The 57,671-nt window shown below is 44.0% G+C and carries 51 protein-coding genes and 3 pseudogenes (2 of these 54 only partly in view); 30 read left to right on the top strand and 24 right to left on the bottom strand.

Going from position 1 to position 57,671, the window contains the following annotated elements:
* The 4 genes from FKQ60_RS04335 to mgtE (FKQ60_RS04320) form a co-directional block, all read left to right on the top strand.
* A protein-coding gene (locus FKQ60_RS04335; protein WP_072668742.1) for a hypothetical protein crosses the window boundary here: on the top strand, nt 1–291 show its 3' portion. Its footprint begins 216 nt before the window's first position; the window shows 291 of its 507 coding nt (coding positions 217–507); its start codon lies beyond the left edge, outside the window; it ends in the stop codon at nt 289–291.
* A gap of 12 nt (nt 292–303) precedes the next feature.
* Entirely contained in the window at nt 304–1,674 is a 1,371-nt protein-coding gene (mgtE, locus tag FKQ60_RS04330; protein ID WP_170906066.1) for a magnesium transporter, read from the top strand.
* A gap of 19 nt (nt 1,675–1,693) precedes the next feature.
* Complete coding sequence (locus tag FKQ60_RS04325; protein ID WP_004395819.1) at nt 1,694–2,401, top strand: MgtC/SapB family protein; 708 nt, start codon at nt 1,694–1,696, stop codon at nt 2,399–2,401.
* 283 nt (nt 2,402–2,684) lie between these two features.
* Complete coding sequence (gene mgtE, locus FKQ60_RS04320) at nt 2,685–4,055, top strand: magnesium transporter (RefSeq protein WP_004395818.1); 1,371 nt, start codon at nt 2,685–2,687, stop codon at nt 4,053–4,055.
* 188 nt (nt 4,056–4,243) lie between these two features.
* Here mgtE (FKQ60_RS04320) and FKQ60_RS04315 read toward each other — a convergent pair whose 3' ends face one another.
* On the bottom strand, nt 4,244–5,611 hold the full coding sequence (locus tag FKQ60_RS04315; RefSeq protein ID WP_170906065.1) for an endonuclease/exonuclease/phosphatase family protein: 1,368 nt from the start codon (nt 5,609–5,611) through the stop codon (nt 4,244–4,246).
* A 370-nt stretch (nt 5,612–5,981) separates the two neighbouring features.
* On the opposite strand from FKQ60_RS04315, the gene FKQ60_RS04310 reads away from it, so the two are divergent.
* Nucleotides 5,982–7,664 (top strand): SWIM zinc finger family protein, encoded by a 1,683-nt coding sequence (locus tag FKQ60_RS04310; RefSeq protein ID WP_170906064.1) that lies wholly within the window; start codon nt 5,982–5,984, stop codon nt 7,662–7,664.
* 82 nt (nt 7,665–7,746) lie between these two features.
* On the opposite strand, the gene FKQ60_RS04305 is transcribed toward FKQ60_RS04310, so the two are convergent.
* The gene (locus tag FKQ60_RS04305) at nt 7,747–9,420 is read right to left on the bottom strand and encodes an alkaline phosphatase D family protein (protein ID WP_170906063.1); all 1,674 of its coding nucleotides are present in this window, start codon (nt 9,418–9,420) and stop codon (nt 7,747–7,749) included.
* Between the two features lie 399 nt (nt 9,421–9,819).
* Complete coding sequence (locus FKQ60_RS04300) at nt 9,820–11,667, bottom strand: M3 family metallopeptidase (RefSeq protein WP_170906062.1); 1,848 nt, start codon at nt 11,665–11,667, stop codon at nt 9,820–9,822.
* Between the two features lie 582 nt (nt 11,668–12,249).
* Here FKQ60_RS04300 and FKQ60_RS04295 point away from each other — a divergent pair.
* Both FKQ60_RS04295 and FKQ60_RS04290 read left to right on the top strand, forming a co-directional pair.
* Entirely contained in the window at nt 12,250–12,996 is a 747-nt protein-coding gene (locus tag FKQ60_RS04295) for a zeta toxin family protein (RefSeq protein WP_170906077.1), read from the top strand.
* On the top strand, nt 12,989–13,147 hold the full coding sequence (locus FKQ60_RS04290) for a hypothetical protein (protein ID WP_004395810.1): 159 nt from the start codon (nt 12,989–12,991) through the stop codon (nt 13,145–13,147). Before FKQ60_RS04295 ends, FKQ60_RS04290 begins: the two co-directional genes overlap by 8 nt.
* Nucleotides 13,148–13,243: 96 nt before the next feature.
* On the opposite strand, the pseudogene FKQ60_RS04285 reads toward FKQ60_RS04290, so the two are convergent.
* A pseudogene (locus FKQ60_RS04285) lies at nt 13,244–13,690 on the bottom strand (peptidase M3); the annotation flags it as partial.
* A 296-nt stretch (nt 13,691–13,986) separates the two neighbouring features.
* On the bottom strand, nt 13,987–14,757 hold the full coding sequence (locus FKQ60_RS04280) for an AraC family transcriptional regulator (RefSeq protein ID WP_170906076.1): 771 nt from the start codon (nt 14,755–14,757) through the stop codon (nt 13,987–13,989).
* A gap of 111 nt (nt 14,758–14,868) precedes the next feature.
* On the opposite strand from FKQ60_RS04280, the gene FKQ60_RS04275 reads away from it, so the two are divergent.
* Nucleotides 14,869–15,579, top strand: coding sequence for a type 1 glutamine amidotransferase (locus tag FKQ60_RS04275; RefSeq protein ID WP_170906061.1), 711 nt, complete (start codon nt 14,869–14,871; stop codon nt 15,577–15,579).
* Between the two features lie 168 nt (nt 15,580–15,747).
* Nucleotides 15,748–16,044 (top strand): LysE family transporter, encoded by a 297-nt coding sequence (locus tag FKQ60_RS17460; RefSeq protein WP_249374272.1) that lies wholly within the window; start codon nt 15,748–15,750, stop codon nt 16,042–16,044.
* A gap of 472 nt (nt 16,045–16,516) precedes the next feature.
* Here the strand turns inward: FKQ60_RS17460 and FKQ60_RS04265 are convergent, their stop codons facing one another.
* Nucleotides 16,517–19,441 (bottom strand): DEAD/DEAH box helicase family protein, encoded by a 2,925-nt coding sequence (locus FKQ60_RS04265; protein WP_170906060.1) that lies wholly within the window; start codon nt 19,439–19,441, stop codon nt 16,517–16,519.
* A 6-nt stretch (nt 19,442–19,447) separates the two neighbouring features.
* A complete protein-coding gene (locus FKQ60_RS04260) occupies nt 19,448–20,026 on the bottom strand; it encodes a class I SAM-dependent methyltransferase (protein WP_170906059.1) in 579 nt (192 codons plus the stop codon).
* Nucleotides 20,027–20,239: 213 nt separating this feature from the next.
* Here FKQ60_RS04260 and FKQ60_RS04255 point away from each other — a divergent pair, with 213 nt between their 5' ends.
* The 5 genes from FKQ60_RS04255 to FKQ60_RS04235 all read left to right on the top strand — a co-directional run bounded on the left by FKQ60_RS04255 (nt 20,240) and on the right by FKQ60_RS04235 (nt 25,937).
* Nucleotides 20,240–20,953, top strand: a complete 714-nt coding sequence (locus FKQ60_RS04255; protein ID WP_170906058.1) for a transporter substrate-binding domain-containing protein — start codon at nt 20,240–20,242, stop codon at nt 20,951–20,953.
* Nucleotides 20,954–21,222: 269 nt separating this feature from the next.
* Nucleotides 21,223–22,677, top strand: a complete 1,455-nt coding sequence (locus FKQ60_RS04250; RefSeq protein ID WP_170906075.1) for an AGE family epimerase/isomerase — start codon at nt 21,223–21,225, stop codon at nt 22,675–22,677.
* Between the two features lie 323 nt (nt 22,678–23,000).
* Complete coding sequence (gene dctP, locus FKQ60_RS04245) at nt 23,001–24,014, top strand: C4-dicarboxylate TRAP transporter substrate-binding protein (RefSeq protein ID WP_170906057.1); 1,014 nt, start codon at nt 23,001–23,003, stop codon at nt 24,012–24,014.
* A gap of 154 nt (nt 24,015–24,168) precedes the next feature.
* A complete protein-coding gene (locus tag FKQ60_RS04240) occupies nt 24,169–24,657 on the top strand; it encodes a TRAP transporter small permease (protein WP_170905378.1) in 489 nt (162 codons plus the stop codon).
* Nucleotides 24,654–25,937, top strand: coding sequence for a TRAP transporter large permease (locus FKQ60_RS04235; protein WP_158137995.1), 1,284 nt, complete (start codon nt 24,654–24,656; stop codon nt 25,935–25,937). Before FKQ60_RS04240 ends, FKQ60_RS04235 begins: the two co-directional genes overlap by 4 nt.
* A 71-nt stretch (nt 25,938–26,008) precedes the next feature.
* Here FKQ60_RS04235 and FKQ60_RS17745 read toward each other — a convergent pair whose 3' ends face one another.
* Nucleotides 26,009–26,134: a hypothetical protein gene (locus FKQ60_RS17745; protein ID WP_272870233.1), complete on the bottom strand. Its 126-nt coding sequence runs from the start codon at nt 26,132–26,134 to the stop codon at nt 26,009–26,011.
* Between the two features lie 218 nt (nt 26,135–26,352).
* Here FKQ60_RS17745 and FKQ60_RS04230 point away from each other — a divergent pair, with 218 nt between their 5' ends.
* From FKQ60_RS04230 to phaC, 3 genes are all read left to right on the top strand, one after another.
* Entirely contained in the window at nt 26,353–27,093 is a 741-nt protein-coding gene (locus tag FKQ60_RS04230) for an SDR family oxidoreductase (protein ID WP_072668727.1), read from the top strand.
* A 115-nt stretch (nt 27,094–27,208) separates the two neighbouring features.
* Nucleotides 27,209–27,556, top strand: a complete 348-nt coding sequence (locus FKQ60_RS04225; protein WP_004395799.1) for a phasin family protein — start codon at nt 27,209–27,211, stop codon at nt 27,554–27,556.
* Nucleotides 27,557–27,672: 116 nt separating this feature from the next.
* Nucleotides 27,673–29,445: a class I poly(R)-hydroxyalkanoic acid synthase gene (gene phaC, locus FKQ60_RS04220; protein WP_170905374.1), complete on the top strand. Its 1,773-nt coding sequence runs from the start codon at nt 27,673–27,675 to the stop codon at nt 29,443–29,445.
* A 142-nt stretch (nt 29,446–29,587) separates the two neighbouring features.
* On the opposite strand, the gene FKQ60_RS04215 is transcribed toward phaC, so the two are convergent.
* Nucleotides 29,588–31,417 carry a leukocidin family pore-forming toxin gene (locus FKQ60_RS04215; RefSeq protein ID WP_170905373.1) on the bottom strand — a complete coding sequence of 610 codons (1,830 nt, stop codon included), beginning with the start codon at nt 31,415–31,417 and terminating at the stop codon, nt 29,588–29,590.
* A gap of 453 nt (nt 31,418–31,870) precedes the next feature.
* Here FKQ60_RS04215 and FKQ60_RS04210 point away from each other — a divergent pair, with 453 nt between their 5' ends.
* On the top strand, nt 31,871–33,751 hold the full coding sequence (locus tag FKQ60_RS04210) for a methyl-accepting chemotaxis protein (RefSeq protein ID WP_158138003.1): 1,881 nt from the start codon (nt 31,871–31,873) through the stop codon (nt 33,749–33,751).
* Between the two features lie 51 nt (nt 33,752–33,802).
* Here the strand turns inward: FKQ60_RS04210 and FKQ60_RS04205 are convergent, their stop codons facing one another.
* Nucleotides 33,803–35,407: a BCCT family transporter gene (locus tag FKQ60_RS04205; protein ID WP_170906056.1), complete on the bottom strand. Its 1,605-nt coding sequence runs from the start codon at nt 35,405–35,407 to the stop codon at nt 33,803–33,805.
* A 288-nt stretch (nt 35,408–35,695) separates the two neighbouring features.
* On the opposite strand from FKQ60_RS04205, the gene FKQ60_RS04200 reads away from it, so the two are divergent.
* Nucleotides 35,696–36,685 (top strand): sulfate ABC transporter substrate-binding protein, encoded by a 990-nt coding sequence (locus tag FKQ60_RS04200; protein ID WP_170905371.1) that lies wholly within the window; start codon nt 35,696–35,698, stop codon nt 36,683–36,685.
* Between the two features lie 104 nt (nt 36,686–36,789).
* Here FKQ60_RS04200 and FKQ60_RS04195 read toward each other — a convergent pair whose 3' ends face one another.
* Complete coding sequence (locus FKQ60_RS04195) at nt 36,790–37,137, bottom strand: carboxymuconolactone decarboxylase family protein (RefSeq protein ID WP_170905370.1); 348 nt, start codon at nt 37,135–37,137, stop codon at nt 36,790–36,792.
* Nucleotides 37,138–37,286: 149 nt separating this feature from the next.
* Here FKQ60_RS04195 and FKQ60_RS04190 point away from each other — a divergent pair, with 149 nt between their 5' ends.
* Entirely contained in the window at nt 37,287–38,081 is a 795-nt protein-coding gene (locus tag FKQ60_RS04190; protein WP_158144166.1) for a MetQ/NlpA family ABC transporter substrate-binding protein, read from the top strand.
* A 164-nt stretch (nt 38,082–38,245) separates the two neighbouring features.
* Here the strand turns inward: FKQ60_RS04190 and soxR are convergent, their stop codons facing one another.
* A complete protein-coding gene (gene soxR, locus FKQ60_RS04185) occupies nt 38,246–38,692 on the bottom strand; it encodes a redox-sensitive transcriptional activator SoxR (RefSeq protein WP_158144165.1) in 447 nt (148 codons plus the stop codon).
* Nucleotides 38,693–38,807: 115 nt separating this feature from the next.
* On the opposite strand from soxR, the gene FKQ60_RS04180 reads away from it, so the two are divergent.
* On the top strand, nt 38,808–39,218 hold the full coding sequence (locus FKQ60_RS04180) for a VOC family protein (protein ID WP_004395791.1): 411 nt from the start codon (nt 38,808–38,810) through the stop codon (nt 39,216–39,218).
* Nucleotides 39,219–39,539: 321 nt separating this feature from the next.
* Here the strand turns inward: FKQ60_RS04180 and FKQ60_RS04175 are convergent, their stop codons facing one another.
* The 4 genes and pseudogenes from FKQ60_RS04175 to FKQ60_RS04160 all read right to left on the bottom strand — a co-directional run bounded on the left by FKQ60_RS04175 (nt 39,540) and on the right by FKQ60_RS04160 (nt 43,176).
* Nucleotides 39,540–40,022, bottom strand: a complete 483-nt coding sequence (locus FKQ60_RS04175) for a helix-turn-helix transcriptional regulator (protein WP_170905369.1) — start codon at nt 40,020–40,022, stop codon at nt 39,540–39,542.
* A complete protein-coding gene (locus FKQ60_RS04170) occupies nt 40,007–41,368 on the bottom strand; it encodes a type II toxin-antitoxin system HipA family toxin (RefSeq protein ID WP_170905368.1) in 1,362 nt (453 codons plus the stop codon). The genes FKQ60_RS04175 and FKQ60_RS04170 overlap by 16 nt, the downstream gene beginning before the upstream one ends.
* Nucleotides 41,369–41,603: 235 nt before the next feature.
* A pseudogene (locus tag FKQ60_RS04165) lies at nt 41,604–42,053 on the bottom strand (integrase arm-type DNA-binding domain-containing protein); the annotation flags it as partial.
* A gap of 457 nt (nt 42,054–42,510) precedes the next feature.
* Complete coding sequence (locus tag FKQ60_RS04160) at nt 42,511–43,176, bottom strand: hypothetical protein (protein ID WP_170906055.1); 666 nt, start codon at nt 43,174–43,176, stop codon at nt 42,511–42,513.
* Nucleotides 43,177–43,339: 163 nt separating this feature from the next.
* Here FKQ60_RS04160 and FKQ60_RS04155 point away from each other — a divergent pair, with 163 nt between their 5' ends.
* Nucleotides 43,340–44,812 (top strand): hypothetical protein, encoded by a 1,473-nt coding sequence (locus FKQ60_RS04155; protein WP_170906054.1) that lies wholly within the window; start codon nt 43,340–43,342, stop codon nt 44,810–44,812.
* A gap of 302 nt (nt 44,813–45,114) precedes the next feature.
* Entirely contained in the window at nt 45,115–45,759 is a 645-nt protein-coding gene (locus FKQ60_RS04150; RefSeq protein WP_110167517.1) for an inovirus Gp2 family protein, read from the top strand.
* A 290-nt stretch (nt 45,760–46,049) separates the two neighbouring features.
* Here FKQ60_RS04150 and FKQ60_RS04145 read toward each other — a convergent pair whose 3' ends face one another.
* From FKQ60_RS04145 to FKQ60_RS04125, 5 genes and pseudogenes are all read right to left on the bottom strand, one after another.
* The gene (locus FKQ60_RS04145) at nt 46,050–46,331 is read right to left on the bottom strand and encodes a hypothetical protein (RefSeq protein ID WP_170906053.1); all 282 of its coding nucleotides are present in this window, start codon (nt 46,329–46,331) and stop codon (nt 46,050–46,052) included.
* Nucleotides 46,332–46,429: 98 nt separating this feature from the next.
* Nucleotides 46,430–46,561, bottom strand: a pseudogene (locus FKQ60_RS04140) (IS200/IS605 family transposase); the annotation flags it as partial.
* A gap of 70 nt (nt 46,562–46,631) precedes the next feature.
* The gene (locus FKQ60_RS04135; RefSeq protein WP_170906052.1) at nt 46,632–46,790 is read right to left on the bottom strand and encodes a hypothetical protein; all 159 of its coding nucleotides are present in this window, start codon (nt 46,788–46,790) and stop codon (nt 46,632–46,634) included.
* A 149-nt stretch (nt 46,791–46,939) separates the two neighbouring features.
* A complete protein-coding gene (locus FKQ60_RS04130) occupies nt 46,940–47,659 on the bottom strand; it encodes a hypothetical protein (RefSeq protein ID WP_170906051.1) in 720 nt (239 codons plus the stop codon).
* Between the two features lie 76 nt (nt 47,660–47,735).
* Entirely contained in the window at nt 47,736–47,981 is a 246-nt protein-coding gene (locus FKQ60_RS04125) for a hypothetical protein (RefSeq protein ID WP_170906050.1), read from the bottom strand.
* A 100-nt stretch (nt 47,982–48,081) separates the two neighbouring features.
* On the opposite strand from FKQ60_RS04125, the gene FKQ60_RS04120 reads away from it, so the two are divergent.
* The gene (locus tag FKQ60_RS04120; protein ID WP_170906049.1) at nt 48,082–48,507 is read left to right on the top strand and encodes an RNase H family protein; all 426 of its coding nucleotides are present in this window, start codon (nt 48,082–48,084) and stop codon (nt 48,505–48,507) included.
* Nucleotides 48,508–48,573: 66 nt separating this feature from the next.
* Here FKQ60_RS04120 and FKQ60_RS04115 read toward each other — a convergent pair whose 3' ends face one another.
* From FKQ60_RS04115 to radC, 3 genes are read right to left on the bottom strand one after another with little or no spacing between them, the layout of a single operon-like run.
* Nucleotides 48,574–49,008 (bottom strand): DUF2787 domain-containing protein, encoded by a 435-nt coding sequence (locus tag FKQ60_RS04115; protein WP_170906048.1) that lies wholly within the window; start codon nt 49,006–49,008, stop codon nt 48,574–48,576.
* A gap of 47 nt (nt 49,009–49,055) precedes the next feature.
* A complete protein-coding gene (locus tag FKQ60_RS04110; RefSeq protein WP_170906047.1) occupies nt 49,056–49,490 on the bottom strand; it encodes a DUF2787 family protein in 435 nt (144 codons plus the stop codon).
* On the bottom strand, nt 49,487–49,957 hold the full coding sequence (gene radC / locus FKQ60_RS04105) for a DNA repair protein RadC (protein WP_170906046.1): 471 nt from the start codon (nt 49,955–49,957) through the stop codon (nt 49,487–49,489). The genes FKQ60_RS04110 and radC overlap by 4 nt, the downstream gene beginning before the upstream one ends.
* Nucleotides 49,958–50,114: 157 nt before the next feature.
* Here radC and FKQ60_RS04100 point away from each other — a divergent pair, with 157 nt between their 5' ends.
* The 6 genes from FKQ60_RS04100 to FKQ60_RS04075 form a co-directional block, all read left to right on the top strand.
* A complete protein-coding gene (locus tag FKQ60_RS04100) occupies nt 50,115–50,291 on the top strand; it encodes an AlpA family transcriptional regulator (RefSeq protein ID WP_170906045.1) in 177 nt (58 codons plus the stop codon).
* 132 nt (nt 50,292–50,423) lie between these two features.
* Nucleotides 50,424–53,783 carry an ATP-binding protein gene (locus tag FKQ60_RS04095; protein WP_170906044.1) on the top strand — a complete coding sequence of 1,120 codons (3,360 nt, stop codon included), beginning with the start codon at nt 50,424–50,426 and terminating at the stop codon, nt 53,781–53,783.
* Between the two features lie 233 nt (nt 53,784–54,016).
* Nucleotides 54,017–54,193, top strand: a complete 177-nt coding sequence (locus tag FKQ60_RS04090) for a helix-turn-helix domain-containing protein (RefSeq protein WP_099611395.1) — start codon at nt 54,017–54,019, stop codon at nt 54,191–54,193.
* Nucleotides 54,190–55,689 carry a class I SAM-dependent DNA methyltransferase gene (locus FKQ60_RS04085; RefSeq protein ID WP_099611394.1) on the top strand — a complete coding sequence of 500 codons (1,500 nt, stop codon included), beginning with the start codon at nt 54,190–54,192 and terminating at the stop codon, nt 55,687–55,689. The genes FKQ60_RS04090 and FKQ60_RS04085 overlap by 4 nt, the downstream gene beginning before the upstream one ends.
* Nucleotides 55,686–57,170 (top strand): class I SAM-dependent DNA methyltransferase, encoded by a 1,485-nt coding sequence (locus FKQ60_RS04080; RefSeq protein WP_025503343.1) that lies wholly within the window; start codon nt 55,686–55,688, stop codon nt 57,168–57,170. Before FKQ60_RS04085 ends, FKQ60_RS04080 begins: the two co-directional genes overlap by 4 nt.
* Nucleotides 57,163–57,671: the beginning of a restriction endonuclease subunit S gene (locus FKQ60_RS04075; RefSeq protein ID WP_170906043.1), read on the top strand. It continues 634 nt past the right edge of the window; 509 of the gene's 1,143 nt are visible here — the first part of the coding sequence; its start codon is at nt 57,163–57,165; its stop codon lies beyond the right edge, outside the window. The genes FKQ60_RS04080 and FKQ60_RS04075 overlap by 8 nt, the downstream gene beginning before the upstream one ends.

Genomic DNA, 57,671 nt, shown 5'->3' with positions numbered 1-57,671 from the left:
GTGTCTATTAGCCGTTTATTATGTGCTGATAAAACTCAGCCTGTCACAGCGCTGGTACAAGGGGCTAATCATTATACTTTTGCCTTAAGCGAAGCTTATCCAGCCGCATTACAACTGAGAAAAAGCCAATGGCCCGTGCTGCCAATTTTGGATAGCCGCCACCGTGTTGTGGGAGTATTGGAATTAAACGCTGCCCGCGCGATCATTCGTCACCAACTTGAACTTAATGATCAAGGTGTGGCTAAAACGTCATCTGGCTGGAAGCGCTTTGTGCGTTTTTGGAAGCACTAAGGGAAGAGCACGATGTCTGTTTCTATCATGACTCAAGAGCTGTTGGCACTGCACATCAGTCATAATCAAGCCGCGATGCTACGTTTTATCGACCAACATCCTTTGGCGGACTGTGCTGAAGCTTTTGCGCAGTTATTAACTGAGCAACAATTAACGGAACAAGAGGTATGCCAACTGCTCGCCTTACTGCCATTAGAAAAGCAAGTGGCTCTGTTTGGTTATTTTAGTTTAACGTGGCAAGAAAAGTTGGCTGAGCAAATGGATGCTCAGCTTCTTACTCAATTAGCTGAGCTGATGCCACACGATGAACGAGCCGATTTATTGACTCAGTTGGAGCCCGAGCTTCAGCAGCAAGTATTAGAGCAAATGGATAGCGAAGAGCGTTCCGACATTCAAAGGCTGGTTGCTTATCCAGAGGAGAGTGTCGGTGCGGTGATGACCTCTGATTTTGCTGTACTCGCTGCCGATTATACGGTCGAGCAAGCGATGCAAAAATTGCGCAGCATTGCTAAGCAAACCGAAACTATCTATCAGGCTTATGTGGTCGATGATCAGCAGCGTTTACAAGGTACGGTGTCACTACGCGATTTGGTGATTTCAGAGCCCAGCTCAACTGTGGGTAAGATCATGACCCGAGTGTTGATTTTTGTCCGAGTCGATGAAGATCAAAACGTCGCAGCACAAGCGATCAGTAAATATGATTTGCTCGCGTTACCCGTAGTCGATGGACAAAATTGCTTAGTGGGCATTGTGACTTATGATGATGCGATGGATGTGGCAGAAGAAGAAGCTGATCGCCACATGCACAAATCGGCAGCGGTCGATTTCACGGGTAACTTAAAAGAAGCCTCAGTGGGATTAATGTACCGTAAACGGGTCTTTTGGTTGGTCTTGCTGGTGTTCGGTAACCTTTTTTCTGGCGCAGGGATCGCCCATTTTGAAGATACCATTCAAGCCTACGTCGCCTTGGTCTTCTTTTTACCGCTGTTGATCGACAGTGGCGGTAACGCGGGGTCTCAGTCTGCCACCTTGATGGTTCGGGCACTGGCTACCGGAGAAGTGATCGGTAAAGATTGGGCAAAAATGCTCGGTAGAGAAGTGATGATAGCAGGGCTACTCGGCGTAACTATGGCTGTCGCGGTATCGATGCTTGGTTTATGGCGCGGTGGACCAGAGATTGCTTTAGTCGTGGCAATTACCATGCAAATTGTGGTGATTGTTGGCTCCGTCGTTGGTATGTCACTGCCGTTTGTTCTTAGCAAACTGAAGTTTGATCCTGCTTCCGCTAGTGCGCCATTGATCACTACGATTGCCGATGCGGTGGGAGTCATCATTTATTTCTCGGTGGCGACGATGATTCTGGATTTTCCGCCCACGGTATAAATGGGCATAGGAGCTCGCCATGTGGGACATTTTTGATTTTATCCTGCCGCTCATGTTAGCCGCAGGCTTGGGAGCCATGGTGGGGCTTGAGCGTCAATGGCATCAACGCATGGCAGGTTTGAGGACCAACGCTTTAGTGTCCCTTGGTGCGGCGAGCTTTACTCTGATGTCGATGATGGTCGATGGCGATGCCAGTCCAACACGCGTGGCAGCGCAGGTAGTCTCAGGCATCGGCTTTCTCGGTGCTGGGGTAATAATGAAAGAAGGGGCCAATATTCGCGGCTTAAATACCGCGGCTACTTTGTGGTGCTCTGCCGCGATAGGAGTGATGATTGGCGCCAATCAGTGGTCAGGTGCGGTTGCGGTGACGATCGTTATTTTGGCCACCAATACCCTATTACGCCCGTTAGTGAGGATCATCAACCATCGCCCTGTCGAGTCCGTCCAACAAGCGGAATGCTGGTGGCAATACCGTTTAGAGGTGGTTTGTTTAGAGAGTGATGAAGCGCATGTTCGAGCTTTATTATTGCAAGGTGTCTCTTCGGGGGCTTTGCAATTACAAAAGCTAGAAAGTGAAACCTTAATCCAAGATAAACAGACTCAGGTACGTGTCATCTCTTCGGTGATGGCAACACAACGGACCGATTCACACATCGAACGGGTGATTGGTCGATTAAGTTTAGAGCCGACCGTTTCACTGGCTAGCTGGCAAGTTGTGGAAGCTTAACTCGCTATCGTCTGGATAAGTGAAGCGACCTTATCATTTACAACCTTCATCAGGCTATTTTGTCGACGTCTATTTTCTTAGCACGTAGTCAGAATAGCCTGATTTTCTTTTTCTTCGCTCTGGTTGTCTTATAACTGTGCTAAAATCAGCCATTTGCATGCTATTCATCTTATTATTATTTTATCTCTCAGTATCTTTAGTCGCTAAGAGCAAAGAGCATGTCATAAGATAAAACAATAATGACGTTGATTCATGCTCACATGACAATGAAAAGAGTATTTAGATGTCAATCAATATCATGACTCAAGACCTCATGGCGCTGCACATCAGTCAAAATGCCGAAGCTATGGAACGCTTTGTTGAAGAGCACCCACTGGCTGACTGCGCAGAAGCCCTCACCGAATTGTTGGATAATCAACGTTTAACCGCTAAAGAAGCGGGGCAATTGTTACTGCTGATTTCTCTAGAAAAACAAGCCGCTCTATTTGGGTATTTTTCCTTGCGCTGGCAAGAAAAGCTCGCCGAAGAGCTTAATGCGCAAGAGCTCGCACAAATGACGGAGCTCATGCCCCATGATGAACGCGCTGATTTACTTACTCAATTAGAACCAGAGTTTCAGCATCAAGTTTTACAACAAATGGATGCGGAAGACCGGCGCGATATTCAGCGCTTAGTCTCTTATCCAGAAGAGAGCGTCGGGGCATTAATGACCTCGGATTTTGCGACGCTCGATGCCCATCAAACCGTTGAAGAAGCCATCAACCAACTACGGAAAATCGCCAGTGAGCGAGAAACTATTTACCAAGCTTACGTTGTTGATGAGCAAATGCATCTGCAAGGTACCGTTTCCCTGCGTGATTTGATGATTTCTGAGCCAAGTCTAACGGTTGGCAAAATCATGACTCAAGTGCTGATCTTTGTACGGGTGGATGAAGCGCAAAATGTGGCCGCGCAAGCGATCAGTAAATATGACTTACTCGCTCTTCCGGTATTGGATCAACAAAATCGCATGGTCGGTATTGTGACTTATGATGATGCGATGGACGTTGCAGAAGAAGAAGCAGATCGTTCGATTCATAAATCTGCCGCGGTCGATTTCTCCGGTAACCTAAAAGATGCTTCCGTTGGATTGATGTACCGTAAGCGCGTGTTTTGGTTAGTTTTGCTGGTGTTCGGTAATCTCTTTTCCGGAGCGGGGATCGCCTATTTTGAAGATACGATTCAAGCCTACGTTGCGCTGGTCTTTTTCTTACCCTTATTGATTGGTAGTAGTGGTAACGCCGGGGCGCAATCGGCAACGCTGATGGTTCGAGCTATTGCAACCGGTGAAGTGATTGGTAAAGACTGGGCGAAAATGCTGGCTAAAGAACTGTTTATCGCCGGTTTACTGGGTGTCACTATGGCGATTGCGGTATCGCTGCTTGGCTTATGGCGCGGCGGTCCAGAAATTGCCTTAGTGGTAGCGTTAACCATGCAAATTGTGGTCGTAGTTGGATCGCTGGTGGGGATGTCACTGCCATTTATTCTCAGTAAACTTAAGTTTGATCCGGCATCGGCCAGTGCGCCACTGGTTACCACTATTGCCGATGCGGTCGGAGTTATTATCTATTTCTCCGTCGCCACCAGCATCTTAGATTTTCCTGCGGTTGGTTAAACTTGCTTGATTGAGGCTCTAAATATACCCTTCCGACTTGAAGCTGCAGGGGTGTTGGCTACGTTCGTTCGCCCCAATCACATAGTCTATCTATGCTCATGGGGGCTCACTCACTTGCCGCCTACCTGCAACTCCAAGTTGTTTGGGTATAGAGCCTCTTTTCTGATCCCCCAACAACTTGGGATACCCTATAACTTCACTTCAACCCATATTAGGCGATGGTCGGAAGAGACATCTTTACCGTCCCCATAACGGCCCAAACGCGAGTCATTCATTAAACGATAGCCCACCTGATCAGACGCTGGCCAATAAACACCTGAATCAATAACGGTTAAGTTAGCCGAAGGCAGAGCATAATCAACGCCTAAGCCAAAAGTGGACGTGATTCGCTGTGGATGAGGATGAGTTGATGATCGCTGCGCAGCAAATTCAGCGGCACCAAGGCTACTTGGGTAAAGCGTCCCTTGAGTCACCTTTTGATTAAGTAGCGGATCAGCATGCAGTGCTTGCATTATTTCACTTAACCCATCACCGGCGACCGGGTCGAGATTTAAATCGCCCATGATGACAAACCTTTCATTGTTGGCTAATCCGCCAGTCTTACCAGCATCATCGTAAAAATAGGGCTGATTTTGTATGTAATGGTGCCAAAACTGCACTTCTGCAGCGTTTTGTTGCTGATTTTTACCAGGGTCAAAGACTGGGGGCGTCGGGTGAGACATCAGTAAATGGATCACTTGATCCCCATCGACAGTTGGAATCACAATCGGCGCATCCACATGGTTTTTAGACGATAAACGTACCTGTTGCCATTCTGCATCGCTATACCAAGCATCACCACACACCATGCCTTGAGGAATTTTTTGTGAGCCATCACAGATGGTGATCTTGGGGTTTTCTGCTCCAGCCATATCTTTCCATTTAAAGTGCTGGAAGGTGCGTGTTTGGCTCGCATCAATTGGGTACTTAGACAGTAAAGCAAACGCGTATTGGCCGTGATAAAAACCAAATCCCCAAGAATCGCCCGGTAACTGACCCTTTTGGCCATTATTATCTAAATCAAATTCACTCAATAGCCCAGTATTGGTGGCGTAGGCTTTAGCAAACGGATAATCAATCGGTTCTAGATCTGGCTCGCCTCCTGCGCCTTGTCGGCTTTGTGCGACAGATAAATAATTGTTTTGAAAGCCGATCAACGCCGAAGTATCTTCACCAGTACCATCATTATTAAATTCCGCCATCATCAATACATCAGGGCGATTATGTTGAATAACCGCCGCGACATTGCGGATCTGGATAACATTTTGCGCTAATGTTTTGTCTTTTTGTTCAATCTTGCCCGCTAAGTAAGCTTCAACCAAAGCTTGCTGCTGCGCAGGTTCTACCTGCATTTCAGTCACCAGTTCTGCAAAGGTGTTACGGTCAAAAGAGAGATTATAGGTAGCAATTTTAAGCGTTTTTTCAGGTGTTGCCATGGTATCGATATCCTGATTACAGCCCAAGAGCAGTGCGCTACTGAGCAGCAAAGCGGTCGGAGTAAGTCGCATTTTTTTCATTATTCACACCATAGAGTAACTGTCTATTCAAAATCAAAACAAAACCGATTTAAACAATACAGACAGATAAGACACATTGATTCGTTATCTGAATGGTAAGGATATGCTTACCTGTTGTAAGTGATAAAAATCACGCCCAAGATGTAAGAAGCTTCTTGTTTGTGTATTTTTGTGTGACTGATTCCGATTTTTGGGTGGTGTACTACTTAGGGCAGATCATTGTATTCAAAGGTGTAGCGAGTTGATCCACCGTTTTGTTCATTATCACGATGTTTGACTTGAAGCTCCAATCCAAAACAGGCAAAGTGCGTGAAACCTCTAGCAACGTCTTGATCAGACAAGGCCGACGATAGCGAAAACGGATCTGCTTATGCCTAATAACTCCTCTTCTTTCTTTGATTTTACTGCTCTGTTTGCCCTGTGCGAACCGAGCTCATTACAAAAAGGCATGCAGCTCGCGAAAAGTGGAGCGGTGTGTAAATTGACCGTTAATGGTCATACCGCCAATGCCGAAGTAAAAGGCTCTCAGCTTTACCGTGTGCAACTCAATGGTGGTCAAACATTATCAAGCTACTGCACTTGCCCAGCCGCTGAATACCAAGAGATGTGTAAACATGGTGCTGCCGTTTCGTATTGCTTACTGAGCGATTCGCCAATCGATCAAGATGATGAACGCGATCGGATCCGCAATCACCTAAAAACATTAGGGGAAGAGGCGATCTTAGAGAAGCTACTCGATTACCTCGAACAAGATGAATCCGCTTGGAAAACGCTAATAGCAAAAATGCAGCTCACTGAGCAGAGCGTCAGTTATAACGATTTGAAAAAAATGGTGACCCAAGCGTTACCCCGTGAACAGATTTGGAATTGGCGTGAAGTTGGCGACTACTTCTCTTACGCAGAAGAGCAACTCGAACTGATCTGTGAAGCCGCGAAAGCACTGAAAGCGGATCAGCAGTGGAAATTAATTCACTACATCGTGACCCGTTTAAATCTCGTGTTAGAGCAAATTGATGATTCGAACGGAGAGCGGTTTGGGGTTGAAGCGCTGATCAATGTTCAGATGCCGTTAATCCTCAATCAGTTGAATTGGAGTGAAGCGGAAAAAGCGCAGTGGATGTTTGAGCGCATGACCGACTATGAGTTTGATGTTTACCCAACGATTGACACTCACTTCGAGCCCGTTTGGCGCAGCAATCAGACATTTATTGAAGTGTGCAAAACCGCGATTGAGAAAACTCCACTTAATCGTGATAACGCATGGAACCTGAAAACATGGGCTAGGCCACTGCTAAGCACCGCCAGTGATTGGCATGAGCGTATCGCTATTAAGCAAAAAATCGCGTGGCGCTGCGACGATTTTCTGGAAATCGTGCAACTCTATCTTGAGCATCAGGAGCCACTTCAAGCCGAATTTTGGTTAGCCAAAGCGAAAAAACAAGCTAACCATATTGAGATGCAACAATGCGAGCAACTGCAAGTCAACCTCTATATTAGCTTGTGCGAGGTTGCTAAGGCGTGGAGTTTGGCTAATCGATTGTTTACTGACGCTCCGACTTTTCAAGGCTACCAAGAGTTGAGCGCTTTTAAAGTGACACACCAGATTGAGGATAAAGAGTTTTTAACTCGTATCGAACAGACATTGATCAATAACTACCAACCTGCCGATGCTCGCGGGTTTGTTAGCCACCACAATAGCGCCTTAGTTGAGTTTTATATTGAGCAACAAGCGTGGAAAAAAGCGTGTGATTGGGTCGCTACTCGGTCAACCGATAGCCATGTATTGCTAACACTGGCCGATGAAATCGTAACGGATAAACCCAAACATACTTTGGACTACTACCTTCGTGTTGCTCACGTGTGTATTGACCGCACCAGTAACCAAGGTTATCAAGAGGCAATTCATCATTTACAACGCGTCGAGCGCTTATTGGCTAAACACCCAGCCGCACTCGCTGATTTTTATCTCGCGATAACATCACTGGCGGAAACCTACAAACGTAAGCGCAATATGCACAGTTTATTGAAAAAGCATTATCCGAAGCAGGTTTAAGCTATAGGTTTTCTATCCCCAAACCACTTGAGGTTACTGGCAATAAAGATCACCGCTGCTCAAGTCGTCAGGGGATAGAGACTCAACGGATGCTAATCCCTTTACCATCTTCAGTAGCGATGGTTTTTTGTTTTACTTGGTAATCCTTGGTCATGATATTGGAAATAAAAGTCCAAGTAGCTTCAGCTTTCTCTTTGGTGACATCTAAGCGTAGAAAACCGCGTTGCTTCAAATCTGTCCATTGCAGCTCTCTGACCAACAGTGGCAGAACATGCTCCATTTGCATAATAGTCGAGCCATCAACGCCTAGGTACTCTTCTAAACCGGGCGAACTGACCGATGATGTCGCAAATTCGATACCTATCGCTTTGCCCTGCGCATCAAACAGTTGGCTACACCACGCATTATGACTGTCACCTGCTAAGCTAATAAACCGTTTGCCTTCTTGTTGCGCTAAATGATAAAGCCATTCTCTCTCTTGATAATAGCCATCCCAAGCATCAAGGTTGTAGGGGATAAGATGCGGATCTGAGTTAGGATTGGCAAGGTACGTTTGGATAGCTTGGTTGACATGATTTAGGGCTAGGGCTTTATTCTCGTCATCAGCCATAAACAAACCAAACAGCGCTTGCATTACTGTGCTTGGTAGCTCCATTCGACTCATCAATACTTGTTGGCCCATGATTGACCATTTACCAGAAGCGTTAGCCATTTGGTTTTTTAGCCACTGTTTTTGATGCTGACCTAATAGGTTTCGACCGGGTTGACGAGACTGAGCAACCAATCCCGCGATGCCTTCCATTGAGGGAGAGGACAACGAAAAATAATCCAATGGTTCATCACGGGCGACGACACGAGTATCGAGCATGTAGAGATCCAAAAGATCGCCAAAAGAGAAGTGACGATAGATAATTACATTCGATTCAGGGTTTTCACGGACAGGGAGCCATTCTACCCATGCAGCAGCGGCTGCGGCGCGTCGCAATTCAAAACTGCCTTGTTCTGGTTGATGATTTTCAGCGCCATTAAGCCAAGTGTCATTAGCAATTTCATGATCATCCCATACTGCAATCATCGGCATCGAAGCATGCAAGGCTTGTAGATCGCTATCTTGGCGATATTGTGCATAACGTGCTCGATAATCTTGCAGGCTGACACACTCAGTACCACGGCTCGGTTCACGTCCAAGGGACGCCGCATTTTCGGTGGCATAACCACCGGAGCCGTATTCGTAAATGTAATCGCCTAAATGCAGTACCGCATCAAACGGCTTTTTCTGATGCTGGAGAACGATTTCTCGATAAACGTTGAAGTACCCTGTCGGGTAATTAGAGCAAGAAACCACCGCCAACGATGCTTTGGCTAACTCGCCTTGTGCCAACGTTTTGGTTCGCCCCACTTGGCTGTTTATTCCCTGACATATAAAGCGATAAAAATAGTTTTTTCCTGCGGCTAATCCTATGACATCAACTTTGACTGTAAAGTCTTTTTCGCTGTCAGTTTGCTGTTTGCCAGAAGCCACTAAGTGAGCAAAATCCTCATGTTCAGACAGTTGCCAAGTCACTTCTGCGTAACGACTTTCAGTGGTTACCCGAGTCCAGATGATAACGGCATCTTGTAACGGATCTCCACTGGCTACACCATGCTCAAAGGTAACTGGTTTGAGCTGTGTATCATCAGATTGACACGCGATCAAACTGCTAGCGACCATGCTAGCGGAAACCGCCTTTATAAAGCCTCTGCGAGACATAGACATAATAACTTCCTTATTTTTATCCTCTTTATCCCTAACACCACGCTGTTTGGGGATGGGTTTTGTGCAATAAAAAATCCAAAACTGGTCAAACCAGAGCAGGAGGTTGGCATCCAAAAATGAAGTTAATATGTCATCAATATAAAATAATAATTACAGTTCAATGAGTTAATACAGAGCGCTAAAAAAAGGGGGAGATAATGAGTGGCGTGCAGTATCGAGCTATGTTTATCTCGCGATAACATCACTGGCGGAAACCTACAAACGTAAGCGCAATATGCACAGCTTATTGAAAAAGCATTATCCGAAGCAGGTTTAAGCCGTGGGTTTTCTATCCCCAAACCACTTGAGGTTGCTGGCAATAAAGATCACCGCTGCTCAAGTCGTCAGGGGATAGAGCCGTTAACAGCCGTAAGTCTGCATAATGTAATCTTCAAACTGCTGGCACATCTCGTCATCAGACACCGCATTAGAGGCGATCACTTGCTCCCCATCGACGATGGTGATTTTCGCATTCAGTGGCGCAGGGCTGCTCGGTTGACGGCTCTGCATCGCCGCGATTTTTTGCAGCTCTTGTTGCCAAGCTTGCTCGGCAGAAAGGTTACAGACATCGGCCAGATATTTAGCATTAAAGCCTTCACCAGTGAGGCTTTGAATCGATTTCGAATGTGAGACTTGATTCCCCTTATGCCAATAATGCTTGGCGAGCAATGGGCCAATCTGTGGGTTATCCGTCAGATAGCCAAACTTTTCCATAAAGTAAGCCCGCGTTTGATACACCGCCATATGAGCCAATAAATAACCTTGGTAAGCGCAGGCCGACTCATCCGATAATAGGTGCGGAATCGCCAGCAGCGGACGAGGGCTCGACTCAAGGCCAAGAATACGCTGCTCGGTTTCACGGGCTAAAGCCGTCACCTGTTCAGCCGTTAACTGCTCATCGCTCAATTGATACAGGGCGCGTTCAAAATAAGGCACCAGCAGAATGCTTCGTTCTTGATACGCTTTGAATGGCTGACGGTTATTCACCATCGCTTGAATGACACTATCAGGAACCGGGTTGCCCTTGTTATCCAAGGCATAGCGTTTTAGCCAATCGGCGTCGTTGAGTAGGCTATCACAAAACATCGATTGAGTTTCAGCGTAGGCCATGGAGGTCGGCGCAAACTCTTGTGAGAAGCAAGGGGCATTGAGTTTCACATTTGCAAAATGCGCCGCATGGCCACCTTCATGAAACAGGGTATTGATACCATCATAGCCACTGCCGATTTGGTCAGGTTTGGCATTGGAGGTAAAGTTGACTTTAGCCGCAACCCATTGTCCTTGATGGTAAAAAGCAGGGATCGGGCCATGACAAAAACCATTGGGGTATTTTCCTTTGCGATCCAGCAAATCTAAAGTCAGCTCAGCCTCTGAATAGTTGATATGTAAGCGGCCAAACGATTCTACCCAGCGGCGTAAGGATTGTGAAAACGGCACATAAGGGTCGAGATCACGCATCACATCGCCAGCAAACGAGAAAACAAAATTATGCCCTTTGAGGCATTCTTCCCCTTGCTCGGCAACGAGTGTGCTTAAGCTCTCTTGATGGCGTTGACGGGTACGCTGCTCGAAATCATCCAAAATGGTAAACAGGGCTTCGCTGCTCATTTTTTCGGTCTTTTGCACCGAATAGTCAAAGTAATTGGCATAACCCATGGCGCGAGCAAAGGCGTTACGCTTTTGTACTAATGGCAAAAAGCCTTGTTCAAGCAACCATTGCTCTAGTTCTAGCAGCGATTGATGAGCTGATTGACGCACGGACTCAAGGTTATTGGCACGAATGGTTGAACTGAGCACCGGTAAACTGGCTTCAATCGCCTCACCGTGTTCGTTTGTGTAAGTCAGCACATGTTGCTGCTTTTTGGTGAATAGATCAGCTTCGAACTCGATCAGCTCGTTTTTCAGTTGCTGAGCTTGGCGAGATTCTATCGCATGGGCTTGGAACATGGCTAACCAGCCATTCAGCCCTTGCAGGGTTTGCTCTCGTTGCTCGTTATCGCTGATGTTTTCTGCCGCGGCGATCTGTTGGCGGATTTCTTCTATTCTTGACCCTTGTGAGAGAAAGTGAGTCCACTCGGTTTGGGCTTTGGTTGCCCCCGCTTGGTCATCGCTAATGCCCATGTAGGTTTGCCAAAAGTAATCTTCTTTGCGGCGGTGAATGGCCAAGTAATCTTGGTTGAGTTGGTTAAGGTAGGTGGTAGCCGTCATTTTTATCCTTAAAAATGGTTGAGTTAATCGAAGATTATCTCACGCCCAGCACAAACGAGCGATGCAAACCCAGCTATGGTTTATGGTCACCGCGTAAAGGTAAATGTACTTGGTTTTTACAGGGGGATGGGGTGAGAGCAAACTCAACACGCACTCAGCCAGAGGTTATTTATTAGTCAACTTTCTCACTAGGACTTTATCTTTCCTAGTCCAAAAAATTGGGGCGCCAAAGAGCTACTCCTATTACGTCCACAGCATAAAAAAATGGGCAACGACGCTTGGACTTAACGCTGCGCAGTATGGTATCTACTTCATGCGAAGGACTAATAGGCGAGAACAAAAAATATCAGGGCGGTACAGCTACTTTTAGGGCATGTGAAACTTGATAACACCATTCGCTATCTTGGTGTTGAGAGCGAAGATGCACTCAAAATTTCCTAAGATACGGATATCTAGAGATGTGATTGGTATAATCCGTTTTTGAAGAAATTGATTAGCTAAAAGCTGAATAAACGATACAACGTGAAAATTGCTGGTGCCTCTTTGGGGAGCAGGCGATTTCTTTCCACTGGAGAAGATGAATTGGAACTTTCACCCAGCGAGTTGGCTATTAAGAAAAAGGCCTTGGATTTTGCAAAGAAAAATCGTACTAGAATTTGTCGCAGGCTTACCGACACCAGTCTCTACGCTCCAGAGTTGGAGCCAGTTTCTGTGTTTATGAGCGGATCTCCAGGTGCAGGGAAAACTGAGTCTTCTAAGGAGTTGGTTGCAGTTTTAACTGAGGATGGTGGGCATGTTTTGCGCCTTGACCCTGATGATTTAAGGGAGGAGTTTGAAGATTACAATGGGAACAATTCATACTTATTCCAATCTGCGGTGATTACACTTGTCGAACGTGCCATGGATATGATTTTTAAGAATAACCAGAGCTTTCTTCTGGATGGGACGTTGGCTAGCTTTCATGTCGCGGATAAAAACATAGGCCGCTCGCTAAAAAAAGGTAGGATGGTATTAGTGGTCTTTGTTTATCAACGACCGGAGCTGGCATGGAACTTTGTAAAGGCAAGAGAGAAGGTCGAAGGAAGAAGGATCTTACCAGAACATTTTGTTGAACAGTTCTTTGGTTCTCAGCAGGTTATCGAACAACTTAAAGAGAAATATGGCTGTCAAATTCAGGTTGATTTGCTTCTTAAAGATAACGATGGAACTACCCACAGCCATCACAGTGATATAATCAGTTTGCAACAGTATTTGGATCCAGCGTATACTTTGGAAGTTGTAAGAGAAATCGTAGGTGCTAGTAGGCACCAGGAGAAGCGTGATGATTGATTCTAAAGCCAATAATGCTACTTCACCACTTGCCAGATTTGTTCGTAATACATCTGCTGGTGATAAAAACAAGGTTTATAAGCGCGTCATTGTCGCAGCGACAGAGTCTCAGAACAAAACTATCCAAAAAGCTCATACTGTTCAGGGCTAATTCTATTCTGCTTGCCAGTCATGAACTATGATTGGCTTGTCTAAAACTTCATGACCCAACCATTCCCGTACATAGTCCTTCTGAATGACCATCTGACTCAAAGTTATTGGCACGAATGGTTGAACTGAGCTCGGGTAAACTGGCTTTAATCGCCTCACCGTGTTCATTAGTGTAAGTCAGCACATGTTGCTGCTTTTTGGTGAATAGGTCGGCTTCGAACTCGATCAGTTCGGTTTTCAGTTGCTGAGCTTGGCGAGATTCTATCGCATGGGCTTGGAACATGGCTAACCAGCCATTCAGCCCTTGCAGGGTTTGCTCGCGCTGCTGGCTATCGCTGATGTTTTCTGCCGCGGCGATCTGTTGGCGGAGCTCTTCTATTCTTGACCCTTGTGAGAGAAAGTGAGTCCACTCGGTTTGGGCTTTGGTTGCCCCCGCTTGGTCGTCGCTAATGCCCATGTAGGTTTGCCAAAAGTAATCTTCTTTGCGGCGGTGCATGGCCAAGTAATCTTGGTTGAGTTGGTTAAGGTAGGTGGTAGCCGTCATTTTTATCCTTAAAAATGGTTGAGTTAATCGAAGATTATCTCACGCTCAGCACAAACGAGCGATGCAAACCCAGCTATGGTTGATGGCCTCCGCGTAAAGGTAAATGTACTTGGTTTTTACAGGGGGATGGGGTGGGAAACACGCTTTTGCCCCTTTATTATTTCAAGCTCAAGCTCAAGCTCAAGCTCAAGCTCAAGCTCAAGCTCAAGCTGAACATTGTTTATTTACGTGTGTTTGCCTTACTCAAAATAATCACAAATGCGGTGTAATCCGTGTATTAGAGAGTCTGTACTCGTTTATAGGTTTGTAGTGCGGTATTTTCTTGGTGTCTGATTGAACAGCTTTTTAAAAGCCTGCACATAAGATGAATCAGATGCGTATCCCAATTCCATAGCAATTTCCTGTATGCTCATTTTTGAACTTAATAATGGCAGAGATAAAACCAATCTTATATTTTGTCGCCACATAGCAAATGATTGAGAGAACTCTTTCGCACATAATCTGGATAATGTTCGCTCAGATGCTCCGACTTTTTTTGCCCATTCTTTTAACGTAAACGCTAAGTCAGGTTGCTGTTTAAGCTGTAGAAAAATAGATAAAAGGCGTTTGTCCGTAGGGATTAGAAGTGGTATGTCATAACTTTTTGCTGCCTTGATTTGATCTCGTAATACCGTTAACAAATGTGCCAAATTGGATTCCGACTGTGAGAGCGTATCACTTTCAAATAAAAGCTGTATCAACTCTTTGAGGAAGGCGCTTACCTGACAGGATTTAGGTTCACTTCCATACGGAACATGCTTGTTAGGGTTGATGTAAATCGCTAAAAATTGCGTGTCTGTAATTGCAACAGATTTATGAATGGTATTGGCGGGGATAAAAAGCATACCATTGTGAGGGACTATTCCACTTTTATCGCTAATATCTGATTGTAACAACCCTTGACGTGGAAAAATTATTTGGTGCCATGGATGTGAATGGAAATCATCAATATAACCAGAGGTCATGGTGGTTTTTTTAGTTATAAATTGTTTATCCGGAAAATCTCTGATTAAGTCGTTAGCTTGCATAATTGGCGGCTTATCCATATTAATTGTCAGTTATTATAAATTACGCCACTTGGATTTGGTATAACATCATAGGTCAATCGTTAGAAGAAACAAAAAGGTAAAAACTAAAAGATGCGTATTCACTTTATCATCCATGAAAAGTTTGAAGCTCCGGGATCTTATGAGTCTTGGGCTAAAGCTCGCGGTTACACCAAGACTTATTCTAGGGTTTATGACGGTGACTCTCTTCCGGAAAAAGTAGATGATATCGATTTTCTGATTGTCATGGGGGGGCCACAAGATCCTGTGACTACTATCGAGCAATGTGCTCACTTCGATGCCAAAGGTGAGCAGGCTATAATTACAAAAGCGATTGATGCAGGAAAAGTCGTACTTGGTATTTGTTTGGGATCTCAACTCATTGGTGAAGCATTAGGTGCTCACTATGAGCATAGCCCTGAACGTGAAATTGGTAAGTTCCCTATCACGTTAACCAAAGACGGCGTTACCCATCCACTGTTTGACCATTTTGGCCCCGTTCTGGAAGTAGGCCATTGGCACAACGACATGCCGGGACTGACTCCAGATGCAAAAATCATTGCGTACAGTGAAGGTTGTCCTCGACAAATCGTTGCTTATAGCGATTTGGTGTTTGGTTTTCAGTGTCATATGGAATTGACTAAAGAAGTTGTAGCTTTGCTCATCGAAAATGATGTTCTCAGCGAGGCAGCAAACTATCGTTTCGTTGATGAGCCTGAAGTACTACTGAATCATGACTATGATGATATGAACCAAAAGCTACACGAATTTTTGGATAAACTAGCGAAATCTTATCAAGCATAAAGTTAAGTTTCTGGTTGTTTTTGATTTTATCACCGGCTCATTGAGTCGGTTTTCTGGTTTTTGATAGATAGTTAGTGAGGAAACACATGGACATTGATTTTCAAATATACATGCCAATATTGACAATTACTGGAGCGCTTATTCTCGGGGTTATGAGAGTCCGGGTCCCTGCTTTATTTTGTTGCCAGACGAGCAATTTCACTTTCTAGACGGCATGGGATTTTTACTGCATTAGGTGTGGGGACGGGAGCTTTAGTTCTATCGGTTGCCGCCTTACTCGGATTAAAAACGGTTTTTAGCCTGATGCCAGTAAGCTACTTAATCTTTAAAATTGCAGGCGGATGCTACCTCTTGTTTTTGGCATTTGGAATTATGAGATCAGCTCGAATTCCGTTACAGACTATAGATGCCACTCTATGCCAAGACATTGCCTTATTTCGTAGGTTTAGGAACCAAACTCAGTAATCCCAAAACAGCCATCGTATTTGCCTAAGTATTTCTATATTGCGATGCCAATCTGCACATTTTTGAGTAATGCAGGATGGTATCTTATCGTTGCTTTAGTTTTATCTGCTTAACGCCCTCGTCAAGCGTACTTAAAATTTAAAAAATTTATTGATTATTTGTCTGGCTCAGTGATGGGAGGGTTAGGGTTGACATTAATCATCAGTCGCTAACAAATGTCACTGATGAGCACTTTGCTATACTTTAAGTAATGCATAAAATACTAATTTAGCAAAGTCACTGGCAAATTTTTGTCCAAAAGTTTGTTACTAGGGTAATGCATCGCGTGTGATCACCAAGCGATTGTGTCGTGATTAAAACGAAACTGGTACAACAGTATTAATTGTGATTTGAGCCATAATTACACCGTTTGGTTGTTTAATTTTATTAAATAATTATAAAACCCTTCACCGATTAATGATGTGCTTAGCCATCACTTCAACACCGCCTTCAACCGTGCAAAGGTCTTCATTGTATCGGTTGCTGGCATATCTGGATAACTTGGGTTTTGCGCTTGTAGCTGGTATTGATTTGGTGCGGTTTTGCGTATTACCCGCAGCAAATAGTGGTTATCTCCGGTTTCATCTTGGGTTTCGATTGCCATTGTTAAGTTAGAAATGGAACCCGCGCTACTTGGTGTCACCCATTCAAGTAATAACAGCTCCCCGTCTTGAATTGGATTTTTGCCGCCATTCATAGAGTTTCCCGCCGCGGGGGCAACAAAATGGCGAGTAGGGTCTAACTTGCCATAGCCATCGGCAACACAGTGGTATTGAACCGCTTCATGAGAGCCGCGTTTAAAATGGCCGCAAGCAATTTTAAGTTCAGGGTAAAACGGCAGCATCGTCCCTTGCGGATCGCTTTGTTTGGCAAATTCGAGCACTTGAGCTGAAGGTGAGTGTTCAATGTCTGGCTGATTGGATGGCTGTTGTTGCTTAGGTCGCTGGGCATATTCAGCCAAACGTAAATCAACCAACTCTTGCATGGCATCGTGTAATAACTCGATATGCTGATCTTTTACCGCGAAGGTAGCGACAAACTTTTGATCATTAATTGCAAACCAAGGAGCCGTTTTATTATTGGGCTTGGTAAAAGCTTTGATGGGATTATCTAGCCAATATTTTAACCAGCCACGATCGCTGGCTTTAAACTGCTTGGCTCTGGCGGTGAGCTCTTGCGCCATTAACTGGGGGCGACGTGACAACACATGATGGCTTCGCTCGGCTAACGCGCTGAGTGTCGGTGGATGGCGCAGCCCATCAAGTTCCAGTAAGGCTTCGAGTAAGATCGCTTTAAAGGATTTACTCATCGCTGTGTTTTCAATGCCATGGAGAAGAAAATCACCATAATGACTGACGAGCTCGCTGATTCGTGGGTCATTTTCCTGGCTGGCAACCAGATGAAACCAGCTTATCGCTTGCTGGCGAACTTTCTTCATCGGGTAGCCATGATGGAAAAATTCACTGGCGGTCGGGCGATGAGCCAATTGATGCGCTAATTGTTGATAATCATCTTGGACATTATTGCGTAGCTGTTTGGCTAAGTTTTGCCAAAAATTGATCAGCTCAATATCAAAATTAACATGACAACCTTTGGCTAGTGGCGCGTTAGTTTGCAATCTCCCTATCACTTCTTTTAGGGTTTTAACATTAAACAAGGTTGCTGGGCGGTTTAAAAATGAATCGTGATTACCAATAAAATCCAGCACGACAAGTTTGCGTTTATTGGTGCTGGGAGAAAGGCGTAGCCCGCGACCTAATTGCTGTAGAAAGAGAATTTTTGATTCGGTTGGTCGAGCCATTAAAATCGTATCAATCGAGGGGAGATCTGTGCCTTCATTAAACAGGTCGACCGAGAAAATAATCTCAATTTTACCTTGGTCTAGCCATTGCAGCGCTTGATTACGCCTTACGACTGAATCACTGTACACCGCAACGGCATGAATGCCTTTGCTGGTAAAATACTGCGCCATAAAATCCGCGTGTTTTTTTGAGACACAAAACGCTAAGGTTCGCGTTTGTTTTTTGGCTTGCCATTCACGATAGACATGTTCAGCGCGTCGCGATGTAGCCAGTTTATTATCAAGCGTATTAGGATCAAACTTACCGTTACGCCACGGAATCTCTTGATAATTTACCGCTTGATCGTAGATACCGTGATAATCAAACGGTGCGAGAATATCATCATCAATGCCATGCACTAAATTGCGTTCGAAGACTAAGTTATCATCACATAAAGAGAGAATGTCAGCTTGATCAGAGCGCTCTGGTGTCGCTGTTAAACCGAGGAGAAATTTAGGCTGAAAATAGGCCAATAACTGACGATAGCTTTTTGCTGCGGCATGATGAAACTCATCCACTACTATGTAATCAAAGTGATCAACGGCAAAACGTTGTAGGTGATTTTGCTTACCTAAGGTGGCGACAGAGGCAAATAATAGCGTTGCTTGATCATCTTGTATCGAACCGTTGTAGAGGCCAGTTTTGGCATTGGGGATCAACTGGCTAAAGGTTCTTTCTGCTTGCAGGAGAATCTCTTCTCGATGAGCGACAAATAACACGTTTTTCGCTTGCATTTGCATCACATCAAAGGCCGATAACCAAGTTTTTCCCATGCCAGTTGCCAGTACCACTAAACCTCTTGAATAGCCTTGTTGTCGAGTGGCATCCAGTGCGGCTAAGGCTTCAATTTGGATTGAATTTGGTGTTGGAACGTCGATGGTTTCTTGTTCATCCTCTGTGACCAACTGAGCAATGGTACGTTGCTGCTGTGTTTGTTGATAACGGCAGAGGTACTCATCAATCCATGAATGGCTTAATGGCAGACTCTGATTGTGTTCAAAAATAGCATTGAACTGTTGACGTATATGAGTAAATTCAAGTGCGGCTGGGGAATCTTTGGGTAACTCAAAATCGTGGCGTAGAGCCCACTCGTGGCTACTTAACAAAGCGGTGCGGCTAATATTGTTCGAGCCTATCCATGCGCAGCCTTCGACGATTTCCCCTTGTTGCTGGCGAACAAAAATGTACGACTTCATATGAAAGCTATCATTGCCACATTGGAAGATGCGACAGGTTGCGCCTCGCTCAACCAATAGCATCAGGCGGCGCAGGGCAACGGGGTGGGTGATGGCTAAGTAATCGGAGGTGAGGAGTTTTATCCTCGCGCCGCTTTGCATAGCATCGAACAGAGGATCAAACAGCAATGCTAAACCGGAAGGTTGAATAAAGGAGACCGAGATTTCGATTTCGCTGGCATGGTTGATGGCTTGAATTAACCTCGGTAGGAGCGGATCGTTTATCCCACCCGAAGAGAGTCGATGCCCAGAATAGAGTTGACCAGATGTTGCGTTAGGCATGGTTGATTATGCCTTTAATAAAATGGCATTAAGCCATTGTTCAGTTTCTCTGCCGGCTCGCAGATCTTGAGTAATCCATAGCTTTTCGATGCTTAGAGGCACATCAGTTAATAGTTCGCAGAGTAATGACTCATCACAATTGGTAAAACTTCTGCCATCACGAATGACTTCATCTTGTCCGTATTTGAATGAGCAGTAAAAAGCGCCTCCGCTTTTGAGCATTGCAGCGAGGTGCGCAAACGTCTGGGTGAGCAATGGGCGCGGAACATGCAGTAGCGATGCGCAAGCCCAAATTCCGTCAAAGTGTAGGTCAGTTTGAAATTCAAGAAAGGTGGCAACGGTGACAGGTTGTTTAATCAGCGTTTGTGCTAACCCAGCGAGCGCTGGACTGGCATCAAAAGCCTGCACTTGATAACCAAGCTCAATCAAATGCTTACTATCACGACCTGAACCACATCCGGCATCAAGGATGTACCCACCATCTGGTAGGTAATCTAAAAATGGTTTAAGTAAGCTCGACGCATCGATGTCTACGGTCGATGAAAAGAACTGCGCGGCATGTTGGTTATAAAAGTCGATAGACATAAGCACTCCTGATTTGCCAACGGATTGTAACTGTCTACGCTTTCTCACTCAATGAGTTGCATGTTAAGTGTGACCCTATCTGCGAAATCGCACATCTCTTTGCTGCTCTTGTACGGCATCAGCAATGTTAGGCTCATGGATCACAAGCTTGTAAATAGACCAAGCTGAACTAGATTTACACTATCATTCGATAGTGTGAGTTTGGAGTTTATGATGAAATTAATACTGCAATCGATATTGGCTTCATTGGTGTTTTGGGCGAGTGTGACTTTGGCGAATACCATTACCCTTGCCAGTGGTGAGTGGGAGCCTTATCAAGGGCAAGGCTTAGCGAGTGGCGGGCCGGCGGCTCAGGTGGTGAGCGAAGCGTTTGCTCTATCCGGCTGGCAGGTGAACTACCAATACCTTCCTTGGGCTAGGGGGCTTAATGCTGCTGAGAATGCTGAACTGGATGGGACGTTTTTGTACAGTTTTAATCAAGATCGTGCTGCGCGCTTTCACTATAGCGAGCCGGTAATTACCTTGAGTACGGTGGTTTTTTATCACCCTGATAAACCGCTGCGCTGGGAGAGTGAGCAAGATTTGTTAGGTAAAACCCTCGGTGGCGTGGTGGCTTATGATTATGGTTTTGTCCGTGAAGATGCGGGTTACACCATTGAGCGCATTAGCCAACCTGAAAACAACTTTCGTAAGCTGCAAGCAGGCCGTTTGGATGGTGTAATGGAAGAGCGGTTAGTTGGCTCGGGGTTGGCGGCCAGTGTTGGTTTTAGCCAAGTGGCTTATTTTGATAAAAGTATTAAATTCGTGCCTTACCATTTAATTGTGTCTCGTAAACATCCAAAAGCGGCAGAGATTATTGCCGCATTTAATGATGGCTTAAAACAATTAGAGAGCAATGGCCGTTTGGCTGAGATCCTTGGTCAGTAGGTTTTAATTTGCTGGTAACCGATGACCATTAATAACCGTTTGTGATAGTCGTATTAGGCAGTTCTGCTTTGAATGAGAACTGCCTATTTAAATTTGTACATTGGCTATTTAGCCTTTTCAATTCAGACTTATCTCCTAATCCTTACTTCTCAATCAGTTGCATGTTAACTGTGACCCTTTCAACGAAATGCGCGTTTGCTCTCTTGTATAGTGCGGATCATGAACAAGACGAACTCGAGAGCAAAATGAAACACAATCTAAAACCTACTATGTGGTTACTCAGTTTGGGGTTATGCAGTGCCTTAGCGCAGGCACAAACCGATAACCTAGCCCAATTTCCTGATGGTAAAGCATGGTTAAACCATGCGCAGCAAGGCTTAGCGCCATATTGGATGATGGAGACCGCTCACGGTCAGCCGCTGGGTAACTTTCCTACCTTTCGTTGTGATAACGGTCAATTGCTGAATGTTAACCACGTTTGCCAAGAGCTCAATAAAGGGTGGATAACGCCACACTTTGGCCGTGACTATACGCGGATGAAGTCGCGCCAAACTTACGCTTATGCGGTGCTGTACCACTTAACCGGTGATACTCAGGCGTTAGCGCTCGCCAACGCTGGAGCGCACTATTTAATTGACCATTTGCAAGATAAGCACAACGGCGGTTTTATCAGTTTTACCGAAAACGGTCAGCCGGGGCTTGAGTGGCAACAGCGCACCTCGCAAGACCAAGCCTATGCCTTGGTGGGGCTGGCGATGCTCTATTATTTGACTCGTGATCCGCAATTGGAAGCGGTGTTGATTAAACAGCAACAGTTTATTTTTGACCATTATCGATTAGCCGATGATCAAGGATTGGCGTGGGTGTTAAAAGAGGGCGATGGCGAAAGCGCTCAGCAGCGCGAATTGGTTGCCCAGCTTGATCAAATCAATGGGTATTTATTGCTGGTGGCTCCCTTGTTACCTGAGCCATATCGTAGCCAGTGGCTTGGGGATCTCGCTTGGCTAACTGAGGTGATGTTAACTCACTATCATCATCAACCTGAGCAGCGCTTTTATGGCGCAATACATCATCCAGCAGTGATGACACAAAGCGCTAAACATAATGATTTTGGCCATACGATTAAAGCCTATTGGATGACGTATCTCACCGGTAGCGTATTGCAAAACTCGCAGTGGCAAAGCTTAGCAAAGCAGGGGATGAGAACGACCATTCGCCAAGCGCAATATCAGCCGAATTGGACGGATATCGCTCCGCGCTTACCCGATTCGTTAGCAAAACAGTGGCAAGGTAAGCCGGTGGCGAGTTGGCGTAACAGGCCGATGAGTTATGGCATTTCTTCATGGGAATGGGCAGAGCTCGATCAAGCGGCGATGACGCTATCGCTACTCGAAGGCCAGTTGGAGTCTGTCTTGGCGTACACAGCGCCCGCGTTTATGCAGGTCTGGGTGGATGAGCAGTACGGCGGAGTGGGCCTTAACCCGAAATCAACTAAGGCGTTTCATTGGGGCAATGGTTACCATCAGTTTGAGCATGCCTTGGTGGGATATTTGACCGCCCAGCAGCTCAATCAGCAACCAGCAACGTTGTACTTTGCTTTTGAACCGACAGAGCAGAGCCGACTTGCGCCTTATTATTTCCAAGGGCACGTTCAGCAACACCGCTTTACGTCCGTAGAGGGTTTACCGCGTCTAGAGGTGCAATTTGTTGATATTCATCCTTAATGTTTCGGCCAAAATAGATTTTGTTGTTCGAGCGTAAATCGCGGCGCGAAAGTGGTTAATTGTTTTCTTTTTTAGCACTCATCGTGATATCGAGTGTTAAAAAGTTACCTATGATTGATTTTTTGTATTCAAATGCTCATTTTTAATAAATATGTCACAAATAATAAACAAACTATTTGGGCTGTTTAATCCTTGTAGGATAATCACGGCGACTATTTGGATAAGCTGATTTATCCACCTTATGGATACTTCTCGGTTGCTTAATGCTGGCGTTGGTTCGCCATGTTAATCACCTTAGATAAAGTAATTGAAGGACAAATATAATGAAAAAGTTGCTCTCTGCCGCGTTGATCTCTTCTGCGCTTTTGCTAACCGGTTGTGGTGATAAAGAAGCCGCCGACCAAGCTGCTCCTAGCCCAATTAACATCAACCTCAGTTTGGTGTTTGCACCCAGTGAACTGCTCACTCAAGAGTTGATTAAAGTCACCGATTCTATTCGTGAAAAGACCGATGGCGGGGTGAACATTCAGGTGTTCCCGAGCGGTCAGTTACCGGTTTATAAAGATAACCTTGAGCAGGTGGTCAATGGTGCAAACTGGATTGCGGTTGAAGATTTAACCTATCTAGGCGATTACGTGCCTGATTTTACCGCGCTAGCTGGGCCAATGCTGTATCAAACTTATGATGAGTATTTGGCGATGATGCAAACCGATTTGGTGAGCGATCTTAAGCAGCAGATGCTTGATAAAGGCGTTAAAGTCCTGAATACCGATTATATCTTTGGTTTTAGACACATGATGACCAACCGTGAAATCGTTGAGCCAGAGGATATGCGTGGCATGCGCATTCGCGTACCGGGTAGTCAGTTATTCATCAGTACGTTATCAGCAATGGGCGGAGCGCCTGCGGCGCTGCCTTTCCCTGAAACTTATGCAGGGGTGCAACAAGGTGTGGTTGATGGTCTAGAAGGGACTATTTTGACCATGTACTCAAATAAAATGTATGAAGTGACGAAAAACCTATCTTTAACCAAGCATTTCCTTGGTACGGTAGGGGTCTACATTTCACCTAAAGTGTGGGAGCGTTTTAGCCCAGAGCAGCAAGCGATTGTGATGGAAGAGTTCGAGAAGGGCGCTTTATCTAACAATACTGGACTGGTGCGTTTGGATGCCGAATACGCTGAAAAACTGCAACAACTCGGCGTGACCATTAATGAGGTCAACAGTGAAGCCTTTAACAAACTGACTCAGCCTGTTTATAGCCAGTTCCCAGCGTGGAGCCCAGATATTTACTCACGGATTGAAGCTGAGTTAGAGAAGATCCGCGCTCAACAATAAGCAGTGATCGACGTTATAGCCCAACGTCTCAGTGATTGATGAAGAAGGGTATCGCGTAACCGGCTGAACAGGCTGAATATAAGCCTTGAATCTGTTGGTTACGCGTTTTTATTTTCAAGCCATTGGATAGGAAGTAGCACCAATGAAGGTTGTGATTTTAGTTTGGCGTTATTTAGAAGAAGTGCTTGCTTCGCTGGCCATATCGGTAACCGTTTTAATGGTTATCGCCAACGTTATTTTGCGTTACGGGTTTGGGTTTGTGGTGCCATGGAGCGAAGAGCTTGCCGTGGTCTGTTTTATTTGGGCGGTCTATTTTGGGATAAGCTCATGTTACAAACATCGTATGCATATGGGGGTGGATGTTCTGGTGATTTTATTACCCGAGCGTTTTCAATCGCCGTTTAAAATTCTCTCATTACTATTTTTGATTGTCGTTAATGGCGGTATGGCCCATTTAAGTTATCAGTACACCATGTTATCGAACAAGGTGACGCCAGTGATGGGGATGTCTTATTTTGCGATTAACAGTGTTTTGGTACTGTCATTTGGATTGATGTTATTACACAGTTTTATTTTTCTTTATCAAGAGATTGCCAAGATGCGCGGTCAATCTTGGGCTGGATGTGAGGAAAAAGCATCATGATCAGTTATCTTCCGATCGGTATTTTGTTTGTCCTGTTTTTACTTAATGTACCGATTGCTTTTTCGTTGATTGCTTCTGCCATGGTCTATTTTATTTTCATTAATGATGTCATTCCAGTCAGTTTGGTGATGCAGCGCTTTATCTCTGCCGCTTCCTCTTTTCCACTACTGGCGATCCCGTTCTTTATTATGGTGGGGTCGGTAATGAACTATTCCGGTATTAGCCGCAGCTTATTGGCGTTCGCCGATGCGCTGATTGGCCATAAAGTCGGTGGTTTAGCGCAAGTCAACGTGGCATTAAGTACCTTAATGGGCGGAGTTTCAGGTTCGGCCAATGCCGATGCGGCGATGCAATCGAAAATATTGGCACCGGAGATGACTAAGCGAGGTTATGGCTTACCGTTTACTGCGGCGTTAACCGCAGCTTCTTCGAGTATTAGCCCGGTTATCCCGCCAGGGATTAATTTGATCATCTTTGCCTTGCTGGCCAACGTTTCTGTTCACCAAATGTTTTTGGCAGGGTACGTACCGGCCTTTTTGATGGCTATCTCACTGATGATTACCGTCGCTTGGATCGCTCGTCGGCGGGGGTATCCACCTTCTCGTGATAAAGCGGCGTCTTGGGGCGAACGCGGGCGTTATTTTTTCCAAGCTTTACCAGCGCTGTTGATCCCTTTTGGGATTATTTTAGGCATGCGTTTTGGTTTGTTTACGCCCACCGAAGCTGGTGCGATTGCCGTGATGTTGTGTAGCCTGATTGGCTTGTTCATTTATCGTCAATTAAAACCGCATCACTTTGCGGCGATTTTGCGCGAAACCGTTCAAGGCACCAGTACGGTGATGTTCATCATTATTGGGGCGATGGTGTTTGGCTACTACATGACGTTGGAGCGTATTCCGCAGACGGTGGCCAGTGCTTTGATTGAGTTAACCGATAATAAACTGTTGCTGCTACTGCTGATTAACTTATTGCTGTTGGTGGTGGGGATGTTTATTGAAGGTGGTGCAGCGATGATTATCTTGACGCCATTATTGCTGCCTGCCGTCCTGAATGCGGGGGTCAATCCGGTACACTTTGGCGTGATCGTCATCGTTAATATCATGATTGGTGGCGTAACCCCGCCGTTTGGGTCGATGATGTTTACCGTTTGCTCCATTTTGAAAGTTCGGATGATTGAGTTCATGAAAGAGGTGATTCCGTTTTTGATTGCGCTATTGGCGGTATTAATGCTGCTCACCTTCTCAGAATCGTTAGTGATGTGGTTACCGAATGCAATTTAATAAAATAACGCCTCACTTTTGATGCGATAGGCCGCCAGTAAGGTTGGCGTCTCCTTAACATCGAGTTGTAATCAGCCATCATCGCCATTGGGCATGATGGCTTTTTTATGCTTCTTCTCTCTGCTTTTCTCATCTGACCACAGTGTATTATCGTTAAACGTGTCGATAAAAATCCAGATCGCGATCTTATCTTTCATTATTGTGGTTTTTTCCTTTTCTTCGCTTTGCAGTGAAAACGAGATCTATTTCAATTTTATGCAACAAGTTGATTTTTACAATTGCAATGTCATGTTGTTGCTTTATTTTAAGTAAGTTAAACAACTGTTCGAATTATTGAATAAACGTTAAAAGTGGACAGTGAGTCATCATCAAGATTAGCTCAGGTGAACCTTAGGCTTAGCAAGGGAGTGTAGGCATGAAAAAAGTAGCGTTAATAACCGGATCGAAAGGTGGCATCGGATCTGCGATCAGCTCACAACTGGTTGCCGATGGTTATCGAGTGGTTGCGACGTATTACACCGGAAATTATCAATGCGCTATCGATTGGTTCAATGAGAAGGGATTTACCGAGCAACAAGTGCGTTTATTTGAGCTCGATGTGACTGATACCGAGCAGTGCAGTGAACGTTTAACTCAGTTACTGAGTGAAGAGGGCTCCATCGATGTGGTGGTCAATAATGCTGGTATTACGCGCGATTCTCAATTGAAAAAAATGTCCGCAGAGGATTGGTTTGATGTCATTAACACCAATCTGAACAGCGTGTTTAATGTTACTCGTCCCTTATTTTCGGCGATGTGTGAAAAAGGCCAAGGGCGAATCATTAATATCTCTTCGGTGAATGGTTTAAAAGGTCAATTTGGCCAAGTTAATTACGCGGCGGCTAAAGCAGGAATGATTGGTTTTACCAAGGCGTTAGCCTTAGAAGGTGCGCGTAGTGGGGTAACGGTCAATGCGGTCGCGCCCGGTTATACCGCGACGCCGATGGTTGAGCAGATGCGAGAAGAGGTCTTGGCGTCGATAAAATCTCAGATCCCGATGCAGCGTTTAGCGACTCCAGAAGAGATTGCTAAAGCGGTCTCTTTCCTTGCGGGAGATGGCGGGGCTTATATCACTGGTGAGACGCTCTCTGTCAATGGCGGCTTATACATGAACTAATAGTGAAGTGGCATTGAGTGAACAACGAATGCCTCTTCATCATGATCATTTTTGCCCAAGCAATCGTGCTTTGGGTTAGGTATCGATAACAGCGTTAATTAATGAGGAAATACTTATGTACACGGATTTTTTTAAAACTTTCACCGATCAAGCAGAAAAAAACATGCAACCGTTTTTTAAGTTTAATCAGTTAATGACTAAAAACGTTGAGCTATTGACAGAGCTACAACTGAATGCAATGCGCACATACAGCGAAATGGGTATGGCTCAGATGAAAGCAGCGTCAGAGATTAAAGATGTTAATACACTCGCGGCGTTCAGTAGTCAGCAATTGGGCGTTCTGAGTAAACTGTCGCAGCAGATGCTAGACGATAGCAATAAATTGCAAGCGGCGGCGAAAGAGTTCAAGCAAGATATTGAAACGTTGACTTCAGAAAATATCAAAACGGCGACTCCACAATAGCCTGTGATCGTTTTATAACTGGAAGCGTTTGCGAGATAACACGCTTCCGGTGATCAAGGTATCTATTAAAGCGCCGCCCTTTTTCGGCGGCGCTGTTCCGAGTAAGGGAGTACTTTATGTTGCAACATTTCTTTTCGGACTATCTGGTTAAGCTGCAAGAAACCAATCAACAGTGGTGGCAGGATTTTGAAGCGAACAAGATGGCCGCTAACTCTCCTTTAAACCAAGCCATTCAAGCAGTGAACTTTGAAGATAGTGCGAAGTTTTTTGAACAAGCCGTTAATCAACCGACCGCGTTGCTGCAGTTGCAAACCCAGTGGTGGGAGCAACAAATGCAAATATGGCAGCAAGTGGTGCTATCCGGTAACACCCAGAGTGTGATTGAGGCTGAGAAAGGCGATAAACGATTTAACGATGAAACATGGCAGTCACAGGCCATGTACAATTTTATTAAGCAGTCGTACTTGCTGTTTTGTAAAACCTACATGGAGACCATCAATGCGATTGAAGGTGTTGATGAGAAAACCAAAGAGCGGATCAGCTTTTTTTCAAGGCAGATGATCAATGCGATGTCGCCTTCGAATTTTATTGCCACGAACCCTGAGCTGCTCAAACTCACCATTGAAAATAATGGGCAGAATTTACTCAAAGGTATGGAGCTGCTTAAAGAAGATTTGCAGTCCAGTGCTGATATTTTGAAAGTTCGCATGACCAACGAGCAAGCTTTTCGACTGGGTGAAGAGATAGCCAGTACTGCCGGTAAAGTGGTGTACCGTAATGAGTTGTTCGAGTTAATTCAATACACACCGGTCACAGAGCAGGTTAAGGCAACTCCGCTTTTGATCGTGCCGCCGTTTATTAATAAGTATTATATTCTTGATTTAACTGAGAAAAACTCCATGGTGCGCTGGCTGTTAGAGCAAGGGCACTGTGTGTTTATGATCTCTTGGCGCAATCCTGGACAGGCACAAAGTGAAATTGGTTTTGACAACTATGTTCTCGATGGTGTGGTGCAAGCGGTATCGGTAATTGAAGATATTACCGGACAAGAGCAAATCAACGCAGCAGGTTACTGTATTGGTGGTACGGCATTAGCCTCTGCTATTGCTTACTATGCTGCGAAACGAATGAAAAAACGGATTAAATCGGCGAGTTTTTTTACCACTTTACTGGATTTTTCTCAACCTGGCGAAGTGGGTGCTTACATTAACGATACCATCATTAGTGCCATTGAAGCGCAAAATAGCGCGCAAGGCTTTATGGATGGCCGTTCGCTGAGTGTGACCTTTAGTTTGTTACGTGAAAATAGCCTGTATTGGAATTATTACATTGATAACTATTTAAAAGGCACGAGCCCGGTTGATTTTGATCTTTTGTATTGGAATAGCGATAGCACCAACGTTGCGGCCAATACCCATAACTTCTTACTGCGCGAGTTGTATCTCAATAATCAGCTAGTGCAAGATAAAGGGGTAAAAATTGGTGGGGTATGGATTGATCTGAATAAAATTCGCATTCCAAGCTACTTTATCTCCGCCAAGGACGATCACATTGCTTTATGGCAAGGTACTTACCGCGGCGCGTTAGCCATGGGAGGTAATAAAACTTTTGTGCTCGGTGAATCTGGTCACATCGCTGGGATTGTTAATCCACCAGCTAAAAATAAGTACGGTTATTGGGTCAATGACAGCTTAGATGAATCGGCGGATGAGTGGTTAGCCAATGCGCAACGTGCGGAAGGTTCATGGTGGACCCATTGGGATCAATGGCTTGCTCAGTTTAGCCCTGAATCATTGGTTCCCGCTTATCCCATCGGCAGTGATAATTTCCCTGCTCTTGAAGCCGCGCCGGGCAGTTATGTGAAACAAACGCTACCGATAGTTGAATAAACCGATAGTTGAATAATAAGATGGATAGCGCCTATTTATAGCACTGATAGGGTCGTCTCAATAGGATGAAAGCCGCCGCGGAAGATGATTTCATGCGGCGGCTTTTTATTAACGATTTTTGTTAGTAAACCTGAAAAATAGATTATTGATTATCAGGATTAAACACATTGGTGTAGCTGGTAATGGTACGCACGCTGATATTCGATTGATCGCTGGCGTATAAACCGAGTTGTCCCGTTGTTGTATCATGGCCTAGGCTTTGGTGACTGTATACATTACTTAAGGTATCGCTATTAGGGATCCACTCCCAGCGCTGGCTTAAGCTTGAGTTACATTGCTGAAGGGCATTCAGATTATCACCATCTAAACAATAAGCGGTGTTCGCTGCACTCACGTAACGCCCTAGCTGATCATAAATAAACGATTGAGCTTGTTTGTTATCGGCACACTCACTGGCGGTTATCGATTGATCGCCATTCACCTCAACGCAGCGGTTATTAAAGCTGGCAAGTTGTAAGTTAACCGGTCTGCCACCGGTAAATACCGGATGTTGCCAATCAACGGTGAAGCTGGTGGTTTTACCGACTCGGCGACGTCCATCGTTTTCAAACCCATGGTAAGATTGATGGCCACCAAAAACGTAATAATGCTTATAAGCGCCGTTATAGATTGGACGGATATTGACCGAAGAATCAATCGTAAACTCGGTAGTGCCAGTTTCAGTTGGAGCAGCGCTGTAGATCACATCCATTTTCGGAACAAAGCTGGCGTAACCGATTGGGTTGATCTTGTTGGTATCAATCGGATAAGTATTTACCCATAGTGCATCTGTCCAGCGATCCAGTAAAGACTCAGCCGTTGCGTATTGATCGCGCTCCCAAGTAAAACGAACTTTTTGTGGGCTTGGCGTACTGCGTGCGACTTTATAATCGTGAGTTTTAAAGGTTAACCAACGGCTTTGGTTGTAACTAGCGTTAGCTTCTAGTTTGGCTTTCGGACCATCTTTATTGACTTCAACACCGCCATTGACGCCAACTTGGAAACCAGACACTTCCTTGATTTCATAGTCAGAATTAATATTTTCACGCGGGAAGGTTTTTAAAATTTGCGCTTTATTATTCGATGTGTTGAAGACAAACTGATAATCCTGTGCGATAGCATCCGTTGACCAATCTCTGAAATAGGCATCGAGAGTGAGGTAGTCGGCTGCATATTGACGCCAGCTTAACTTATCATTGAGATGAATACCGGCTCCAGTGGTATCGTCATCCAAACTGATACGAACAATTTTGGCGTCTGGTGTTGCTGAGCCAGTGGTACCAAATTGCAGAGAACGTTCATAGTTAACTCGATAGATCAACGAGATGTTCGGGTTATCACAAAAGACGCGAGTCCCTTTATCCCATAAATGTGAGTTTTTAAAGGTGCACTCTTCATCGCTGATTGGGCGATGAACATTCACATAAAACGCAACATGCGGCAAGCTGTTAGCTTCGCTTGTCGCATTAGTGCGGCTATCAATACTACGCCGTTGGCGAGAATGAGTAACAGGTTGAGCTTCAAGTAACTGAATACTTGGATCATTTTCATCATCTAACCCCGTGAACAATAATTCTCCTTTATGTTCGGTAATTAGCCAGAAATCACTGCTCAACGCGACACCTAATTGACCGCGTAATAGCGCTTTGGCTTGTGTTTTACCCTGTTCATCACTGATATTACTAAAATCTATCAAGTAGCGCTGATGCTGGCGAAGCACGCTATCGCGCACATCACTTAACGTTGGTACTGTTCCTTCTTCCACCAACAATTCAGCGGCATTTAAATAACTAACTTGGCTATCATCCTGAAGCGTACTCAGCATTTCAACCGCCACACCTTGTGGTTGCTGAACATCTGCATAGGCGGTATTCCATACCAAGCCTGATAATATCGCGGCTAACGCGATGGTTTTATTGTTATAGATAGGCATAGGATTACCTCTTGATGAATGGTATTACCCTGTGACTTAACGTTGCGCTATGGCTGAACATCTTTGCCCTTTGGGTTGCAGCAGATAACGTATTCATATGGTTATTAAATGATCCATTACTGCTAAATCTATTAATATGTTTTGTGGTAACAATTTGAAACAAATTAAATAAAATTCGTGGCTCAAGATCACAAAAAAAACATCAGGAGAAAATGAACTAAAGTATCTTCAAGGTTTGATAAGCCTTAGTTATCAATAGCGGTAGGCGATACTGTTACCTTGCTGCAGAATTCTTGGCTGTGATTCGTTGGTTTAATCAAAGCGAGAGTAGTGTCAAAAATATGTCGGGGTGAAATTGGTACACTAGTGATTAATTTATGATAAAGGTTGCCTTTGATTCGCCGATAGTAAAGGACGATATTATTCACAGGTAGTCAGATGAGGAGTGCAAGGATGTTCAAGTCTTTTCGAGCTAAAATCACCGCGATCAGCGTGGGATTGATCGTGATTTCATTGGTTGTGACGGCGGTTTTAATCGTGAGAGTTAGCTCTGAAACGCTCCGTTTGCAAATCAGCCGTAATTTACAACAACAGCTACAAACTCAATCGAGCTCAATTTCTAACTGGATGGATGAGCGAAAAAACATGCTGATGGCCACCGGAAAGGTTTTGGAACAGCGAGATCCTTTGTCTGCTCTAAAGCAACTGAGTGATGGCGGTGGTTTTTTAGCGGCGTATTTCGCGCGTCCTGATGGCTCTGCGGTGTTTTCCGATGAATGGCAACCACCGAGTGATTACAATCCATTGACTCGTGAATGGTATCGCTTGGCGGCTACGCAGAGCGGCGTCGCGACAACGGCACCTTATGAAGATGCGCTAGATGGCCAAACCAGCTTAGTGGTCACCTTTACTCATGGATTGGGCAATAACGCCAGTCGCGGTGTATTAGCAGGGGATATTCCTTTAACCTTTATCATCGATACCGTGCGCGCCATTGCGCCAACACAAAACAGTTTTGCATTTTTAACCGATAACAGCGGGACTATTATTGCTCATCCGAATCCAAATTTGAGTTTAAAAAGCTTACGTGATTTGAACCCCAACTTAACGCAAAACATGTTAAGTGATATTCAGCGTCAAGGTCATCGCGAACTCACGTTGCAAGGTCAAGCCATTTATCTCACCAGTCAGGCAATACCGGGCACCAACTGGTCGTTGAATATTGCTCTCGATAAACAAGATGCCTTATCGGGTATCTACAGCATGATCCGTTGGACGGTTATTGCGGTGCTATTGATTGGGTTGGTTGCCACCGGTGTGATGTGGATCTCTAGCGCTTCAGGGTTTAGACGTTTACAAGAAGTCAGCTTAGCAATGACCGATATCGGTCAAGGAGAAGGGGACTTAACCAAACGTATCGAAGCGCATGGCAGCGATGAAATTGCCACTATTGCCAAAGCGTTTAATACCTTTGTTGAAAAGATTCATCTGTTGGTGAACGAAGTTAATAATACCGCTCAATCGGTGTCGGCAGCTTCGAGCACCTTGGCACAAGTGACACGACAAAGCGCAGGTGTGGTCGCTCAGCAAAGTTCAGAAACGGATCAAGTTGCGACCGCAATGAATGAAATGACCGCCACCGTACAAGAGGTTGCGAGTCATGCCAGTGAAGCGGCAAGTCAAGCCTCTGCAGCAGATAATGAAACCAAACAAGGGCAAGTGTTACTGCGCGATACCTTACAACAATTAAAACATTTGGATGATACCTTGCAAGGCAGTAGTTCAACGATTGCGGAGTTACAAACCGGAACGCAAGATATTGTGGGTATGCTGGATGTGATCAGCGCCGTTTCTGAACAAACCAATTTACTCGCTTTAAACGCGGCGATTGAGGCTGCCCGAGCGGGAGAGCATGGCCGTGGTTTTGCGGTGGTTGCCGATGAAGTGCGTGGATTAGCAGGTCGTACGCAACAAAGTACTCAGCAGATCCAAGAAGTGGTTGATCGCCTGTTTAAGCAAACGGAAAATGTGGTCAATGTGATGGCTCAAAGTCGCTCCGCTGCGCAAACTACCGTGACGAAAGCCGAAGACATGGCCGCTCGTTTAGAGCAAGTTAATCAAGCGATTACCTTAATCGCCGATATGAACTTACAAATAGCGACAGCGGCAGAAGAGCAATCATCCGTGGCTGAGCTGATTAACCAAAATGTGGTGAATATTAATGATTTATCATCACAAACTGAACAGGCATCGCATCAGTTAACCGAAGCGACGCAAACTCTGACTGAGCAAGCGGATCAACTGCATCAACAAGTATCACAGTTTAAAATTTAGTCAGCGATTACCGTCAGTGTGTTATTTAAAAAGGGGCTTTTAGCCCCTTTGTTATTTCATCAATATACCTTGGTCTTTGGCCATTTGAGTCGCCATTTTAGGCGCTTGCCATAGTGAAGGCAGTAAAATCAGTGAAGCGGGTACGGCGGTGATGACAATGAAAGATTGTAGCGCTGAAATGCTCCCTTCTCCCATTGATATCAGAACGATCGCCATCGCTCCCATCACTACGCCCCAAAAGGTCCGAATCGCAGCATTAGGATTAGCCTCGCCACTGATCACGACGCTAATCGTGTAGGTCATTGAATCCCCAGTAGTGACAATAAAGGTGGTGGTTAACACCAGAAATAGCAAAGCCATTAAGGTCGGGAAGGGCAGTTGAGCGGTGATTGCCAATAATGCACCAGGTAAGTTAAACCCTTCAAAACCTTGAGCAATAACGCCTGGGTTAGCCAATTCAAAAGCCAATCCACTGCCGCCAACAATACTAAACCAAAAACAGGTGATCAGCGGAGCGGCGATACTAATCGCAAGAATCAATTGGCGTACTGTGCGTCCACGTGAAATGCGTGCAATAAAGATCGCCATCATCGGTCCGTAACCAATAAACCAGCCCCAGAAAAAGACTGTCCACCAACTGAGCCAGTCTGTGTCAGCACGATAGAGCGCCATAGGAACAAAGTTATCAACCATCAAGGCGACACCTTGTAAGTAGCCATCAATAATAAATCCCGTTGGGCCAAAAGTTAGGATAAACAGAACTAAAATCACCGCCAAAATAATGTTATAGCGACTGATCACTTGAATGCCTTTACTTAAGCCACTTAACGCAGAAAAGGTATACATTGCTATCGCAAACAAAATAACGATGATTTGTGTCGTGAAAGTATCGGGTATACCCCATAGGGCATGCAGTGCGTAGCTAATTTGCAAACCTAAAAAACCAATCGGGCCAATCGTCCCTGCGGCAACCGCGATAATACTCAGAGCATCAATTAAGTTAGCGACCCAGCCGGTAACGGCCCGTTGACCTAAAATCGGATAAAGCAGAGTACGAGGTTTTAGAGGGAGTCCTTTATCGTAATGTAAATGCATCAGTACGATGGAAGAAAGGCAACCTAAAATGGCCCAAGCTAAAAATCCCCAATGCATAAAAGATTGTGAGAGTGCGTTGATGGCCATTGTCGATAAATCGGCGTCAGCAAAAATCGGTGGAGCGTTAACAAAATGAGCAATAGGTTCGGCGGCGGCCCAAAAAACACCGCCACCAGCCAGTAAAGTGCAAAGAATGATTGATAACCATTTCATATTATCGATTTCTGGCGATGTTAAACCACCTAAACGCACCGATCCGGTTTGGGTTAAAGCCAGCGCCAAACCAATCACAAAATTAGCCAATAACAGCAGTTGCCAAAAGGCACCAAAACCTTGAGTGGCATAACGAAAACCAGAATCAATCAGAGAAGTGAGCAGCTCAGGAGAGGTAACCGCTAATAATACGAATAAGGAGAGGAAACTACCACTAAGCCATAATACGGGATTATTAAGCTCAAGTTTTTGTGATAGCGATGTGCAGTCGCTCTGTGGGGGATGCGTGGCGGAGTAATCAGATGCTGTCATGCAAGACGCATCAACACTCAAAGAAACTTTAGACATAAAAACTCGCTTTTTACCTAACAAATTTAGGAAGTATGGTAGTCACAATAATGGAAAATTGTGATGTCCATCATAAAAGCTGGTCATGCTAACACAGAATAGATTGAGAATTCATCTGTTTTGCTAGTTACCGGATTGAATTTCCAAGGTGTGCTCAAGTTAATATTGAGGCGTGCTAGGTATGGGTTTAATATTCCAAAAGTGAATATTCAATCGATTTATATTTCTAACTTGGTTATAAATGTTGTGCTAATTTGCTTGTCGCATATTAACTAAGGAAGATGACTCATGCGTACATGGCTACTCGCTCTATCTCTATTCAGTGTTTCTCAACATACCTTGGCAAAAGATGCCGTGTTATTGAATGTTTCTTACGATCCGACCAGAGAGCTTTATCAACAATATAACGCCGCATTCGCCACTTATTGGCAAGCAGAAAACGGACATAATGTCACGGTTAGGCAATCCCACGGCGGATCAGGTCGACAAGCAGTTTCCGTGATGAATGGTATTGAATCCGATGTCGTGACTTTAGCACTCGCTTATGACATTGATGCGATTGCCGAGGGGGGAAGAATCGCTCCCAATTGGATTCATCGCTTACCCTATAATTCAGCGCCTTATACATCGACGATTGTTTTTTTGGTCCGAGAGGGGAACCCTAAAAATATTCGAGATTGGGATGATCTCATCAAACCTGATGTGGAAATCATTACACCTAATCCGAAAACCTCGGGTGGCGCTCGCTGGAATTATCTTGCCGCATGGGGATACGCTTTAGATCAGTATCAAGGTGACGAAGAAAAAGCGCAGCAATTTGTTAAGTCGATTTATGAAAATGTCAGCGTTTTAGATACGGGGGCACGTGGCGCTTCGAACACGTTTGTTGAGCGGAAAATAGGTGATGTGTTGATTGCTTGGGAAAATGAAGCTCTGCTCGCGGTGAACAAATTAAATCATCATGGCTTACAAATCGTAGTTCCGAGTCGCTCTATTCTTGCTGAGCCTACCGTGAGTTTGGTTGATCGAGTAGTCGATAGAAAAGGAACTCGTGAGGTCGCACAAGCGTATTTGGCGTATTTATATTCTCCAGTCGGCCAAGAGATTGCCGCGCAAAATTTTTATCGACCAAGAGATCCTGATATCGCTGAGAAATATACGGAAGTGTTTCCTCATTTAACGCTATTTACTATCGATGAGGTTTTTGGCGGTTGGCAGCAGGCACATCAAACTCATTTTGCACAAGGCGCAACATTCGATCAAATCACTCGTCGTTGATAATACGTTGATTGATAAAAATGATATTGCCATAAGTGGTTGGGGATTGTTGCTGGAAAGTGTTTACGCTTATCTCCCCAACCTATTTTAGCTTCAGGCGTTATTTATTGTGATTCAGCGGCAAACTCTTCAATTGCTCCCAGTGCTTGAATACCATAAGTTAAGGAAGGGCCTCCTCCCATCAGTACAGCAACATCGATCACTTCAACCAGCTCGGCTTGTGTCGCCCCAGCTTTTAACGCTGCAAAAACGTGAGCGGCGATACAACCATCACAACGTGCAGCGATACCAATACCGAGTGCAATCATCTCTTTGGTTTTCAGATCCAGCTCACCAGCAGCCATAGCGGCTTTATGTAATTGCATAAACGCAGATAAGGTATCAGGGCTTTGCTGTTTATAAGATTTACCTAAGGTATTGTTGTCTTTGAGTAATTGAGAATAAGATTTCATATAACCTCTTCGTTAGTTTTTGCTAAATAAGTTTAACCTAATATAAGGTGCAACATAATAAAAAGCAAATCGAGTTGCGAATTATTCTATTGCGTTTATTATGGACGTCTAGAAGTCTTTATTTTTTGTGAGTAGAAAGGATGCTGAAAATGAAAAGTACGATTCGTTGCGCGTTAGCGATAACATTACTGCTGGGGCTGACGGCATGTGGTCAAAAAGAACGCTCTGAAATTAAGGTCGGAGCAACCGTTGGGCCACATGCTCAAGTGGTTGAGGCCGTCGCTAAAGAAGCGGCTAAACACGGTTTAACGGTAAAAGTTGTTGAATTCTCTGATTTTATTACTCCCAATGCCGCACTGGCCGATGGCAGTATCGATATTAATAGTTATCAACATCAACCGTTTTTAGACAACTACAATCGTCATCATGGGGCAAAGTTAGTATCGATTGGTCACTCGATTTTAATGCGGATGGGGATTTATTCGAATCGTCATGGATCATTACAAGACTTACCTGATAATGCACGGATTGCGATTCCCAATGATCCAACTAACGGTGGACGTGGTTTACTGCTGTTAGCTGATGCGAATTTAATTACGCTTCGTGATGGTGTCGGTTTCAATGCAACTCCAAGGGATATTGTTGAAAACCCGAAAAATTTGCGGTTTCTTGAAGTCGATGCCGCTCAGTTACCGCGAACTTTAGATGAAGTTGATGCGGCAGCGATTACGATGAACTATGTGATGTCAGCTGGTATAGATCCTAAAAAGCAAGGGATTTTTCTCGAATCCAATCAAGCACCATTGGCGGTAATGGTTATTGCCACTCGTGAAAACGAGCGAGACAACGCGGTGTATCAGCAATTTGTACAGATTTTTCAGTCGGCCGCGGTGAGTGAATTTATTGCCGAAACGTTTAACGGTACGATTGAGCCTGCTTATTAGATACCTGTTTTAAGTTTTTGAATAGGAAGCGATAAAACTATCCCTTTCTTATTTACAGCGGCAGCGATATTGGTTACGTTCGTTTTCCCTAAAGCCTAGAGTCTATCTAGGCTCATTGGCACTATGGATTACCTCGACTACTCTATGGCTTGCTGCTGTCTTCCTTATTTTATATGGCACTGCTCTAAAAGTACGGGTCCAGTTCCTAGTTTGGCCAGTTTGTCTTCTGGATTATACAGTGGGCAAGTTTGCATCGATAAACAGCCGCAACCGATACAACCGTCAAGCGTATCGCGCAACTTTTCCAATCCAGCAATTCGTTCATCTAAACGCTGTTTCCACTGTGCTGATAGTGCTTGCCAGTCTTTTTGAGTTGGCGTTCGACTATCAGGTAATGTTGCTAATGCTTGCTGTATTTCTGCCAGAGAAATCCCTAGCTTCTGAGCCGCTTTTATCACGGAAACACGACGTAAAATATCTTTTCGGTAACGGCGTTGATTACCTGCGTTGCGGTCACTCTTAATCAGTCCCTGACGTTCATAAAAATGCAGTGTACTAATACTTATCCCACTGCGCTGTGCGACTTTCCCCACTGTCCAATCGTTTGACATATTGTGCTCAGCCTCATCTTTTTTTCATTTTTCTATAAAAAAGCAAAAAAACACTTTACCTCAACCAAGGTTAAGGTTTTAGCCTGTATCTTCATCAAGCACAAGGAGAAGAACGATGAAAATTGAACACATTAATCTAGTCATAAAAGATTTAGAACAATCATTACGCTTTTACCGAGCCGCTTTTCCTCATTGGAAAATACGCGCGAAAGGTGGTGGTGAGTGGTATGGCAAAGCCAGAACTTGGGTGCATTTTGGCGATGAAAATCATTACCTTGCGCTCAATGAGTTTGGCGAAGGGAGGAACAGAGATCGTACTGGGCACAGCGTTGGCTTAGCGCATTTTGCTTTTGAAACTCAAAACCTTGATGCAGTGATCGCACGTCTAGAGCAAGCGGGTTTTGAGATTGCTGATAATGGAACTAATGAGGCTTTTCGTCGTAATGTTTACTTTATCGATCCCGATGGGTTTGAAGTGGAATTTGTACACTATTTAAGTGATTTACCTAATGAGCGTAATACTTAGCTCGATGAAGTAGAGAAAGCGAATAGATAACGTCATTAGATGCTAAGCTATTGATTTTAAATTATTGCAGGCAAGAAAAAAGACGTCCTGAGACGTCTTTAAACTATGAATTGGTGGGCTGGCGGGATTTGAAATGGTTTCTCACTTTTCATAAATTCAGTAACTTATATCGATGTTGCCAATTTGGTGTTGCATCAAATGTTACATCAATTTCCTACTTCAAAAGGAACTGAACCCGCGTCGATGTATTACTAAATCATTTAAAAATGCTAGCTTGTTATAGCAATTTGATCTAAAGCAATAGCGCTGATACTGAGTATTTTACCCAGCCTCACCATCTATTAGTAGCGATTTTAACACATCGGGAGAAGACGGTAGCATTCCGACTTTTAAGCCAAATGGTTTGAATACCTTGTTGAGAATCTCTGTATTGTAGCTGCCCCGATCATTCTCTATATCTGAGAGTGTTTTTCTTGAGACATTTACAAGTCTTGCGAACACATCCTGTTTGAGTCCCAGTATATTAATGCGTAAACTTTTTAACGCTTGGCCTTGTGTCAGCTCTCCAAGCAATAAGTGTTTGATGATTTTGTTTGCCTCGGTTTTGCGTTCTGCTGCACTTACTGCTTTGGCGTTTTTTGAGGTTTTCGATCTAGTCGGAGTATTAAGTTGCGATCGTTCTTTGGTCGAATGAGTTGCATCCGTCCCAGCCTTGGGCTGATGTTGATTTCGGTTTGCTCTTAGACGAGCAACGGTATCTTGTACGGACTCTTTATTGCTTGGCTTATTCATAGTAACCCCCATTTAGTGAGCTTTTCTGATATATGATTAAGTCCAACGGCTGGCATCTCTAAGATTTGTTCTGATACTCCTCGTAATGCTAGTCTCTGCTTTAAATCAATGCATTTACTTGCAGTAACCTCTAGTTCTTGTAATAACACTTCTTTTGGCACGAGATCAGATAAGGTGTCCGCTATTCCGACGAAGTCGTAAGTTCCGCCAACCTCTAGTGGGGCTTTCCATTTTGTTGTTCTTGGAATGCCTTCAGGATCAGCTTTCATTGGTGCGAAGTCGTAAACGGGAGCAAGCTTTATGACTCCATCACCCTTTAAGAATGAAGTGTTTCTGCCATGGTTATCACTATTACCAAATAAGATGTTGAGTAGATCTCTCTTCACCCATTCAATGACGAAAGCTTGGGTATCAAACCTATATCCTTGGTGTTTAACCATATGGCTTTCAGTAATTTTTTCTATGAGAGTTCGGATTGTTGTTTCGTGGTCAAGAGTGACTCCTGCGCCTTTTTTCAAAATGGAATACACAGATTCCATGCCAAATCTCTTTATTTGTTGATTAATAATTTGAACATCAAATCGAGGCAGCCATAAGGAAGGGTAGTTTAATCCTTCCTCTAACCGCATGCCTTCGGTGGCGATCGTTTCGACTCCCATTTCGGTTAGCTCGTGGTAGAAGTAGAACTCAGCTCTTAGAATATTGCAGTCGATGGTGCTTCTTGAGCCTCTAGGGTACTTTACTAAGTAATGTAAGTCGTGGTTACTATTGTCATCTTGGTATGGATCAATCCATATTTTTTCGCTGCCAGATCCATGATCGAAACCACATCGGAGGATCAGCTTTGGCGCTTCACCTCCAGCCCCAGTTGCACCACCTGCGGCTGCCCCTCTTTGTTGTGCATAGTCGAGGAAATCACCTGCTCGATTTTTAACATCATCAACAGAGAAGTAGAGGTTGTCTGCTACTTCGTAGCGCTCAGGAAGAGAGTCTTTTATTCTTAAGTTACCAATAGGCGACATTGTGCCAAACTTGAGCAAAACATAGTCTTGTTCATCAGAACTAAGGTCTTCAATATCTAGGTGTTTGACCCAGTATCGTCTACTAGCGCCACTAGGCATAATATCGTCTAGAAACTTTAACCATCCAGGTTTACCCATGTCATCAAAAAAGAATGAGACAGGGTGGTTTAGTGAAACAGCGTGAAAGTCATCTTTATCGTGATGTTCTAGCGCATAGTCGCTGAGGTAGTTGAGTTCAGTCACTCGGAAATTATGTTGGCTACTTTTAGGGAATGAGATGATACCAATATCTATCCATTCATCTTTGATAAAAGCCTGTACAGTGATTTCTTCCATCGACAATACCTCTACTTAGTAATGAGTAAAACATTACTCTTAAAGCCCTTTCTTTTCAAGTTTTGAGTAAATAATTACTCACTAATGTTTGGCTGGCTTTGTTATGAGTAAATTGTTACTCATAAATTGCAAGTCACATTGTTGATGAGCAAAATGGATGGTTTTAGTTATGAAAGCTGCGATAGGGAGTAGGGCGTTAATTGTTTGTTCAGTTATTACGTATTTCGGTGATTGCGATCGCTCGTTTCGGTTTATTGGCGATGCTTGGGAAGATATGCAGCTCCAATGAACGCCAGATATCGATCGCGTAATCGAGAGTGACATCGTGCTGTTTGATGGCAAACCAGTCTTTCGCAACATTGGCAAAGGTATGTTCATGGATTTCTTTATGGGCTTGCTGCTGGCGTTTTCGAGCATCTTGAGGATCGATGCCTTGTGCGATCAGCTCTTTGGCAGAAAATAAGCTTTTTCTTGCTTGTAAAAGGGATATCTCTGGGTACATCCCAAAGCTTAAGTTAGCTCGTTTACCGTTTGTGGGACGATAGTAGTTGAAGATCCACTGCTTTGACCCGTTAGGTTTGATTCTAAGTCGCAAGCCATCACCATCGAAAAGATTATATTCTTTTTCTCTAGGTTTGGAGGCTTTGATCTCTTTATCTGTCAGCTTTACTGTGTTTTTTACCATGATGGGTACACCAAATTAACACGATAAAATCAGTGTACCTTGTAGTGTACCTAAAAATTAAAGCTGTTATGAAATCGCATTGGACGCTGGTGGATGCTAAGTTGTTGATTTTACGTTGTTGCAGGCAAGAAAAAAGACGTCCTGAGACGTCTTTAAACTATGAATTGGTGGGCTGGCGTAAGTTGATCTTGATTTTTAAGTTATTGTTTTTAATTTAATTTAATCGATTTGACTTTTAATTTGGTTACTAAGATGGTTCCTAAAAATGATTGCTTCGCGTAATCTCAGTGATTTTTATCATTTAGCTGAAGGTACCATATCAAGTGCTTACTATGAGAGGTTTTTCTCGTTCTAGCATGAACAGCTTTATTGAATAGTAAAAGTGCCCTGCCGAAGTTTTGTTAGATCGCCAAGTTTAACCCCATTATTCTTGCTGTTGAGAACTGATAGTAGACTGTTATTTTTTTCGTATCTGATGAGAATGTTTTTTTCGTATCTGATGAGAAATTTCAAACTTTTGATTGTGTGTTGGTGGTTTCTGCGAGGCTTTATTCTCCGCTTTTAAGCCGGTAATTTCTTTTTTTAAGATTGCATTTTCCGATTTCAAGTCTGCAATTTCCTTTTTTAGTTCATCAATATCCAATAGCTCTTCTAGAAGTGAATCAAGTACGTGCTCTTCTCGTTCCAATTTCGGAAGTAAAAGACTGGCTTCGAATTTCTTGTTTTTGTTGTTCTTGATTAGTTTAACTGCTGCCACAAGCGTTTCATTCACTACGTATGTTTTAGATACATTCAGTCGTTTCGATAGGTAGTCGAGAGATTTTTTCGCATTTTTAGACAACGAAAATGTTGACGTTTGGGATCGGTTTGAATGGCTACGCCAAGCACTTCTTAACAAATTTACCCGATATTTATCATCGTTGCTTATCGACTCTTTATTAGTCCAATTGTTGATGAAGTCCTGAGCAAATCTAGTGTCGAGTCGGGACCTATCATGTGTCCCCTTGTTAGCTAAATCTTCTATCCATGCATGCCTTTTAGCATAACTTCTTAACCAGGTTACCATCTCTCGGTCATCTGCATTGAACCAACGCATTCTGCTTTTGAGTGATTTTTCAGTCATGAACATCTATCCCATTCGTTTATGCTCTACTGATAGTATACGTAAAAAATAAACTTTAAAACAATAATTTAAATATGTTTTAATTTTGTGATTAATGTGGTTTTAAATCTTGTGTTGTTTTCTTATTATTGATTTATAAATAGGGTATATATGGTTGTATCTAGTGCGTGTTGTTGAGTTTTTATCTGAGATTGGTCCACTTTCTCCTGAAGGGAGATACTTATTTTTGGCGATAATATTCGAGCGAATGAATAGCTGGGAAAATAGGATCGACGTATCCGTTTCACGTCTCCGTGAAAGTTTTGGAGTATCCCATAAAGTCGTTTCTGAACTGCTTGAATATCTTCAATCTCACCGTGTAGGTGAGGTTATAAAGGTAAGGCATGGGAAGCACGAGTTCACTTTTGATTCTGTCTATATCGACTCATGGACGGAGAGGGGCTTTCTATCCGTCCATGAGGCGTTTACGGAGGTATTTTCACCAGAAGTTAAGACTGCCTTAAAGGAAAAAGAGCTAAAACTTAGGCCCTCAAACCTTCTTTTGATCGGGATATTTATCCTTCATGCAAATAAATTGGGCTTTATTCAGTCATCCGCAACTGGAAATGAAGAGCTATTGAGTGAAGTGAAAATACGACGCTTAATGGGGGGGATTAATCAAAGCCGTCTGAAATCTCAACTAGCAACACTACGCAGCATTGGATTTATCAGATGTGAGGCTGGTGGTGGAGTATGTCCGATCTACTTCGGCAAGTTTGGAAAGCGTTATCAGATAGATTTAGACTTTCTGTCGGCGAGGAAAAACACAAGGAATGCCCTATTTGTTGATGAAAAATTAAAAAACGTCAGCGACTTTATTTATGATACTCCCAAATGTTACCTGACCTATAGTGAGTTCAACGGGTGTTCTTTGAAGTATGAATTTGATTTTGAGCTTTCTTTCAAACTATCTTTTTTGATTGGCAAAAAAAGAAACATACACAGGTGGCTCAACAGATCGAATTCAGAACGTATAAAGGCGACCTATTTTGTTGATGGCTTCAACTTGTCACGATTAAAACTAGCCCCCTTTTTAAAGGAGAATGAACTCACTTTGGGTGTCTTGGCTAAGTTAGAGCTCTTGACTGCTTTTATACTAGTAAACCATTTTCAATCCCTAACTATGGTAACGTATGAAAAACTGGAAGAGTTACTTGTGTCAGACTCTGAGCTTCAGCAATTTTTTCAGAAAGACTCGATATTTACTCAGAAATATCTTCATGAGCAAAACGACCTTGATTTGTTAAAAGACGAATATTGTTTTTGGAAGAGTTGTTTGATTTCTCTTTCTTTAGGACTTGCAATGTCATTAGCAAAAGCGATTAGAGGGCACTGTGGTGTAGAGGCTGATCTGAAAATGATAAGTCTCTTGATTCATGATTTTCAGCATTATACAGAGGCATTGGCTAAGTATCCTTCCTGTAACATTTCTGCGTCATATATTGTTGAAAATGTCACCTATGAGCTGAAAATCGACAGTCTAATCCCTTACCCTAATGTGAATTTTGCTGAAAAGCGTCTTTATGATGCAGACAAGGAGAACTTGGTGCTCAAGGAACATACCACCTGTTCGATTTGGGCGAAAAACAATACATGACCACCAATGGCTGGTACTTTATTTCAGAGTAGTTTCAATACCTTGAATCTAGGGTTTATCAACGAAAGTAGATAGAGAATCTGTGATTTGCTGATAAGTTTCGGGTCAAAACTAGAATTGACTGCCTACTTGAGGACCTATTGACCATGTGGCCACTGCGGTATGGTAATATTATTAATTATTACTTTGCTATTCATTGCTAGACCACAACACATCATCACACATTAGGCAGACGTTACCACCTTAAAAATTAACTACACCTAACCATCCTATACCAGACACACTAACTAAAAGGTATAGCGATGAGCTTCAGAACTAATAAACTCAAAACAACGAGAAGTGAAACATTTAACGGATTACCAATCCTGACACATAAAGGTGATTTAGTTCTTAACTATCTCGATAGATTGTACGACACGATTGATAAAGCCGTTAAACAATACCCTCGAACGACAGCGATTAGAGTCGACTTACATTTATCGAATCTACAACCAGATGGCTCAAATGTCATAAAGAACTTTATTGCTTCGTTGGACGCTCAGATTCAAGCAGATCTCAGCCGGAAAAAAAGACGAGGTCAGACGGTTCGTAGTTGCAAGGTACGATATGTTTGGTGTAAGGAAAAAGGGAAATTATTGAGTCGTCACCATTATCATCTCGTTTTGTTGTTGAACAAAGACGTATACCACTCCCTTGGACGGTTTGAACAAAAAGGTAACTTATCAGACATGATAAAAAAAGCTTGGTGTCGAACATTGGGTATTAATACCGATGAAGGTGATACTTTGGTCCACTTCCCCAAGAACCCAACCTATTGGTTAGAATTTAATTCAGATAAATTTGACCAACAAATAAATCAACTATTTAAACGGGTCAGCTACTTAGCTAAAGTCGAGACCAAGTGTTCTGAGGATAGGTATCGAAGTTTTGGGTGTTCTCGAACTTAAATAAGAGGGGGGCGCTCCCCTATCTATTCGTTATGATTAGTTAGCAGGCACTATGGATAGTTCTTCACACATAGCCATATGAGCCACGTCCACTAGAGTATCTAGAGAGTCACCACACTGCTTATGTGTCCAACCATCGGGGTCCACTTCTCAACGTTCATCGAACTATGCTCCCCTCATCATCACGGTATCGACTGACCGTCAGCATTGATATAGATTCAACTGGGCAGGTAAATTAAGACGCTAATTATTTAAAAAAAGCCGGAGTGATGTACTCCGGCCTTTTGTCGTTATGGTATTAGTTTTAACTTAAGTGATTGGTATTCCTGTTCGAGAGAGGTTCGAGCCATTTTTCGGCGTTCATCAATCGGGATGCGATCAGAAAGGCGCTGAGCGTGGCGGTCCAGTTGTTTTAATTCGATTTGATACCACTCATCGAGTTGTTGCTCAATGTGCTCTGTCGGCAACTGCTGTGTGATTAACTGGGTGGATAGTGTTTCTACAACAGGATGAGCCAAAGAGGATGCACTCACGGTGGTGGCGAGGATCAATAGGGTACGGTGAAGGTTCATGATTATCTCCTAAATAATGATGGTCGTAAAGTAAAAATCCGCCTTCTTAGAAGGCGGCTTTGGTTTACAGCCCCCTGAAAGGGGGCATACTCGCGCTGTTAGTTCATCTTCAACTCTAACTGCTCCTCATATTCTTGATCTTTCTTGTCTTGGTGTCTGACGCACCGTCTGATGATTTCTTCATTTACGCCAACCGTATCAACAAAGTAACCTCTTGCCCAAAAATTGGACATGTGATGAACTTCTGTAATCGCCCATGTTTTTGTTTCCTCTTACTTATGGTGAATAAGAGGTTTACTTCTAACATGGGCACTTCTTCGGGCAATAGCCCCAAGGTTCAATCACCACCGCCCAAGGCGGTGGTTTAGGGATGACAACCAAAACAGGGAGAGAGCTAAGCTCTCCCCCTGACACTGATAGCGCTGGATCAGCGGCTTGTGCATTCCTAATAACGAGCATGAGTCTGCCTACTCCGCCATGGGTTGGAGTTAACAAGTGGACCCATGACGTGACTCGTGATTGGTATGCCAAAGCTCTGGCCTGACTTGGGGCATTTATCACCCAAAGTAAGGAGTGGAAACAGCGCTATGGTATTCAAGGCAGCGACATCAGATGCCGGATGAATACGATAGGGCGGGTAAAGAGGGAAAAGGAGCCAAGCTGTCGAGGTGAATATCGCTCATTGCGTGGCTTGGATAAGTAAATTCAAAGGTACTGACAGAGACCTCCTCAATATCGTTTAGGGGGATGGCATAGCGGGTATGCTGGTACTCATAAATCAAATAAAATTGCTCCTGTTCACACCTCAATCCGAGAGGCCAACAATACGGCAAAGTGTGCGGTGAGAGCTGCAATTTGATTTCTCGCTGATAATGCAGAGCAAAGCAGAGTCGCTCAAACAGAGCCATTTTGCTTTCCTCAATCAACGGACGACAGGGACGAATGTCCACTTTAGCGGTTGGAGAATTGCGACGAGAGAAAGGAGCAAACGCACCTTCAATCACCGGATGATAAGCGGTTGGAAATGCGGCTTTCAAACCCGATAGTGCCGTTTCCAGTAAGATGGCTTCTCGTGGTCCTAAGGTAAGGCGAGTGCCTAATCGCTTGCTATAACCATACGGTTTATCTCGTGTGTCTTTCTCGACATCAAGAAATTTCACTACCAACTCTAAGTTACGTTGAACGGTGCGAATGTCTCGATAGATCCCCACTTCCGCTAACTGTTGATGGAGCTGTCCAGCGGTGACTTTACGACCAAACGGAATGCGATGATATAACTCAAGGACAATCAGCAGTTGGTCGATGCTGGTGGTCTTATTCGGGGCCATTGCCTCACTCCATGGCAGAAAACAGACACAATCAATGACGGGCATCTTAGTCAGAGGTGCGACGTCAGATGCCCGTTCATTGGCGTGGATGAATATCTCGCCATCGATGGCCTCGCTTAATCAGCTCCGCCACCGTGAGCCAACGGCGTAGGCTCCATGTAGGGGAGCGTTGAACCCAATCGAGTAGGGCTTCATCACTCAATACGTCAATATCACGCTGGATGCGTTGGCATTGACGTTGTAATTGCCGACTGCCAATCAAGGCCACCGTCAGCAAAAATCGCGCTAATGCGCTGTGCGATGTGGGGGGCGGTGACGACATAGAGCCTCCTTAAAATACAATGATGACAATATTTTTTTACGTCTTTGCCTTATCTAATGAACCCAGCAGATTGGCTGATATTTTGATAAGGAAAAAACAGATGAGCACACAACAAACCCACACCATTTACATCGGCATATCGAGTACACAAGAGCAGAGCGCATTGGCATTGGTTATCTATGATGAGGACGGTCTAAAAGTTCGAGATTACGTTATTGACCTCGATAAACCGGTCAACAATACCGAGCTGGAAATGATCGCATTGATAGAGGGGTTAGAGTACGCCTTGGATAATGATGAGATAGTCATGCGCAGTGATTTTTGTGTGCGTGGCTTTAATGAGTGGTTGGACAATTGGAAACGCAAAGGTTGGCGTAAAGCCGACAATAAGCCCGTCGCCTATCGTGACTATTGGCAGATGGTCGATAAACTGCGCTCAGCCAAATACATCAAGGTGCGTCGAGCAGAGCGATGCTGCCCGCAAATCGATGAAGCTTATGCGTTAGCCAAGCCAATACACCACTAACGTTAAGATGAAAGTGCGATAAGTCCTTTATTTATAAGGGTTTATCGCTCTGTAGCTGTCGAGCTCTCAACGTAAAGTGATATCATCAAATACCCCCATCTCTACGTAAGCGAGAAAGTTATGTTCCCACAGTTGATAGAGTGATTGTGCTTCATGACTGCCCTTGATGGGGTGCCATCCTTGATAAGCCGCGAAGAACTCTCCACGTTGAAAGTCAAAATCTAAGCAACGTTCAAGCTCAGGGTAGGGATGACCAAAGTAAGCAAACTCGGTTAGATAATCGATATGCCATGCATCCGCCATTTTACTGAGTGCGATTTCCACCGGATGAAAGCCACCATTCTCGGCGCTGTAGGCTTTATCTCGAAAGTGAAACACCAGTAAGCGTTGCGCTTCTAAAGCGGGTGAACTCAGCGATGAGGCACGGAATTGCTCGTTCAACAAGTCATGCAGCTTGTGAGAGATGGGCAATGTAGACGTTGCAAAAGTGAGTTGAGACATAAGTCCTCCTTGTGATATTTGGTGAAGCCACGAAGTGATCCGTGGCGTTATTGAGTGGTGATGACACTTACCGTGATCTCATCAAAAGCCCGTCGAGCAAGATGCCTAGCGAAGCTTGTCGTCCAGACAGACAATAAGGTTTGTACTTCATCATGAGCCAGACTGGCTGAGCCAACGTCGGCTTGGTAGCACCAGCCATTGGGCAAATGAAAATAGAGATCGAGCTCTAGTGAAGTGCTCTGCTGATGGGGGTAGGAAAAGCTCGCCATCATGACAATGTGCCATGCATCCGTCGCGCTATGACGGACAAGTTGTAGCTCTATGGGGGGTAATCCTTGTCGGGTTCGGTAATAGCGGGTTTGGCGACAGTTCATTACGATCCGCTTGGCATGCTCGGGGATAGTAAAGCGGCGTAGCACTTGAGTCAGTGGCGCGGTTAATGTCGTTTCGACACTCGTAGTGATGGTCTGTTGGACGGTCATAACAGCCCCCTTTCAGCAAAAGAGACACAACCTTCACCGACCACAATATGATCCAATACCCGAATGTCGACTAACGCTAAGGCGTCTTTTAAACGTTGTGTAATGCGCTTGTCAGCCTCTGAAGGCTCAGGCTGACCGGATGGATGATTATGAGCGAATATCACGGCGGCGGCATTACAGGCTAAGGCGGCTTTGACCACTTCACGAGGGTAGACACTGGCCGCATCCACCGTACCTTGAAATAACTCATTAAACTCAATTAAACGATGTTGATTATCCAGCAGCATCACCGCAAACACTTCCCGCTCTAAGCCGCCTAATTTAAAGCGTAGAAACTCTTTGGTGGCATCAGGGTGACAAAAGGCATCGGTTCGTAAATAACGATTCGCCAGAATTTGAGCGGCGTGCTCTAGCACTTCATTTTCTTGGTAACGCTGCTGCTGTTGGTATTTTTTCGATGTGGTCATTTCAGTCTCCTTGGTACATCACTTTGGGGTTCACTGAGATGACATATGCCCGAAATTTTTTTGATTAAGCCTTGTCGCACCAAGGCTTAATACATCACCATCTTTTTTTACGCCATCGCTTTATCCCATGAGGACCACAGACATAGGAGAACGTCCCATGAGATTTCTAAAGCTAAAAGAAGTAATGGAAAAGACAGCATTAAGCCGTTCAGCGATTTACCGCAAAATGAATGACGGAGAGTTTCCGCAATCTGTGAGTTTGGGTGATAGGGCGGTGGCTTGGGTGGAAAGTGAAGTGGATGAATGGATGGAGGAGTGTCTAGCTTTAAGGTAATTCAATGTCGCTTTGTTTTTAAGGGATCCGTCACACTCTATCAGTCTTTTGTCATTCTTCATCGCCTTATGCAATCAGGCTGTATATTATCGTAACTTAATGATATTTGATGGTATTGATAGGCGTTAATTCGTGGATAGTAGAAAAGAAGACTCGATAAATATATTGAAATCCTGGCATTTAGTGGAGTTTTTTCAAGCCTACTCAGTACCAGATAAAGACGACAGTAAAATTGCACCAGTAAATGTTTCGTGCCATGAGTTGAAGTCATGTGGTAACCATCTACTTCCGTGGCTAGATCCCGCGGCTCGTGATTCGCTCGGTCTTACTCCGGGCAAAAAGTGTACTTATACCCTATATCTGGGATTATTCGATAAATCGGCGATAGATAAAAAAGTTGCGGAGTACTTTTCTACCCACAGCCAGGAGGATTGTGTCTCTGAAGAAATAGAGCAAAGAAGAGATAATGAGGGAGCATCTTGCTTTGCTAAATTGATGTTGGATGAGTTTGGTAGCCCTCGGTTGGATACCTTTTCGGTAAGCACGCTACCGTGGGCTTTAGCAGAGTTACTAGGGGGAAGGGCAGGGAGTATATCTCAGGAGCGATTTGATAGTCGTTGTGACGCTCTGAACGAGTTTATAGATCGCTGGGAAGCAACTTTGCCTAACCACCCTAGCTCAGAGGGAAGGTATACTCTTTGTGTGAGAAGCCTAATGAGCTTGGTTGAGGGGCTTTACCAATGGGCTGGTATTTCCAATCAGGAGCTGTTGCTTTCAGAACACTCAACGGTTTATCCGTTTCAGATGGCTTTTTTTGAGTATGAAGCAAAGTCAGATAACCTTTTGGAGGACAAAAGCAAGTCAGAAGAAGCTGAAGACGATAATGAAGATGACCCTAGCGATAACGAATCTCAGTTACCTATTCTAAACAGCTTTTACATTCGAGATATAGAGCGTGCCATTAGTGCGATTTCTACTGGCAGAGCCAGCAAGCCTCTTCAAACCTATCTTGGACAATCCAGTCATAAGCATATCGACCTGTATACAAACGATTCGATACCGTTGATCCATAAGCACTTGAACCCTAAAGAAACACCAGAAGGACGGTGGCTGACAGAACCCGCGCATAACATGTCCTTAATGCAGCAGTTCGCTATCAATACCGTATTCAAGGAGCTAAAAACAGGTGGTGTAATCTCAGTTAATGGTCCTCCTGGCACAGGTAAAACGACCTTATTACGGGACATAATTGCGCAGAACATCGTTGAAAGAGCAAAAGTTTTGGCTTCTTTTTCGAAAGCTAGCGATGGTTTAAATCCAGAAGGATTTCTTGTTCAAGAACTTACTGATTTTGAAATGGTCGTGGCGTCATCAAACAATGCTGCCGTTGAAAATATCTCAAAAGAGCTTCCTCAAGCCAAGTCGATAGCTGACAGATACGCTAATACCAGTTTCTTTCGTTCTGTTGCCAATCAAATTAGTGCTGATGAAAAAAAAGGTCGTTTACAACCCTTGAACGACAAAATGCAGAGCTGGGGAAATATCTCTGCTGCCATGGGGGCTTATAAAAAGAGGCAACGATTTCTCGATCGCTTTTTCTTTAAGTACCACTATGAAAAACACAAGGAGCCAGCGGTTAGAGAACCGTCTTTAGACTTCTTGAATTTTTGGCAGTACCGTTCAACTTATACAGGACCTTCTTTTAACACGGTCAAAAAAGCTTTTAACGAGAAGCTATCTCGTTTTCATGAATTGAATGACAAATTAGACTATTTTGATAGCCTGCAAAATGCTTTCGATGAACATCAATTTGATGTTTATTTACATAGAATGAACCTAGCGCTAAATGAGCTTGAAAACTATGCTCATTCACTCTCTGTAGAGCTAGATGCCCTTAACTCAACGAGAAATGCTGAAGTGAAAAGGGAAGAGGAAGTTTCAATTTCCCTTGAGTTACTGAAGGTTAACTCACCTGGTTGGTTCAGTCGGTTCTTTAACACTAAGAAAAATAAACAATATAAGGCCTCACTATCCCAAAAGCTTAGTGAGTTCAAAAGTGTCAAAAAAGCTATCCGGTTAATTGTTGGTGATGTTGAAGCCAAAAAAATCGAGATAAAAGGGTGTGCAAAGAAAATTTCGCAGCAGCGGGCTGATATCGCCTCTAAAGATCTAGAGAAGAGGACGCTTCTAGATGAGTTAGGTGCCTATAGAACGGAGTTTAAAGAGTATCATTTACCTGAAATTACTGATGATATCGAGGATCATGACAGGCAGAGGCATGCTTGCTGGCAGCACGCAACTATCAATGAATTACGGTCTGACATTTACGCGGCAGCGTTAGAGCTTCACGAGGCTTGGTTGATAGAGGTCAGTAAGCAGAGTGCCTTTCTATCAAAGATAAGAAAAATCAATGATGTTGTGTTAGGCAAGAGTAGCGAAAATGCACTGGCGATTTGGCAGATACTGTTTATGTTTGTCCCCGTGGTTTCGACGACTTTTGCTTCATTGGGAAATATGTTTTCTAAGCTGCCCCCAGAATCTCTAGGTTGGCTCATGATTGATGAGGCCGGGCAAGCAATACCCCAAGCAGCGGTTGGTGGGTTGCTTCGTGCTAAGCGGGCTGTGGTTGTTGGAGATCCTCTGCAAATCGAACCAGTGTTTACTTCCCCACCAGAGCTTATTGACTACCTAATGCAATCTAAATTGCAAGAGGAATCCGAGAAGTGGGACCCTTGTAAGTGGTCAGTTCAGACGTTAGCCGATCGCGTTAATCCATATGGCTGTATGATAGATATGGATGGTGAAAATCAATGGGTAGGTATACCGTTATGGGTACATCGCCGATGTATAGAACCAATGTTTAGCATTTCGAATGAAATAGCTTATAACAATCGAATGATACATGGCTCTGACAACAATAAAGATGTTGAGCCAAGAACTCATAAGGCCTTAGGATACAATCGATGGAATGATTCACAAGGAGACTGTGTACTCAAACAGTACAAACGTGAGTTGGGTGAAGATGTTAAGGCTCTTTTACTCGAATTAGCAGCGCACAATGGTGACTTAAACAGCATCTACCTGTTAACACCGTTTAAAGCGGTAAAAAAAGAGTTAAAAGAAGATCTAAGGCGTAGCAAGTCTGAGCTGTTGAGTAACTCGAATTGGAAAGGGAAGGACTTTAATAACTTTTTGAAACACAACGTGGGGACTGTTCATACCTTCCAAGGCAAGGAGAACGATACCGTCATTTTGGTACTTGGTTGTGACACAAGAAACAGTGGCGGGGCGACTTGGGCCTCTTCAAAACCAAATTTGTTGAACGTAGCGGTTACCCGAGCCAAAAAACACTTGTATGTCATCGGCGATATTCAGGTTTGGTCCGACAAGCGCTATTTTGATAAAACATACAGTAAGTTGAATCATTTTAGTCTGAAAGACTATTCGCAGAGCGATAGTACAACGAAACACAAAGACCCATTGCCTGTTTAGGTTAGTAATAGTTCTACACTTACGAGTTGCTGAATTATCAATATAGTTTGGAAGCTATCACTGCATTGATAACTATGAAACGAATCTCCACCAGCTTTCACTGGTGGAGATTCGTAGTTTTTCTATGCACTCAGTCTTGTATTGAGTTATCTCACATTGCCGATTCCCCAATTTTCCCATATTCTCTCACCATTAATTCTGATGAATAAAACCAACATGAGATAACACTCTGAATGGTAGACCAAATTTTAACCTTGAAAGAGGTGGCTGCTTACCTAAAGTTGGCCGAAAAAACAGCATATAGATTAGCAATCGAAGGAAAGCTTCCTGGTTTCAAAGTCGGCGGTTCTTGGCGTTTCAAACGTGAAGACCTTGAAGCGTGGATAGAAGAGAATAAGAGCAAGCAATGACATTAATTAATCTCAAAGACTTAGAAGCGCACCTTTGGCATGCGGCCCACATCATAACGGGACCAATTGACGCTTCAGACTATAAAACCTACATCTTCCCAATCTTGTTCTTTAAGCGTATCTGTGATGTTTACGATGAAGAGTTTGAAGATGCAATGGAGCAAGTGGGTGATGAAGAGCTTGCAAAAGGCGATATGTTTCACCGCATTCAAATTCCAGCAGGTTGCCACTGGAAAGATGTGTTTGCAGAAACCAAAGACATCGGCCAAGCTCTAAAAGATTCATTCCGTGGCATTGAGCTAGAAAACCCACAGCTGCATGGCATTTTTGGTGATGCGAGCTGGACCAACAAAGAACGTCTATCAGACGAACTGTTATCGACACTACTCAACCATTTCAACAAGGTTAACCTTGGCGTATCGAGTGTGCGTAATGATGATATGGGTCGTGCTTACGAATACCTCATCAAGCGCTTTGCTGATAAAGCAAACAAGAAAGCAGGTGAGTTCTACACACCGCGTACTATTGTTCGTCTTATGGTGAATATTCTAGACCCACAAGCTAATGAAAGTGTTTATGACCCAGCTTGTGGTACAGGCGGTATGCTGCTTGAAACCATCCACCATGTTAAAGAGAACGGTGGTGACCCACGTCTACTTAAAATCAAAGGTCAAGAGAAGAACCTGACCACCGAAGCGATTGCTCGAATGAACTTGTTCCTACACGGACAAGAAGATTTTGAAATCGTTCGTGGTGATACACTTCGTGATCCTAAGTTTTTGAAAAATGACCAACTAGAAAACTTTGACTGCGTAATCGCTAACCCACCATTCAGCTTAAAAGAGTGGGGACATGATTATTGGACAAGTGATCCTTATGGCCGTGCAAGCTTTGGCTTAGCACCAAAAACGAACGGAGATTTTGCTTGGGTTCAGCATATGTTTGCTTCATTGAACGATGAAGGGCGAATGGCGGTAGTGCTGCCACATGGTGTGCTTTTCCGTGGTGGTGCAGAAGGTAAAATTAGAACCAAGCTATTAAAAGAGAATCGCATCGTGGCGGTAATCGGTGTGGCATCAAACCTGTTCTACGGTACAGGCATCCCTGCTTGTATTCTTGTGTTGCGCAAAGCAAGACCAGAAGAGCATAAAGACCATGTTCTGATTGTTAATGCGGAAGAGATCTTTACTAAAGGCAGAGCGCAAAACACCTTGTCAGAGCCTCAAGCTGATGAGATTTACGACATCTATCAGAAGATGCGTACCAAAGGCCCTAAAGCAGACGACATTGAAGGTGTCGCACGTTGGGTGCCACATAGCGAGATTGAAGAGAACGATTTCAACTTGAACATCGCTCGTTATGTACAAAAGCCGCTCGAAGAAGAAACCATTACCGTTGAAGAAGCATTGAAAGATTTCCAGCAAAAATTAGCAGCCTTAGAGGCCGCTGAACAAGAGTTAGAAGCCTTATTACTCAAAGAGGGCTTTGAGCTATGAATAAAAACAAACTAGAAGAGCTACTGTGGGGTGCTGCCGAGTTCCTGCGTGGCCAAATTGATGCGTCTGATTACAAGCAGTACGTATTCCCACTGCTGTTCTTTAAGCGTCTATCGGATGTATATCTAGAAGAGTATAACGAAGCGCTAGAGCTGCACGAAGGTGATGCTGAATATGCGGCTATGCCGATGTACCACCGTTTCGATATTCCAGAAGAAGCAAGCTGGGAGAAAGTTCGCAACACTAGCAAAGACATTGGTGAAGCGATTCAAAATGCTTTGCGTTTGATCGAAGCAAAGAACGAGCGTTTGCACGGTGTATTTGGTGATGCGCAGTGGACCAACAAAGAGCGTTTGCCAGATCACTTGCTATCAGACCTTATTCAGCATTTCAGTAAAATCCCGTTAGGTATTAAGTCTGTTGCTCAAGATGACTTAGGTGAGGCCTACGAGTACTTGATCAAAAAGTTTGCCGATGACTCAGGCCATACTGCAGCCGAGTTCTATACCAACCGTACCGTTGTGCATTTGATGACTCGTATCATGAAGCTTAAGCCGGGTGAGAGTGCGTATGACCCAACCTGTGGTACGGGCGGTATGCTGCTTAATGCTGTGATGGATTTACGCTCGCAAGGTGAAGAGTGGCGTGGCGTTCACTTGTACGGCCAAGAAGTAAACTTGCTAACGTCCGCAATCGCACGTATGAACATGTTCCTGCATGACATTGAAGAGTTTGATGTTATGCGTGGTGATACCTTAGGCGATCCTAAGTTTATCGAGAACGACCAACTCAAACAGTTTGATGTTATTTTCGCTAACCCGCCGTACTCCATCAAAAAGTGGAACCGTGAAAAGTTTGCGGCTGACCCGTATGGGCGCAATATGTACGGTGTGCCACCACAAGGTTGTGCGGATTATGGCTTCTATACCCATATCATCAAAAGCTTAAAACCCGATACGGGCCGTGCAGCCATGCTTTGGCCTCATGGGGTGCTGTTCCGCGATTCTGAGCAAGCGATCCGCAAGCAGGTGATTGAGTCTGACATCATTGAAGCGGTGATAGGGCTTGGACCAAATCTGTTCTACAACTCGCCAATGGAATCGTGTGTGGTCGTGCTTAATTGCAATAAGCCTGCTGAGCGCAAAAACAAGATTCTCTTTATCAATGGTGTAGAACATGTAACCCGCGAGCGTGCCCACAGCCGCTTATCTGATGATGATTTAGATGTGCTTTGTGAAGCTTATTTCAAACCAGACAATCAAAGTGACATTACCGCGTTGGTTGATTTGGATACTATTAGTGAAAACCAATACAACTTATCTATTCCACTTTACGTGAAAGCTAAGGTTAGTGAGGAAGTACATGATATCGAACATGCTATTGAGTCATGGAAAATGAGCCGAGTACAACTTAAGAAGCAAACTAACAAACTATTTAATAGCCTCGCGAAGTTAGGTTACGAGGTAAAGAACGATGACTGATAAGCAAACTGTAAAATTCGGCGATATCTGTAAAGAGGTAAAGTTAACGACTAAAGACCCGATTGGTGATGGTTACGAGCGTTACATTGGCCTTGAACACTTAGATTCTGGTTCGTTAAAAATAAAACGTTGGGGGATGATTGCTGATGATTCACCTAGCTTTACCCGAGTGTTTAAAAAGGGGCATATTCTTTTTGGTAAACGTCGGCCTTATTTAAAGAAAGCTGCTATTGCAGAGTTTGATGGGATTTGTTCCAGTGACATTATTGTTATGGAAGCAAGTGGCGATAAGTTAGTAGAAGGGTTACTGCCTCACCTTGTTCAAAGTGAAAAAATGTGGTCTAAAGCTTCACTAACATCAGCAGGCTCGCTTTCTCCTCGAACAAAGTTTAAATCGTTAATTGACTTAGAATTTCAGTTACCAAATTTAGATGACCAAAGTTCATTATTGGCAATTTTTCATAAAATTGAAGAGTCTAATGATTGTTCAACTTATGTTGC

Origin of the sequence: Vibrio sp. A11 (genome assembly GCF_013048705.1) — a bacterium.
GTDB lineage: Bacteria > Pseudomonadota > Gammaproteobacteria > Enterobacterales > Vibrionaceae > Vibrio > Vibrio metschnikovii.
This window is presented reverse-complemented; position numbering and strand designations above follow the sequence as displayed.

What these genes read in the sequence shown, in the direction of transcription:
- mgtE (WP_170906066.1), top strand. Translation starts at nt 304, where the DNA reads ATGTCTGTTTCTATCATGACTCAAGAGCTGTTGGCACTGCACATCAGT.
- FKQ60_RS04325 (WP_004395819.1), top strand. Translation starts at nt 1,694, where the DNA reads ATGTGGGACATTTTTGATTTTATCCTGCCGCTCATGTTAGCCGCAGGC.
- mgtE (WP_004395818.1), top strand. Translation starts at nt 2,685, where the DNA reads ATGTCAATCAATATCATGACTCAAGACCTCATGGCGCTGCACATCAGT.
- FKQ60_RS04315 (WP_170906065.1), bottom strand. Translation starts at nt 5,611, where the DNA reads ATGAAAAAAATGCGACTTACTCCGACCGCTTTGCTGCTCAGTAGCGCA.
- FKQ60_RS04310 (WP_170906064.1), top strand. Translation starts at nt 5,982, where the DNA reads ATGCCTAATAACTCCTCTTCTTTCTTTGATTTTACTGCTCTGTTTGCC.
- FKQ60_RS04305 (WP_170906063.1), bottom strand. Translation starts at nt 9,420, where the DNA reads ATGTCTATGTCTCGCAGAGGCTTTATAAAGGCGGTTTCCGCTAGCATG.
- FKQ60_RS04300 (WP_170906062.1), bottom strand. Translation starts at nt 11,667, where the DNA reads ATGACGGCTACCACCTACCTTAACCAACTCAACCAAGATTACTTGGCC.
- FKQ60_RS04290 (WP_004395810.1), top strand. Translation starts at nt 12,989, where the DNA reads ATGATTGATTCTAAAGCCAATAATGCTACTTCACCACTTGCCAGATTT.
- FKQ60_RS04280 (WP_170906076.1), bottom strand. Translation starts at nt 14,757, where the DNA reads ATGCAAGCTAACGACTTAATCAGAGATTTTCCGGATAAACAATTTATA.
- FKQ60_RS04275 (WP_170906061.1), top strand. Translation starts at nt 14,869, where the DNA reads ATGCGTATTCACTTTATCATCCATGAAAAGTTTGAAGCTCCGGGATCT.
- FKQ60_RS04265 (WP_170906060.1), bottom strand. Translation starts at nt 19,441, where the DNA reads ATGCCTAACGCAACATCTGGTCAACTCTATTCTGGGCATCGACTCTCT.
- FKQ60_RS04260 (WP_170906059.1), bottom strand. Translation starts at nt 20,026, where the DNA reads ATGTCTATCGACTTTTATAACCAACATGCCGCGCAGTTCTTTTCATCG.
- FKQ60_RS04255 (WP_170906058.1), top strand. Translation starts at nt 20,240, where the DNA reads ATGAAATTAATACTGCAATCGATATTGGCTTCATTGGTGTTTTGGGCG.
- FKQ60_RS04250 (WP_170906075.1), top strand. Translation starts at nt 21,223, where the DNA reads ATGTGGTTACTCAGTTTGGGGTTATGCAGTGCCTTAGCGCAGGCACAA.
- dctP (WP_170906057.1), top strand. Translation starts at nt 23,001, where the DNA reads ATGAAAAAGTTGCTCTCTGCCGCGTTGATCTCTTCTGCGCTTTTGCTA.
- FKQ60_RS04235 (WP_158137995.1), top strand. Translation starts at nt 24,654, where the DNA reads ATGATCAGTTATCTTCCGATCGGTATTTTGTTTGTCCTGTTTTTACTT.
- FKQ60_RS17745 (WP_272870233.1), bottom strand. Translation starts at nt 26,134, where the DNA reads ATGAAAGATAAGATCGCGATCTGGATTTTTATCGACACGTTTAACGAT.
- FKQ60_RS04230 (WP_072668727.1), top strand. Translation starts at nt 26,353, where the DNA reads ATGAAAAAAGTAGCGTTAATAACCGGATCGAAAGGTGGCATCGGATCT.
- FKQ60_RS04225 (WP_004395799.1), top strand. Translation starts at nt 27,209, where the DNA reads ATGTACACGGATTTTTTTAAAACTTTCACCGATCAAGCAGAAAAAAAC.
- phaC (WP_170905374.1), top strand. Translation starts at nt 27,673, where the DNA reads ATGTTGCAACATTTCTTTTCGGACTATCTGGTTAAGCTGCAAGAAACC.
- FKQ60_RS04215 (WP_170905373.1), bottom strand. Translation starts at nt 31,417, where the DNA reads ATGCCTATCTATAACAATAAAACCATCGCGTTAGCCGCGATATTATCA.
- FKQ60_RS04210 (WP_158138003.1), top strand. Translation starts at nt 31,871, where the DNA reads ATGTTCAAGTCTTTTCGAGCTAAAATCACCGCGATCAGCGTGGGATTG.
- FKQ60_RS04205 (WP_170906056.1), bottom strand. Translation starts at nt 35,407, where the DNA reads ATGTCTAAAGTTTCTTTGAGTGTTGATGCGTCTTGCATGACAGCATCT.
- FKQ60_RS04200 (WP_170905371.1), top strand. Translation starts at nt 35,696, where the DNA reads ATGCGTACATGGCTACTCGCTCTATCTCTATTCAGTGTTTCTCAACAT.
- FKQ60_RS04195 (WP_170905370.1), bottom strand. Translation starts at nt 37,137, where the DNA reads ATGAAATCTTATTCTCAATTACTCAAAGACAACAATACCTTAGGTAAA.
- FKQ60_RS04190 (WP_158144166.1), top strand. Translation starts at nt 37,287, where the DNA reads ATGAAAAGTACGATTCGTTGCGCGTTAGCGATAACATTACTGCTGGGG.
- soxR (WP_158144165.1), bottom strand. Translation starts at nt 38,692, where the DNA reads ATGTCAAACGATTGGACAGTGGGGAAAGTCGCACAGCGCAGTGGGATA.
- FKQ60_RS04180 (WP_004395791.1), top strand. Translation starts at nt 38,808, where the DNA reads ATGAAAATTGAACACATTAATCTAGTCATAAAAGATTTAGAACAATCA.
- FKQ60_RS04175 (WP_170905369.1), bottom strand. Translation starts at nt 40,022, where the DNA reads ATGGGGGTTACTATGAATAAGCCAAGCAATAAAGAGTCCGTACAAGAT.
- FKQ60_RS04170 (WP_170905368.1), bottom strand. Translation starts at nt 41,368, where the DNA reads ATGGAAGAAATCACTGTACAGGCTTTTATCAAAGATGAATGGATAGAT.
- FKQ60_RS04160 (WP_170906055.1), bottom strand. Translation starts at nt 43,176, where the DNA reads ATGACTGAAAAATCACTCAAAAGCAGAATGCGTTGGTTCAATGCAGAT.
- FKQ60_RS04150 (WP_110167517.1), top strand. Translation starts at nt 45,115, where the DNA reads ATGAGCTTCAGAACTAATAAACTCAAAACAACGAGAAGTGAAACATTT.
- FKQ60_RS04145 (WP_170906053.1), bottom strand. Translation starts at nt 46,331, where the DNA reads ATGAACCTTCACCGTACCCTATTGATCCTCGCCACCACCGTGAGTGCA.
- FKQ60_RS04135 (WP_170906052.1), bottom strand. Translation starts at nt 46,790, where the DNA reads ATGCTCGTTATTAGGAATGCACAAGCCGCTGATCCAGCGCTATCAGTG.
- FKQ60_RS04130 (WP_170906051.1), bottom strand. Translation starts at nt 47,659, where the DNA reads ATGGCCCCGAATAAGACCACCAGCATCGACCAACTGCTGATTGTCCTT.
- FKQ60_RS04125 (WP_170906050.1), bottom strand. Translation starts at nt 47,981, where the DNA reads ATGTCGTCACCGCCCCCCACATCGCACAGCGCATTAGCGCGATTTTTG.
- FKQ60_RS04120 (WP_170906049.1), top strand. Translation starts at nt 48,082, where the DNA reads ATGAGCACACAACAAACCCACACCATTTACATCGGCATATCGAGTACA.
- FKQ60_RS04115 (WP_170906048.1), bottom strand. Translation starts at nt 49,008, where the DNA reads ATGTCTCAACTCACTTTTGCAACGTCTACATTGCCCATCTCTCACAAG.
- FKQ60_RS04110 (WP_170906047.1), bottom strand. Translation starts at nt 49,490, where the DNA reads ATGACCGTCCAACAGACCATCACTACGAGTGTCGAAACGACATTAACC.
- radC (WP_170906046.1), bottom strand. Translation starts at nt 49,957, where the DNA reads ATGACCACATCGAAAAAATACCAACAGCAGCAGCGTTACCAAGAAAAT.
- FKQ60_RS04100 (WP_170906045.1), top strand. Translation starts at nt 50,115, where the DNA reads ATGAGATTTCTAAAGCTAAAAGAAGTAATGGAAAAGACAGCATTAAGC.
- FKQ60_RS04090 (WP_099611395.1), top strand. Translation starts at nt 54,017, where the DNA reads ATGGTAGACCAAATTTTAACCTTGAAAGAGGTGGCTGCTTACCTAAAG.
- FKQ60_RS04085 (WP_099611394.1), top strand. Translation starts at nt 54,190, where the DNA reads ATGACATTAATTAATCTCAAAGACTTAGAAGCGCACCTTTGGCATGCG.
- FKQ60_RS04080 (WP_025503343.1), top strand. Translation starts at nt 55,686, where the DNA reads ATGAATAAAAACAAACTAGAAGAGCTACTGTGGGGTGCTGCCGAGTTC.